40 protein-coding genes and 2 pseudogenes (1 of these 42 running past the window's edge) are annotated in these 57,671 nt (G+C 64.3%); 24 read left to right on the top strand and 18 right to left on the bottom strand.

The genetic code is table 11. The features are described 5' to 3' along the window. From ACVW16_RS29610 to ACVW16_RS29625, 4 genes are all read left to right on the top strand, one after another. Positions 1 to 1,158, top strand: the 3' portion of a protein-coding gene (locus ACVW16_RS29610; RefSeq protein ID WP_456738126.1) for an FAD-dependent oxidoreductase. It extends 360 nt beyond the left edge of the window; 1,158 of the gene's 1,518 nt are visible here — the last part of the coding sequence; its start codon lies beyond the left edge, outside the window; its stop codon occupies positions 1,156 to 1,158. A gap of 105 nt (positions 1,159 to 1,263) precedes the next feature. Beyond that, on the top strand, positions 1,264 to 1,839 hold the full coding sequence (locus tag ACVW16_RS29615) for an HdeD family acid-resistance protein (protein WP_456702545.1): 576 nt from the start codon (positions 1,264 to 1,266) through the stop codon (positions 1,837 to 1,839). 321 nt (positions 1,840 to 2,160) lie between these two features. After that, entirely contained in the window at positions 2,161 to 2,649 is a 489-nt protein-coding gene (locus ACVW16_RS29620) for a septal ring lytic transglycosylase RlpA family protein (protein WP_456802534.1), read from the top strand. Positions 2,650 to 3,607: 958 nt separating this feature from the next. Next, positions 3,608 to 5,041, top strand: a complete 1,434-nt coding sequence (locus ACVW16_RS29625) for a hypothetical protein (RefSeq protein ID WP_456738128.1) — start codon at positions 3,608 to 3,610, stop codon at positions 5,039 to 5,041. A gap of 59 nt (positions 5,042 to 5,100) precedes the next feature. On the opposite strand, the gene ACVW16_RS29630 is transcribed toward ACVW16_RS29625, so the two are convergent. Next, positions 5,101 to 6,831, bottom strand: a complete 1,731-nt coding sequence (locus tag ACVW16_RS29630; protein ID WP_456738129.1) for a methyl-accepting chemotaxis protein — start codon at positions 6,829 to 6,831, stop codon at positions 5,101 to 5,103. 219 nt (positions 6,832 to 7,050) lie between these two features. Here ACVW16_RS29630 and ACVW16_RS29635 point away from each other — a divergent pair, with 219 nt between their 5' ends. The 4 genes from ACVW16_RS29635 (at position 7,051) to ACVW16_RS29650 (ending at position 13,563) form a co-directional block, all read left to right on the top strand. Then, positions 7,051 to 8,433 (top strand): ethanolamine ammonia-lyase subunit EutB, encoded by a 1,383-nt coding sequence (locus ACVW16_RS29635; RefSeq protein ID WP_456738130.1) that lies wholly within the window; start codon positions 7,051 to 7,053, stop codon positions 8,431 to 8,433. 170 nt (positions 8,434 to 8,603) lie between these two features. Then, a complete protein-coding gene (locus ACVW16_RS29640) occupies positions 8,604 to 10,190 on the top strand; it encodes a B12-binding domain-containing radical SAM protein (protein ID WP_456702549.1) in 1,587 nt (528 codons plus the stop codon). Further along, entirely contained in the window at positions 10,187 to 10,972 is a 786-nt protein-coding gene (eutC, locus tag ACVW16_RS29645) for an ethanolamine ammonia-lyase subunit EutC (RefSeq protein ID WP_456738131.1), read from the top strand. Before ACVW16_RS29640 ends, eutC begins: the two co-directional genes overlap by 4 nt. Before the next feature lie 224 nt (positions 10,973 to 11,196). Then, positions 11,197 to 13,563 (top strand): efflux RND transporter permease subunit, encoded by a 2,367-nt coding sequence (locus tag ACVW16_RS29650; protein WP_456738132.1) that lies wholly within the window; start codon positions 11,197 to 11,199, stop codon positions 13,561 to 13,563. A gap of 81 nt (positions 13,564 to 13,644) precedes the next feature. On the opposite strand, the gene ACVW16_RS29655 is transcribed toward ACVW16_RS29650, so the two are convergent. Then, entirely contained in the window at positions 13,645 to 14,142 is a 498-nt protein-coding gene (locus tag ACVW16_RS29655) for a hypothetical protein (protein ID WP_456705219.1), read from the bottom strand. A 444-nt stretch (positions 14,143 to 14,586) separates the two neighbouring features. Here ACVW16_RS29655 and ACVW16_RS29660 point away from each other — a divergent pair, with 444 nt between their 5' ends. From ACVW16_RS29660 to ACVW16_RS29685, 6 genes are all read left to right on the top strand, one after another. Then, the gene (locus ACVW16_RS29660) at positions 14,587 to 14,823 is read left to right on the top strand and encodes a cysteine rich repeat-containing protein (RefSeq protein WP_456702552.1); all 237 of its coding nucleotides are present in this window, start codon (positions 14,587 to 14,589) and stop codon (positions 14,821 to 14,823) included. Positions 14,824 to 15,013: 190 nt separating this feature from the next. Further along, complete coding sequence (gene hpnC / locus ACVW16_RS29665) at positions 15,014 to 15,898, top strand: squalene synthase HpnC (protein WP_456738133.1); 885 nt, start codon at positions 15,014 to 15,016, stop codon at positions 15,896 to 15,898. Further along, positions 15,888 to 16,727 carry a presqualene diphosphate synthase HpnD gene (gene hpnD, locus ACVW16_RS29670; RefSeq protein ID WP_456738134.1) on the top strand — a complete coding sequence of 280 codons (840 nt, stop codon included), beginning with the start codon at positions 15,888 to 15,890 and terminating at the stop codon, positions 16,725 to 16,727. Before hpnC ends, hpnD begins: the two co-directional genes overlap by 11 nt. Continuing rightward, positions 16,727 to 17,983: a hydroxysqualene dehydroxylase HpnE gene (gene hpnE, locus ACVW16_RS29675; protein WP_456702555.1), complete on the top strand. Its 1,257-nt coding sequence runs from the start codon at positions 16,727 to 16,729 to the stop codon at positions 17,981 to 17,983. Before hpnD ends, hpnE begins: the two co-directional genes overlap by 1 nt. A gap of 50 nt (positions 17,984 to 18,033) precedes the next feature. Then, positions 18,034 to 19,986 (top strand): squalene--hopene cyclase, encoded by a 1,953-nt coding sequence (gene shc / locus ACVW16_RS29680; protein WP_456738491.1) that lies wholly within the window; start codon positions 18,034 to 18,036, stop codon positions 19,984 to 19,986. Next, a complete protein-coding gene (locus ACVW16_RS29685; protein WP_456802535.1) occupies positions 19,983 to 20,732 on the top strand; it encodes a phosphorylase in 750 nt (249 codons plus the stop codon). Before shc ends, ACVW16_RS29685 begins: the two co-directional genes overlap by 4 nt. Positions 20,733 to 21,132: 400 nt before the next feature. Here ACVW16_RS29685 and hpnH read toward each other — a convergent pair whose 3' ends face one another. Continuing rightward, positions 21,133 to 22,293, bottom strand: coding sequence for an adenosyl-hopene transferase HpnH (gene hpnH, locus ACVW16_RS29690; RefSeq protein WP_456702558.1), 1,161 nt, complete (start codon positions 22,291 to 22,293; stop codon positions 21,133 to 21,135). Between the two features lie 35 nt (positions 22,294 to 22,328). Next, positions 22,329 to 23,255, bottom strand: a complete 927-nt coding sequence (gene ispH / locus ACVW16_RS29695) for a 4-hydroxy-3-methylbut-2-enyl diphosphate reductase (protein ID WP_456702559.1) — start codon at positions 23,253 to 23,255, stop codon at positions 22,329 to 22,331. 453 nt (positions 23,256 to 23,708) lie between these two features. Here ispH and hpnN point away from each other — a divergent pair, with 453 nt between their 5' ends. Then, complete coding sequence (gene hpnN, locus ACVW16_RS29700) at positions 23,709 to 26,297, top strand: hopanoid transporter HpnN (protein WP_456734523.1); 2,589 nt, start codon at positions 23,709 to 23,711, stop codon at positions 26,295 to 26,297. On the opposite strand, the gene ACVW16_RS29705 is transcribed toward hpnN, so the two are convergent. Continuing rightward, positions 26,265 to 26,891 (bottom strand): DUF2147 domain-containing protein, encoded by a 627-nt coding sequence (locus ACVW16_RS29705; RefSeq protein WP_456734524.1) that lies wholly within the window; start codon positions 26,889 to 26,891, stop codon positions 26,265 to 26,267. The two genes, hpnN and ACVW16_RS29705, sit on opposite strands and share 33 nt — an antisense overlap. A gap of 142 nt (positions 26,892 to 27,033) precedes the next feature. Between ACVW16_RS29705 and hpnO the strand changes: the two genes are divergently transcribed. After that, positions 27,034 to 28,425 (top strand): aminobacteriohopanetriol synthase HpnO, encoded by a 1,392-nt coding sequence (gene hpnO, locus ACVW16_RS29710; protein WP_456702562.1) that lies wholly within the window; start codon positions 27,034 to 27,036, stop codon positions 28,423 to 28,425. A 36-nt stretch (positions 28,426 to 28,461) separates the two neighbouring features. Here the strand turns inward: hpnO and ACVW16_RS29715 are convergent, their stop codons facing one another. The 5 genes from ACVW16_RS29715 to ACVW16_RS29735 form a co-directional block, all read right to left on the bottom strand. Further along, complete coding sequence (locus tag ACVW16_RS29715) at positions 28,462 to 29,226, bottom strand: anti-sigma factor family protein (RefSeq protein ID WP_456702563.1); 765 nt, start codon at positions 29,224 to 29,226, stop codon at positions 28,462 to 28,464. Further along, entirely contained in the window at positions 29,223 to 29,771 is a 549-nt protein-coding gene (locus tag ACVW16_RS29720) for a sigma-70 family RNA polymerase sigma factor (RefSeq protein WP_456734525.1), read from the bottom strand. Before ACVW16_RS29720 ends, ACVW16_RS29715 begins: the two co-directional genes overlap by 4 nt. Positions 29,772 to 29,897: 126 nt before the next feature. Continuing rightward, complete coding sequence (locus tag ACVW16_RS29725) at positions 29,898 to 30,236, bottom strand: cupredoxin domain-containing protein (RefSeq protein WP_456702565.1); 339 nt, start codon at positions 30,234 to 30,236, stop codon at positions 29,898 to 29,900. 14 nt (positions 30,237 to 30,250) lie between these two features. Continuing rightward, positions 30,251 to 31,195 carry a metallophosphoesterase family protein gene (locus tag ACVW16_RS29730; RefSeq protein ID WP_456734526.1) on the bottom strand — a complete coding sequence of 315 codons (945 nt, stop codon included), beginning with the start codon at positions 31,193 to 31,195 and terminating at the stop codon, positions 30,251 to 30,253. 136 nt (positions 31,196 to 31,331) lie between these two features. Continuing rightward, on the bottom strand, positions 31,332 to 32,951 hold the full coding sequence (locus ACVW16_RS29735) for a GMC family oxidoreductase (protein ID WP_456734527.1): 1,620 nt from the start codon (positions 32,949 to 32,951) through the stop codon (positions 31,332 to 31,334). Positions 32,952 to 33,125: 174 nt separating this feature from the next. Between ACVW16_RS29735 and ACVW16_RS29740 the strand changes: the two genes are divergently transcribed. After that, a complete protein-coding gene (locus ACVW16_RS29740; RefSeq protein WP_456734528.1) occupies positions 33,126 to 34,298 on the top strand; it encodes a M20 aminoacylase family protein in 1,173 nt (390 codons plus the stop codon). A 76-nt stretch (positions 34,299 to 34,374) separates the two neighbouring features. On the opposite strand, the gene ACVW16_RS29745 is transcribed toward ACVW16_RS29740, so the two are convergent. From ACVW16_RS29745 to ACVW16_RS29755, 3 genes are all read right to left on the bottom strand, one after another. Beyond that, positions 34,375 to 35,997 (bottom strand): inorganic phosphate transporter, encoded by a 1,623-nt coding sequence (locus ACVW16_RS29745; RefSeq protein ID WP_456734529.1) that lies wholly within the window; start codon positions 35,995 to 35,997, stop codon positions 34,375 to 34,377. A 123-nt stretch (positions 35,998 to 36,120) separates the two neighbouring features. Then, positions 36,121 to 37,563 carry a UdgX family uracil-DNA binding protein gene (locus ACVW16_RS29750; protein ID WP_456734530.1) on the bottom strand — a complete coding sequence of 481 codons (1,443 nt, stop codon included), beginning with the start codon at positions 37,561 to 37,563 and terminating at the stop codon, positions 36,121 to 36,123. After that, a complete protein-coding gene (locus tag ACVW16_RS29755) occupies positions 37,563 to 38,798 on the bottom strand; it encodes a putative DNA modification/repair radical SAM protein (protein ID WP_456702571.1) in 1,236 nt (411 codons plus the stop codon). Before ACVW16_RS29755 ends, ACVW16_RS29750 begins: the two co-directional genes overlap by 1 nt. A 162-nt stretch (positions 38,799 to 38,960) precedes the next feature. Here ACVW16_RS29755 and ACVW16_RS29760 point away from each other — a divergent pair, with 162 nt between their 5' ends. From ACVW16_RS29760 to ACVW16_RS29770, 3 genes are read left to right on the top strand one after another with little or no spacing between them, the layout of a single operon-like run. Then, complete coding sequence (locus tag ACVW16_RS29760) at positions 38,961 to 39,764, top strand: ImuA family protein (protein WP_456702572.1); 804 nt, start codon at positions 38,961 to 38,963, stop codon at positions 39,762 to 39,764. Then, positions 39,661 to 41,256 carry a Y-family DNA polymerase gene (locus ACVW16_RS29765; protein WP_456734531.1) on the top strand — a complete coding sequence of 532 codons (1,596 nt, stop codon included), beginning with the start codon at positions 39,661 to 39,663 and terminating at the stop codon, positions 41,254 to 41,256. The genes ACVW16_RS29760 and ACVW16_RS29765 overlap by 104 nt, the downstream gene beginning before the upstream one ends. Beyond that, on the top strand, positions 41,253 to 44,633 hold the full coding sequence (locus ACVW16_RS29770; protein WP_456734532.1) for an error-prone DNA polymerase: 3,381 nt from the start codon (positions 41,253 to 41,255) through the stop codon (positions 44,631 to 44,633). Before ACVW16_RS29765 ends, ACVW16_RS29770 begins: the two co-directional genes overlap by 4 nt. Positions 44,634 to 44,760: 127 nt before the next feature. On the opposite strand, the gene ACVW16_RS29775 is transcribed toward ACVW16_RS29770, so the two are convergent. Next, positions 44,761 to 45,531 carry an SDR family NAD(P)-dependent oxidoreductase gene (locus ACVW16_RS29775; protein WP_456702575.1) on the bottom strand — a complete coding sequence of 257 codons (771 nt, stop codon included), beginning with the start codon at positions 45,529 to 45,531 and terminating at the stop codon, positions 44,761 to 44,763. A gap of 240 nt (positions 45,532 to 45,771) precedes the next feature. Continuing rightward, positions 45,772 to 46,059: a hypothetical protein gene (locus tag ACVW16_RS29780; protein WP_456702576.1), complete on the bottom strand. Its 288-nt coding sequence runs from the start codon at positions 46,057 to 46,059 to the stop codon at positions 45,772 to 45,774. Between the two features lie 114 nt (positions 46,060 to 46,173). On the opposite strand from ACVW16_RS29780, the gene ACVW16_RS29785 reads away from it, so the two are divergent. The 3 genes from ACVW16_RS29785 to ACVW16_RS29795 all read left to right on the top strand — a co-directional run bounded on the left by ACVW16_RS29785 (position 46,174) and on the right by ACVW16_RS29795 (position 52,112). Continuing rightward, positions 46,174 to 47,574: a CoA transferase gene (locus ACVW16_RS29785; protein WP_456738493.1), complete on the top strand. Its 1,401-nt coding sequence runs from the start codon at positions 46,174 to 46,176 to the stop codon at positions 47,572 to 47,574. A 145-nt stretch (positions 47,575 to 47,719) separates the two neighbouring features. Beyond that, positions 47,720 to 48,964, top strand: a complete 1,245-nt coding sequence (locus ACVW16_RS29790) for an efflux RND transporter periplasmic adaptor subunit (protein ID WP_456702578.1) — start codon at positions 47,720 to 47,722, stop codon at positions 48,962 to 48,964. A gap of 31 nt (positions 48,965 to 48,995) precedes the next feature. Continuing rightward, positions 48,996 to 52,112, top strand: coding sequence for an efflux RND transporter permease subunit (locus ACVW16_RS29795; protein ID WP_456702579.1), 3,117 nt, complete (start codon positions 48,996 to 48,998; stop codon positions 52,110 to 52,112). 8 nt (positions 52,113 to 52,120) lie between these two features. On the opposite strand, the pseudogene ACVW16_RS29800 reads toward ACVW16_RS29795, so the two are convergent. Both ACVW16_RS29800 and ACVW16_RS29805 read right to left on the bottom strand, forming a co-directional pair. Next, a pseudogene (locus tag ACVW16_RS29800) lies at positions 52,121 to 53,072 on the bottom strand (amidohydrolase family protein). Positions 53,073 to 53,276: 204 nt separating this feature from the next. Continuing rightward, complete coding sequence (locus tag ACVW16_RS29805; protein ID WP_456702580.1) at positions 53,277 to 54,704, bottom strand: TolC family outer membrane protein; 1,428 nt, start codon at positions 54,702 to 54,704, stop codon at positions 53,277 to 53,279. Between the two features lie 216 nt (positions 54,705 to 54,920). Between ACVW16_RS29805 and ACVW16_RS29810 the strand changes: the two genes are divergently transcribed. Continuing rightward, positions 54,921 to 56,780: an acetyl-CoA hydrolase/transferase C-terminal domain-containing protein gene (locus ACVW16_RS29810; RefSeq protein ID WP_456734534.1), complete on the top strand. Its 1,860-nt coding sequence runs from the start codon at positions 54,921 to 54,923 to the stop codon at positions 56,778 to 56,780. 37 nt (positions 56,781 to 56,817) lie between these two features. On the opposite strand, the pseudogene ACVW16_RS29815 reads toward ACVW16_RS29810, so the two are convergent. After that, positions 56,818 to 57,598, bottom strand: a pseudogene (locus ACVW16_RS29815) (enoyl-CoA hydratase). Positions 57,599 to 57,671: the final 73 nt, after the last annotated feature.

The raw sequence follows: 57,671 nt of genomic DNA on the forward strand, positions 1-57,671 counted from the left end.
ACGCCGACACCGGACAAATTCATCATCGTCGGCGGCGGCGCCGCCGGTTTCGCTGCAGCCGAAACGCTTCGTCGCGAGGGATTTGCCGGCGGCATCACCATGCTCAGCAATGATGGTGCGATGCCGGTCGACAGACCCAACCTTTCCAAGGACTATCTCGCCGGCAACGCGCCGGAGGATTGGCTGCCGTTGCGTGGCGAGGAATATTATCAAGACGCAGGCATCGATCTCAGGCTGAACACGGAAGTCTCGGCGATCGATCCGAAAACGCGCAGCGTGAGGCTCGGCAACGGCGACAAGCTGCCGTTCGATCGGCTGCTGCTCGCAACCGGCGCAGAACCGGTGAAGCTCCGGATCCCCGGCGCAGACCAGCCGCATGTACATACCTTGCGTTCCGTCGCCGACAGCCGCGCCATCATCAAGGCCGCGAGCAGCGCCACGCGCGTGCTGGTGATCGGCGCGAGTTTTATTGGCCTCGAGGTCGCTGCGTCGCTGCGGGCGCGCAAGATCGAGGTGCATGTGGTGGCGCCGGAAGAGCGGCCGATGCAGAAAGTGCTCGGTCCTGACATGGGCGACTTCGTGCGCGGGCTGCACGAGGAGAACGGCGTGATTTTCCACCTAAAGGACACCGTGGAAAAACTCGACCGCACCATCGCCACGCTGAAGAGCGGCGGCGTGATCGATGCCGATCTTGTCGTGGTCGGCATCGGCGTCAAGCCGCGCCTCGCGCTGGCCGAGCAGGCAGGCCTTGCGGCTGACCGCGGCGTCAGCGTCAGCGAATTTCTCGAAACCAGCGTCGCCGGAATCTTTGCGGCGGGCGACATCGCACGCTGGCCCGATCCGCATTCGCGGCAGACCATCCGGGTCGAGCACTGGGTCGTCGCCGAGCGGCAGGGCCAGACCGCGGCGCGCAACATGATGGGCAAGCGCGAGCGCTTCGATGCGGTGCCGTTCTTCTGGAGCCAGCATTACGACGTGCCGATCAACTATGTCGGCCATGCCGAGAGCTTTGACGACATCGCGATCGAGGGCAGCATCAAGGACCGGGATTGCCTGCTGAAATACCGCAAGGACGGCCGTGTGCTGGCGGTCGCCTCGATCTATCGCGATCTCGACAACCTCAAGGCCGAGCTCGACATGGAGCGGTCGGGCGCTTGATCTGCGTCAAGCGTGACGGTCGGCAGGGCTGCTCTGCTGGCCGTGGTCCCGGCGCTGTGCTATTCTGAGATGCGCTCTGGGGCTTCGCATGCAGGAGTAGCCGCCATGACAAGTGCGTCCGATACGTCTCATCCTTCAGGCCTCGGCTCCGGCATTGCAGCACTGCATGCCAAATGGGGCTGGATCGTTGCGCTTGGCGTCGTCTACCTCATCGCCGGCTTCGTCGCGCTCGGCAGCGTGGTGATGGCGACGGTGGCAAGCGTCATCGTGGTCGGCGCGATGATGATTGTCGCGGGTGCCGCCGAGATCATCGGCGCCTTCCAGATGAAGAGCTGGGGCAAGTTCCTGATCTGGGTATTGCTCGGCGTGCTCTATGTCGTCGCCGGCATTCTCACTTTCGACAACCCGCTGCTCGCGGCAGTTTTGCTGACGCTGTTCCTGGGCGCATCGCTGATCGCATCCGGCGCGATCAGGCTGTTTCTCGCCTTCAGCATGAAGCGCGAGAGCCCGTGGGTGTGGGTGGCCCTGTCGGGCGCCATCACGCTGCTGCTCGGTCTGTTGATCGTGGCGCGCTGGCCGGTCAACAGCGTCTACATCCTCGGCCTGTTCCTCGGCATCGATCTGATCATGGCGGGCGCGGGCTGGATCAGTCTCGGCTTCGCGTTGAAGCGCCGCGGCTAACGCGCCAGCAACCCAAAACAAGCCGATGCAAATGTTCCGGAGTTCCGCGCCGGACGTTGCGCAATCAATCTCCCCGCTGAATGCGCGTAAGACTCCGGGGATCGAGAACCCACGACCTCCGAGGTCATGTTGCTGACGCAATCCCTGTTTTAGACGGCGACAACGAAAACAGAATGCGGGGACCGCTCAGGTTCTCGCAACGGTTCCGCCGCCAGGGGTTGGCGCGAAATCCGCAAGAGACTGGCGCAAGTCGAAAACGCTGATGCGTTCGCTTGGCCATGTTCTGCGGCATCGGGAACCGGACGAAAAATCAAAGGAGATATGATGGTGTTCCGCTCGAGCGCCGCAGTTTGCGGCGCCCTGGTCGTGCTTGTCAGTTCCGTTACCCTTAGTGAAGCAAGTGGGGTTCATTCAAGCGCCGTCGTCGATGCAGCCTGCGGAAAGGTGATCGTTGGCGCAGCATCCACCTATAATCCATTCAAGCCCGGCAAGGAGGAGGGTGGTCCGAGAACCGCCTCGGGCGAACGCTACGATCCCTCGGTGTGGACCGCCGCGATCAAGACGAGCTTGCGCCGGAAATTTGGCGGCGTCCAATTCGGCGCGCGACCGAAATTTGCGCTCGTCGAGGCCGTCGGCAAGAAGGTCATCGTCAAGATCAACGATGTGGGGCCGCTCAAGCCCGGCCGCATCATCGATCTGAACGAGCGGACGATGCGCCATTTCGATCCGAGCATGGAGCGTGGGGTCATTCCCGACGTCGCGGTCACACCGCTGTCCGGCGACGAGTGGACTCCTGGGCCGGTTGGCTGAACGTTCGCGCCTGCCGAAATAGGCCGATGGGTTCGCCCTGGTCCTGACGCGGACGAACCCGCCGCGCCGCACAAATGGTTCAATGACCATTCTGGCACAAACTGCACAGACTCGCTGCCTATCATAAGTTAACTTCGGGCATGGGCAGCGAGTTGATCATACGCGTCGTTCTCGTCGCGGCCGGTGCTTTCACCGTAGCCGCTGCATCCCTGCTCATTCTCGGCTATTGATCTGGCTCAAACAATGCACCGCGCCGGGGCGTTTCCTGTCATGGGCAGGAGATGCGAAGGAGTGCAACGATGCGGCCATGGGCTTTGCATTCACTGGCGTGGGGGCTGACGGCGATCGGCTTGATTGCCGTCATCTCCGTGCTGCTCTGATTTCGTTAGCTTTGCGATTGATCCATTGCGACGCGATTGCGCGATTGGGCTCGCCCCAATCGCGACATCTTGCTGGCGCCAGGACTCCGTCATCATCTGTTCAAAATTCGCGGCTAGTCTTCCGCTCAACGATTGGTTCGCCGGATGTACGCGGACTGCATCGCAAGCCTCGGCCCTCGTGCCGGGGCTTTTCGTTGCCGACCATGCTCGAGCGGGCTACCCGCGTTTTCTTCGCGCGGTGCGAGGCAGGGCTTCGACGATCACTTTGAAGGCAGCGAACTTCTGTGGCGATGCCGAAGCCTTTGACGGCGGCCTCCCCCCTCGGTGCTTTGAGGCCGTGTGTGAGGCGGTAAGCCCTGCGCCTTGGCGATGAAACGGCGCTTCAGATCATTGTAGTACAATAGTAACGACTATTGATTGAGAGTGGCAGGACCTGCATTCCTGCCGGTTTGGGCGAGCTGAAAGAGAGCAGGAGGCTTCCACCCGAGGAGAGAATTTTGCCGACGTCTGAGAGGGCCATCCCGCCCAGAGCTGGCCCGGAAGGCGGTGACGGCATAAATCAAACGCGTTGGATTCTCGTGGCCGCGATTCTCGTCTCGGCATTGCTTGTTCAGTGGCCGGCCATTCTCAACCCGGATTTGAGTTGCTTGCTGTCCGAGGGAGAGGAGATCCTGGATGGCCGCCATCCGGGCGTCGACCTCTTCGAACTGAATCCGCCGCTCTCGATCTATCTCTACACGCCGGCCGCTTTTCTCGGGCGATTGACGGGCATTGCACCTGAGATCATCGTGGCAGTTCTCGTGATCATCGAGATTGCCGGCGCGCTTGTCATCATCGACCGCGCCGCTGCGGCTGCAAAGCTGGAGGGTGGAGAGCGGAGCCTTTGGACGTGCTTGCTCGCTTTTCTGTTGGCAGTCCTTCCGAACGCCGTATTCGGACAGCGAGAGCACATTGCTGTCGTCGCACTGACCCCCTTTGTCGCCATCACGGCGATTCGCTGGCGCGGCCTTGCCCCCGGACCGGTTGCGATCCTGGCGGGCCTGAGTGCAGGGCTCGCGATGAGCATCAAGCCGCAGCTTGCTTTGGTGGTCGGCCTGCCGACTATCCTCGGCATCATCCACCGGCGTTCTCTCAGGCCGTTGTTCACGCCTGAAGCCTGTGCAGCCGCCGCGATCGTCGTCGGCTACGCCGGGGTGCTCGTCTTCGTCTTTCCCGGTTATCTGTTCGACTTTGCACCGATGGTCGCCGCCACCTATGTCACGATGAGGAGGGATTTGGCCGGCCTGCTTCCTTTCCCGGTCGTCGTGATCGTTGCTTCCATCGCGTTTCTGCGTCAGGTGGCTCCGCGGGATTTCAAGTTCGGCGGCGACGCAACCCCCTGGCTGGCGGCAGCCATTGGCGGAGCCGCGAGCTTCGTTCTTCAGGGCAAGGGCTGGACATACACGCTCTACGCACTTTGCGTGTTTGCGATTGCTGCGCCATTGCTGCATGTTCGCACGAGGACGTTGCCGATGTCCGTCAGGATCGGCGGCTTCGCCGGTGTTGCGCTCATCGGGTTCTGCCTGTGCCTGTCGCTGCCCGAGTTTCCGCCGCTGGAGCAGCGTATGCAGACGCTTGCAAAGCATCCCCGGCTGCTCACGTTGACTGATCACCTCGCCCTTGGGCATCCGCTCGTCCGCCAAATCCATGGCACATGGGTTGGCGGTTCGTGCGCACAGGTGCTGACGGCCGGCGCACTTTTGGCCCGGAGCAGCCCAGAGACGACGGCGGCAGAGCGATCGAAGCTGAACGACATCATGAACTTCGAGCGGCGGCAGGTGTTGGCGGACGTGCGGAACGGCCGCCCGGATGTCATTCTCGTGGACACCTTGCTGCAGAGTTCGGTCCCATTCGATTGGTTGGGCTGGGCCAAGTCCGACCCCGATCTCCAGACGGAGTTGCGCCGGTATCGTGAAGTCGAGGGCGTCGGCCGTGTCCGCATATTCGTCGACCAGCCGGGACTGGAGCGCTGAGCTGTCTCGCGCCGGTGTTTTGCCCGACGCGTCGCTTTGCCAGGCGGCGAACTGGAGGACTATCCTGCCCTGGCGATCCGGCTGTCCGAGCGCAGGTTCTGGAAGAATTTCTCCACTTCGCGCGACAGCGTATCCGCCGTTGTGGTCAGGCTGCTCGCCGCCGTCAGCACCGAAGTTGCCGCCGTGTCGGTCTCGCCGATGGCATCGCGCAGCGAGGTGATGTTGGCGACCAGCGTCTCGTTGCCTTGGGCTGCGCTCTGCGCGTTGGAGGAGATCTCGCGCGTGGCCTGGTCCTGCTGGCCGACGGCGCCTGCGATCGCCGAGGTGACCTCGTTGATCTCGCGCACCGCGCCGCCGATCTCACGCACGGCATCGACGGCGTTGCGGGTGGAGGACTGGATCATCGCGACGTTCTCGCTGATGTCGGCGGTCGCCTTCGCCGTCTGTCCGGCCAGCGCCTTCACTTCGTGCGCGACGACGGCAAAGCCGCGGCCGGCATCGCCGGCGCGGGCGGCCTCGATGGTGGCGTTGAGCGCGAGCAGATTGGTCTGCTCGGCGATGGCCTGAATGAGGGTCAGCACGCCGTCGATGCGTTGCGTGGCAGCGGCAAGGCTCTCGATTTCGGCGATCGATTTCTCGGTGCGCTGGCCGGTCTGCTCGACGGCGCTCGCGCTCTGTCGGACCTGGCGGCCGATCTCCTCGACCGAGGCCGACAGCTCCTCGGCCGCGCCTGCCACGGCCGTGACGTTGTGGTAGGCCTGCTCGGTCGCGCTTGCGGCGGTGCCGGCGCGGCTGTTCGCGTCGGCCGTCACGCGCGTGATGGTCTGCGCGGTCTCGCGCATCACACCGGCATTGTCGCTGAGGCCGCGCATGATCGCGCCGATCGCGCCGCGAAATTCGTCGACGGATTGCTCGATGTGGCGCGCGCGCTCTTCGCGAGCCGCCGAATCCTGCGAGACCTGCGCGGCGAGGTTGCGGTTGCGGCCCATCGCGTCCTGGAACACTTCGATGGCGCGGGCCAGTGCGCCGATTTCGTCGGCGCGGCCGGAGTGCGGCACCACGACATTTTCGGCGCCGTCGGCGACCTGCTTGATAGTCGCGGTGATCGCAGCGAGCGGCCGGGCGATCGAGCGGGCGATGATGATGATGCCGATCACGACCAGCGCCAGCGCCACGCCGGCGAGGCAGGTCAACACGAAGGACAGCATGCGGTTGGTCTCGGTCTGAAGCGCGATCTGCCGGGCGCGCTCGGCATAGACCTTGGACAGCGCTTCGAGATCCTTGTTCAGTGCCGAGCGCACGGCGCGGTTGGCGTCGTTGTCGCCCCATTCGCGACCCGCGGCCGCATTGATCTCGACGGCGCGGCGCACCAGCTCCCTGCGGAATTCGACGAACTGCTCGATGCGCTTTTTGAAGGTGGCGAACTGCTCGGCGTCGTCCGCCCTGACGATGCTCTCCCAGCCTTTCACCACGCTCAAAATCCGCTCGTTGAACTTGAGCAGGCCGTCGCCGTATTTCTTCACGACGGCCGGCTCGGTCGACATGTAGACGCCGCGCGATTCCATCACGACCGCGTAGACCAGCGAATTGACGCGCTCGACGTTCAGCGCGGCCGCATTCGCCGTCTCGATCGCGCTGGTCAGCTCGGTGCTGCGGCGGCTGTTGTAGTCGGACAGCATCGCGATCGCGGCCGTGAGCAGGGCGAACAGCGCGAAGATCGCGTAGAGCTTGGTTGCGAGCGAGAGACGGCCTGTCAGGGCGGCGGCGTTCTCAGATCGGTCGTTTTGCATGATGTTCGGGGCTCGAATGGCCTGGAGCGGCCGGTGTGCGCGATCGTCTAAAATTGATGCAAAACTATGCAGAATGAAGATGGACGCAGCGTTAACGCGACCATCGGCCCGTTTCGCCCTCGCTCAAAGGAAGGTAAGATATTTCAGCGTCTTGATCCGAAGGCATAGCCTCAGGATCGCCTGGATTCGGTCACTGGCCGACAGTACCCGGAGGGGCCTTTGGTCTATCGCCACGCCATCGCCGCCACGACCTACACTTTCCCCGACCTCCGCGACCTCCTCGCCAAGGCGACGCCTCCGCGCTCCGGCGACCGGCTGGCCGGCATTGCCGCCGGCAGCGCCGAGCAGATGATCGCGGCGCGGATGGCGCTCGCGGACGTCCCCTTAAGTCAATTCCTCAACGAGGCCGTCATTCCCTATGAGACCGACGAGGTCACCCGGCTGGTGATCGACAGCCATGACAGCGAGGCGTTTGCGCAGGTCTCTTCGCTGACGGTCGGAGCCTTCCGCGACTGGCTGCTCTCGGACGCCGCCAGGCCGGAGACTTTGCGCAAGCTCGCGCCGGGCATCACGCCGGAGATGGCGGCTGCAGTGTCGAAACTGATGCGCAACCAGGACCTGATCCTGGCGGCGCGCAAATGCGAGGTCACGACGGCCTTCCGCAACACCATCGGCCTGAAAGGCCGGATGAGCACGCGGCTGCAGCCGAACCATCCGTTCGACGATGCGAGGGGCATCACCGCCTCGATCCTCGACGGCCTGCTGCTTGGCGCCGGCGATGCCTGCATCGGCATCAACCCGGCGAGCGACGATCCGGCTGGAATCGCGCGACTGCTGCGGCTGCTGGACGAGATCATCGCCCGGCTGAAAATCCCGACGCAAGGATGCGTGCTGACCCATGTCACGACGACGATGTCGCTGATCGGGCAGGGCGTGCCGGTCGACCTCGTCTTCCAGTCGATCGCCGGCACCGAGGCCGCCAACCGCAGCTTCGGCATCGGCCTCGCTTTGCTGAAGGAGGCGCGCGAAGCCGGGCTGTCGCAGAAGCGCGGCACGGTCGGTGAGAACGTCATGTATTTCGAAACCGGCCAGGGCTCGGCATTGTCGGCCAATGCCCATCACGGCGTCGACCAGCAGACCTGCGAGGCGCGCGCCTATGCGGTGGCCCGCGCCTTTGCCCCGCTGCTGGTCAACAGCGTGGTCGGCTTCATCGGCCCCGAATATCTCTACGACGGCAAGGAGATCATCCGGGCGGGACTGGAGGATCATTTCTGCGGCAAGCTGCTCGGCCTGCCGTTGGGCGTCGACATCTGCTACACCAACCATGCCGAGGCGGACCAGGACGACATGGACAATCTCCTGACGCTGCTCGCTGCTGCCGGCGTCACCTTCATCATGGGCGTGCCCGGCGCCGACGACGTCATGCTGAACTACCAGTCGACCTCCTTCCACGATGCGCTCTATGTGCGCGACATCTTCGGTGCGGCACGTGCGCCGGAGTTCGACGACTGGCTGATTGAGACCGGCATTGCCGGGGCCGATTTCCGGCTTGCCGGTGACGCAGGCCTGTTGCCTGATTTTGCGTCACGGCTGATCGCCTAGCGTGAAAATCCGCGAAAACATCCTCCTGCCGGCGTGAACCGGAGAAACCATTGGCGCGTCTCACGAATTAGTTCGGTGCCACAATATTGAGGAATTCCGGCCGCAGCGTTACGCTCTGTTTCTGGAGACCTCGTCAGTACCGTTCGTAGAACGTGGTTGGGGGAAGTTCGATGCGCGCTGAAAGCAACGGAACAAGTCGGCATATTCTCTGTGTCTTTCCGCGTTACACCTCGTCATTCGGCACCTTCGAGCACGCCTATCCGCTGACCGACGGCGTCCGCGCCTTCATGCCGCCGCAGGGCCTGCTGCTGCTCGCGGCCTACCTGCCGAAGGAATGGCAAGTCAAATTCGTGGACGAAAATCTCCGCAGCGCGACCAAGGAAGAGTTCGAATGGGCGGAGGCCGTCTTCGTCAGCGGCATGCACATCCAGCGCCAGCAGATGAACGACATCTGTCGCCGCGCCCACGAGTTCGGCCTGCCCGTTGCGCTCGGCGGCCCGTCGGTCAGCGCCTGCCCGGACTATTATCCGTCGTTCGATTATCTCCATGTCGGCGAGCTCGGCGACGCCACCAACCAGCTCATCGAGATTTTGGCGCGCGACACGGCACGCCCCGAGCGCCAAGTGGTGCTGACGACCAGAGAGCGCGTGCCGATGACGGAGTTTCCGATCCCGGCCTACGAGCTCGCCGATGTGAAGCGCTACTTCCTCGGCAGCATCCAGTATTCCAGCGGCTGCCCGTATGAGTGCGAGTTCTGCGACATCCCCGGCCTCTATGGCCGCAACCCGCGCATCAAGACACCCGAACAGATCATCGCCGAGCTCAATCGCTTGCGCGAATGCGGCATGACCGACACTGTCTATTTCGTCGATGATAATTTCATCGGCAACCGCAAGGCGGCGATGGACCTGCTGCCGCATCTGATCGAATGGCAGAAGAAGACCGGCTATGTGATGCGGCTTGCCTGCGAGGCGACGCTCAATATCGCCAAGCGTCCCGAGATCCTCAAGAAGATGCGCGAGGCCTATTTCATCACCATCTTCTGCGGCATCGAGACGCCGGACCCCGACGCGCTGAAGGCCATGCACAAGGACCACAACATGATGGTCCCGATCCTGGAGGGCGTGCGCACCATCAACTCCTACGGCATGGAGGTGGTGTCGGGCATCATCATGGGGCTCGATACCGACAAGCCCAACACCTCGGAGGCGCTGCTCGCCTTTGTCGAGGAATCGCGGATCCCGCTGCTCACCATCAACCTGCTTCAGGCGCTGCCGAAGACCCCGCTATGGGACCGGCTGGCGCGGGAAGGGCGCCTGATCGATGACGAGGGCCGCGATTCCAACGTCGATTTCCTGTTGCCCTATGACGAGGTCGTCGCATCCTGGAAGCACGCCATGGGCGTGGCTTATGAGCCCGAGAAGGTCTATGCGCGCTTCCAGTATCAATGCGACCACGTCTATGTGCATCGCCTCAAGACGCCGGTGCCGGAGGAAATGAAGACCTGGGCCAACATCCGGCGTGGCCTCGTCATGCTGCGCAACATCTTCTGGAAGGTCGGCGTGCGCGGCGACTACAGGCGCGTGTTCTGGAAGTTTGCGCTGGGGCGCCTCAAGCGCGGCGACATCGAGGGGCTGATCGGCTGTACCTTGATCGCGCATCATCTGATCACCTTTGCCCGCGCGGCCTCCAGCGGCAAGCAGAACGCATCGAACTATTCGATCCGGCTGCGCGAAGCGTCCGTTCCCGCCGAATGAGCGACAAGCCCGTTCCGGCGCGCCCGACCGTCGACCTCAGATCGTTCACGCCGGCGCGCGTCGCGCTCGGGCGAAGCGGCGCAAGCCTGCCGACCGGACCGCTGCTCGATTTCACGCTGGCCCATGCCCGCGCCCGCGATGCCGTGCATGCCGTCTTCGATTCGCGGCACCTGGCGGCCGCGGTGAGGGCGCTTGGTCTCGATGTCACCGAGGCCAGCAGCCGGGTCGCCGATCGCAGGGACTATCTGCGCCGGCCGGATCTGGGACGGCAGCTCGATGCCGGCTCCGCCGCGGCGTTGGCCCATGCTGCCGCCGCGCCGTGCCAGCTTGCGATCGTGATCGGCGACGGATTGTCGGCCGCCGCGGTTCATGCCCATGCGGTCGCGCTGCTGCAAAGCCTGCTGCCGCTGCTTGGGGAAGGCGAGGCCATCGCGATTGGCCATGCCGTCGTCGCCTCAGGCGCGCGAGTCGCGCTCGGTGATCAGATCGGGGCCATTCTCGGGGCCCGCATGGTTGTGATGCTGATCGGCGAGCGGCCGGGCCTGTCCGCCCCCGACAGCCTCGGGGCCTATCTGACCTTTGCGCCGAAGCCCGGCCTGACCGATGCGGAGCGCAATTGCGTGTCAAATATCCACAAGGCCGGTTTGAGCTACGACGAGGCCGCGCTCAAGCTCGCCTGGCTCGTCCGCGAGGGATTGGCGCGCCAGGTCACGGGCGTGGCGCTCAAGGACGAAAGCGCCGACCGCCGACCGCGTGGAATTGGCACAGCTGTGCCGCAATAACGGGAATTCCGGCAAATCGCCGCATCTTGATTGATCTGGAGTCCTCCCGGCGTGCTTGCGAGAAGGGTGATTGACCTGCTAAACCGCTGCCGGCGATTTTCCGCGCATTTTCAAAGGGCAAGCCTCCCATTGGCAAGCCTCCGATTGGTATGGCGTTTTCAAGCCGTTCGCAGGGCGCGCGCACTAAGCTCATAGACCGAGCCGATTGAGGAATTGGACAAGGCATGCTCGAAAAGCACCGCGAGAATGAGGTTCATGTCGACAAGGTCGAGCAGGGGCCTGCCTCCTCCATCGCCTTCGGGCTGGAGCGTCTCGGCCTGATTGCGGTCCGGGCGCCGATCGTCTCCTGCATCATCCTGCTCGCGCTGATCGTCGGCGCGGTGTTCGGTATCCATCGCATCAAGATCGACGATTCGCTGTCGCAGCTGTTCCGCTCCAACACCCCGGAATTCAAGCAGTACGAAGAGGTGACGAAGAAGTTCCCGGCCGAGGAATTCGACGTCCTCGTCGTGGTCGAGGGCAAGACTCTGCTGGCGCGGAACAACCTCGAGAAGCTGCGCGATTTCGTCACCGACATGCAGCTGGTCGAGGGTACCCGCGGTCTGGTCTCGCTGTTCTCGGCTCGCCAGGCGCCGGCGCCGGGCAAGCTGCCGGCCGCGCTGTTCCCGGCCGAACTGCCCGAGGGCGCGGCCTATGATCAGTTCATCGAAACCGTCAAGAACAACGAGATCATCCGCGGCAAACTGTTGTCGGAGGACGGCACGCTGGCGCTGATCGTGCTCTCGCTCGATCCGGAGGTGGTCGCCTCCAGCAAGCTCGGCAAGGTCGTCGGCGACATCCGTGCGCTGATGAAGGAGGATCTCGGTGACACCGGGCTCAGCGTGCAGCTCTCCGGCGTACCGGTGATGCAGCTCGAGATCCGAAACGCGGTCGAGCGCGACGGCCTCACCTACAACATCCTCGGCATTCTCGCCGGCTGCATCATCGCGATCATCTTCTTCCGCAAGATCTCCTTCATGGTGGTGGCGGCGTTCCCGCCGATGATCGCGATCCTGATCGCACTCGGCGCGCTCGGCTGGGCCAATTTCAATCTCAACATGTTCCTGAACGTGATGACGCCGCTCATCATGGTGATCAGCTTCTCGGACTCGATGCAGCTGACCTTCGCCGCCCGTGACCGGCTGATCGCGGGCCAGGACAAATTCACCGCGTTCAAGAATGCCGTGCTGGTGGTGGGCCCGGCCTGCGTGCTGACGCATGGCACCGCCGGCATTTCCTTCATCGCGCTGCAATTCTCGGATTCCGACCTGATCCGTAAGTTCGGCGAGGCGGGCCTGGCGGCCACCATCATCGCGCTGATCACGGTGCTGTCTCTGGTGCCGGTGTTCGGCGTGTTGTTCGTGCGCAACGAAAAGGTCTTTGCGGTCAAGTTCCAGAGCGCGGATGCGGGCGTGCAGGCGCTGCGCAATTTCTGCTACTGGATCGCGGTGCGCATGGTCGGCCGGCCCGGCCTGTTCAGCCTGATCGCACTGCTGTTCGTCGCCGGCCTGGGTGTTGTCTATGCCAATCTGCAGCCGCGCTACCGGCTCGCCGATCAGGTGCCGGACAAGCGTCAGGCGGTTGCCGCCAGCAACCGGCTCGATGCCAAGCTGACCGGCGCCAATCCGGTCAACGTCCTGATCCAGTTCCCCAAGGGTGAAACGCTCTACTCGCCGGAGACGCTGCAGACCATCGCCGACGTGCACGCGACCGTGGAGAAGGCGGCGGGCGTCGGCAACGTCTGGTCGCTGGAGACGCTGCGCCGCTGGCTGGCGGAGAAGGCCGGCAGCGATGACGTCGCGACGCTCAAGGAATATGTGAACGTCATCCCCGAGCATCTGGTGCGCCGGTTCATCGATGCTCAGCAGGATGCGGTGGTCGTGGCCGGTCGCGTGCCGGACAAGGATTCCAGCCAGCTCCTGCCGATCGTCGACAAGCTCGATTCCGAGCTCGACTCGGTCCGCAAGAAGCATCCCGGCTACGAGATCGCCGTCACCGGTCTCGCCGCCATTGCCGCTCGGAACTCGGCCGGCATGATCGAGAAGCTGAACCGCGGCCTCACCGTGGAATTCGCGCTGGTCGCGCTCTTCATTGGCCTCGCCTTCCGCTCCTGGGTGGTGATGTTCGCCTGCATCCTGCCGGGTATCTTCCCGGTGGTGATGTCGGGGACGGTGCTGTGGGCGATGGGCGAGGGCCTGCAATTTGCCAGCGTCGTCGCGCTCACGGTCTCGTTCGGCCTGGGCCTCTCCGCCACCATCCACTTCCTCAATCGTCTGCGATTGGAGAGCAGACCCGGCGTCGGCTCGGCGCTGGCGGTGGAGCGCGCGACCGTGCTGGTCGGCCCGGCGCTGATCCTGACCACGGTGGTGCTGGCCTGCGGCCTCGTCGTCACCGTGTTCTCGGACCTGCCGTCGCTGCGGCTGTTCGGCTGGCTCAGCGCCTTCTCGATGGTGGCGGCGCTTGTCGCCGACCTCTTCATCCTGCGGCCGACCGCGATGTGGCTGATCAATCTGCACGCCAGGCTTCACGGCCCCGACAAGCCGGCGATCTGAGCGAGGTCAACAAATTCCCGGCAGCAAAAAGCCCCGGTTCGCGAGAGCCGGGGCTTTTTTCTTTCGAGGAAGAGAGGACGATCAGCCCCTCGTCATGGTGATGTTGACGCCGCGGATCTCGCCCTTGGACGAGATCTGCACGGTCTGCTTGGAGCCGTTGGTGCGCAGCGACAGATTGGCGGCAAAGCCGTTGGCCTCGACGAACACGTCGATCTGGCCGCCGCCGGCGGTCCCTTGCAGATTGCCGAAGATGTTGCGGTTGGACTCGCTCCAGTTGCCGGAGATCCGCTCGCCCTGGCTGGTCACGTCGCTGGTGAGGTCGAACTTGTAGCTGTCGGATGCGCAGTGCAGCGCCTGCTTGAGGTTGAGGCCGGTGCCGGCGACCTTGTAGTCCGCCTTGCAGCGGATGCGCTCGGTCGAGCCATCGGACAGCGACACCGTGCCGGTGCCGGTCCATGCCCCGTCGAAACCGGCGAAGGGACCGGACGACTGAGCGTGGCTTGCCGCAACTGAGAAGAGCAGCGCCGCGCCAATGCCGGCCGCCTTGATTGCCAGTTCAGATCGCCCAAAGAATTTCATCATCAATATCCCGTTTTGGAACGACGCCTGCTTCATCGCAGATCGTCTCGCCACATCGAACGTTTAGTGTTGTGAGGCGGGGTCAGGTTCAAGAGGCTGGGCCGAGCGGTGTTGCAACGGTCCGTGCCTGGATCCCCTCTGTTTCCATGTGTTTCCGGCCGGAATGGCCGATCTGACAGATGCAGCTCTGCAACAGGTCTGCCGTAAAACGCCGTGCCTCAGAATTTCGACGTAGTATCAAACCCTTACCTCTGCCAATGAAGATCGGGGGAAGACCTGATTTGGTACGCGCGGCGCCAATTTGGCCGCATTTACCAGCGCTTGTGGCCTTCTCCGGTGCCGCTCTCATCCCGCGGTAACTTGCCATCAGAACAATCCGTTCCCGTCGTCTGCCCTGTGCTGTGCGGGATTGGTGCGATTCTGCCGTTAGAATGAAGGAATACAATGCGTAAGCTTTTCGTCGCTCTCACCGTGCTGTCGGCAACCCTGTCCACGGCTGCGTTCGCCCAGCAGGGCGGCCGTGGCACCGAAGCCGAGCAGAAGGCCTGCACGCGCGATGTGCAGAAGTTCTGCCGTCCGGTTATTGATCAGGGCGATTTCACTGTCCTGGCCTGCCTCAAGGAGAATCGGGCCAAGATCTCGCAGGCCTGCGACCAGGTCCTGAAGAACCACAACCAGTAAGCTCGGCCACTGGCCCACAAAGGCGGCCCCCAGGGGCCGCCTTTTTCAGGCCGGATCCGCGGGGCTGCCATCGCGAGACAGGATTGGTTTTGCGGCCGTATTCCCCTATATGGGGGCCGCGGCAGCGCCGGCATGAACCCGCGCGCGCGAACAAGCCCTTCCTGTCCAAACGATTGTTGATCAGCCCTCGATGACCTCTGCGAGCGAATTGCGATCCGGCAAGGGTGACCGCGACGAGAATTTTCCCGTCGCGTCCTGGATCATTCACCCGCGTCATCGCGCCCTGATCCTGGCCTATTACAATTTCGTCCGCACCGCCGACGACATCGCCGACCACGCGAGCCTGCCGGCCGAGGAGAAACTTCGTTATCTCGACCTGCTCGAGGCGGAACTGCTCGGCAAGGGCGATACCCAGGCCGAGGCCGTCGCGCTGAGGCGCGCGCTGGCCGATCGAGGCATGGCGCCGCGCCATGCGCTCGACGTGCTCATCGCCTTCCGCATGGACGTGAGCAAGCTGCGCTACGAGACCTGGGACGAGGTCATCCACTATTGCCGCTATTCGGCCATGCCGGTCGGCCGCTTCATGCTCGACGTTCATGGCGAGGCGACCTCGACCTGGGCCGCGTCGGATGCGCTGTGCGCGGGCCTGCAGATCAACAACCACCTCCAGGATTGCGGCAAGGATTTCCGCGAGCTCAATCGCGTCTATCTGCCGCGCGATGCGCTGGCAGCACACGGCGCCACGGTCGAGCAACTCGGGCTTGCACAATCGCCGCCGGCGATGCTGGCCTGCCTTCATGGCCTCGCCGTGCGCAACGAAGCATTGCTCAACGAGGGCAGGTCGCTCGCTGCGGAGATCCGGGATGCCCGCCTCGGGGTCGATGTCGCGGTGATCCAGGCCTACGCCGATCGTATCGTGCGCCTGTTGAAGGTGCGCGATCCCCTGCGCGAGCGCGTGCATCTGAACAAGTTCGAACTGCTCATGTTCAGCCTCGCCGGCATGATCGGCGAAGTCGGCCGCCGCGCGATCGGCCGTAAGGCCCTCTCCAATCCGGGGGCTGCCCATGACGCTTGAGGCGACCGCGCCCGGCGCCGATTATGGCTCGTCCGCATCGAACAGTTCCTTCTACGCTGCGATGCGCATCCTGCCGCGCAACCAGCGCGAGGCGATGTTCCAGATCTACAGCTTCTGCCGCCAGGTCGACGACATCGCCGATTCCGACGGTCCGCGCGAGGTGCGGCTCGCCGCGCTTCAGCAATGGCGCAACGACATCGACGCGCTCTACCGGGGCAATCCGCCGCCGCGGTTGAAGGACTATGTCGCCTCGGTGAAGACATTCGGGCTGAAGCGCGAGGATTTTCTCGCCATCGTCGACGGCATGGAGATGGACGTGCCGCAGGATATCCGCGCGCCCGACATGGCGACGCTCGACCTCTACTGCGATCGCGTCGCCAGCGCCGTGGGACGTTTGTCGGTGCGGGTATTCGGCCTGCCCGAGGATGACGGCATCCAACTCGCTCACCATCTCGGCCGCGCGCTCCAGCTCACCAATATCCTGCGCGACATCGACGAGGATGCGACGCTCGGCCGCCTCTATCTGCCGCGCGAGGCGTTGCTGCATGCCGGCATCACCTCAAACGATCCGAACCGCGTGATCGCCGAGCGCGCGCTGCCGAAAGTCTGCCTGCCGCTGACGCAGCGCGCGAAGGCGCATTTCGAGAAGTCGGACGAGATCATGAACCGCAACAGGCGCCGCGCGGTGCGCGCGCCCAGGATCATGTCGAAATACTACCATTCCATTCTGGACCTCCTGATCGCGCGCGGCTTCAACGCACCGCGCGAGCCGGTGCGTGTGTCGAAGGTCACGCGCTTCGCGATCCTGCTCCGTTACGCTTTCATTTGATGCAAAACACAGCTCACATCATTGGCGCCGGCATTTCCGGCCTCTCCGCCGCTGTGCGGCTCGGCAATGCCGGCTACAGGGTCGCCGTGCACGAGGCGACGCACCAGGCCGGCGGCCGCTGCCGCTCCTATTTCGACGGCGCCACCAATCTCATGATCGACAACGGCAACCATCTGCTGCTGTCGGGCAACAGCCACGCCCGGGCCTATGCGCGCGCGATCGGCACCGAGGCGGGCCTGGTCGGGCCTGACAGTGCGCAGTTTCCCTTCGTCGACGTCAAGACCGGACAGCGCTGGCAGATCGATCTCGGCAATGGCCGCTGGCCTGCCTGGGTGCTCGACGAGAGCCGCCGCGTCCCTGACACGGGTCTGACCGATTATCTCAAGCTGGCGCCGCTGATCTGGGCGTCGGAGCAGACGCCGGTCGGCAAGTCCATTCCTTGCGAAGGCACGCTCTATCATCGCCTGGTGCAGCCGCTGCTGCTCGCCGCGCTCAACGTCGATCCGCCCGAGGGCTCGGCCGGGCTTGCCGGCGCGATCGTGCGCGAGACGCTGCTCGCGGGCGGGCAGGCCTGCCGTCCGCTGATCGCGCGCGATGGCCTGAGCACCGTTTTGATCGAACCGGCCGTGAAATTCCTGACTGAGCGCGGGCACACCGTTCAGCTCGGTCATGAGCTGCGCTCCTTCGTCACCACCGACGGCAACGTCAGCGCGCTCAATTTCGGCGGCGAGGACGTGGTCCAGCTTGCCGCGGGCGATGTGATCGTGATGGCGGTGCCGCCCCGCGCGGCGACGAGCCTGCTGCCGGGCCTGACTGCGCCGACCGAATTCCGCGCCATCGTCAATGCGCATTTCCGCTTTGAGCCGCCGCCGGGTTCGGCACCGATCCTGGGCGTGATCGGCGGCGTGGTGGAATGGCTGTTCGCGTTCCCCAACCGGCTGTCGGTCACCATCAGCAATGGCGACCGTCTCGTCGATATGCCGCGCGAGGAACTCGCGCAGGCGATCTGGAATGACGTCTGCGCGGCGGGCGGCGTCTCCGGCGAGCTGCCCCCATGGCAGATCGTGCGGGAGCGCCGTGCCACATTTGCGGCAACGCCGGCGCAGAATGCCCTGCGTCCAGGGCCGGTCACCGCGCTGAAAAACCTGTTCCTTGCCGGCGATTGGACTGCTACGGGATTGCCTGCAACCATCGAGGGATCGGTCCGATCGGGTGATCGCGCTGCCGATCTGGTTCTGGCCGCAAAGCGGCCCTGACGGGCAATGTCCCGGTCATTTTCAATCGACGCCAGGAGCAATCGAGCGACATGGATTCCGTGAACGCGACCAGCCGCGAAGCTTTGGAATCGAGCATTGCGTCAGCCACGCAAGGCGTCCTCGCTTTCCAGCAACCCGACGGCCATTGGGTATTCGAGCTCGAGGCCGACTGCACCATTCCGGCCGAATATATCCTGCTGCGCCATTATCTCGCCGAGCCGGTCGACACCGCGCTCGAGGCCAAGATCGGCAATTATCTGCGCCGCGTTCAGGGTGCTCATGGCGGCTGGCCGCTGGTGCATGACGGCGAGTTCGACATGAGCGCCAGCGTGAAGGCTTATTTCGCGCTGAAGATGATCGGCGATTCCGTGGATGCCCCGCACATGGTGCGTGCGCGGCAGGCGATCCATGCGCGCGGCGGTGCCGTCAACAGCAACGTGTTCACCCGCTTCCTGCTCGCAACCTTCGGCGTCGTGACCTGGCGCGCGGTGCCGGTGCTGCCGATCGAGATCGTGCTGCTGCCGTTCTGGTCGCCGTTCCATCTCAACAAGATCTCTTATTGGGCGCGCACCACCATGGTGCCGCTGATGGTGATCGCCGCGCTGAAGCCGCGCGCGAAGAATCCCAAGGGCGTCGGCATCGACGAGTTGTTCCTGCAGGATCCGCGCTCGATCGGGATGACCGCCAAGGCGCCGCACCAGAGCATGGCCTGGTTCGTGCTGTTCCGCGCGCTCGACGGCATCCTGCGCGTGATCGAGCCGATGTTTCCGAAGCGCCTGCGTAAGCGCGCGATCGATGCCGCGCTTGCCTTTACCGAGGAGCGGCTCAACGGCGAGGACGGGATGGGTGCGATCTATCCGCCCATGGCCAACATCGTCATGATGTACGATGCGCTCGGCAAGGACGAGAACTTCCCGCCCCGCGCGATCACGCGCCGGGGCATCGACAAGCTGCTCGTCGTCAAGGGCGATGAGGCCTATTGCCAGCCCTGCGTCTCCCCGGTGTGGGACACGACGCTGACCGCGCATGCGCTGTTGGAGGCCGGCGGCGACAAGGCGTTGCCTGCCGCCAAGCAGGGCCTGGACTGGCTGATCCCGAAGCAGGAGCTCGAGGTGAAGGGCGACTGGGCGGTGAAGCGGCCCGACGTGCGTCCCGGCGGCTGGGCGTTCCAGTACAACAATGCGCATTATCCCGATCTCGACGACACCGCCGTGGTGGTGATGTCGATGGACCGCATGCGCCGCGAGCACGGCGTCGCCGGCTATGATGCCGCGATCGAGCGCGGCCGCGAGTGGATCGAGGGCATGCAGAGCGACGACGGCGGCTGGGCGGCCTTCGACGTCAACAACCTCGAATACTACCTCAACAACATCCCGTTCTCGGACCACGGCGCGTTGCTCGATCCGCCGACTGAGGACGTCACCGGGCGCTGCGTCTCGATGCTGGCCCAACTCGGCAAGACCGAGAAGACCAGCAAGCAGGTCGCCGATGGCGTTGCCTATCTGCGCAAGACCCAGCACCCCGAGGGGTCCTGGTACGGCCGCTGGGGCATGAACTTCATTTATGGAACCTGGTCGGTGCTCTGTGCGCTGAACATGGCCGGAGTTCCCCACAGCGACCCGATGATGCGCAAGGCGGCCGGCTGGCTGGCCTCGATCCAGAACAAGGACGGCGGCTGGGGCGAGGACGCCGTCAGCTATCGGCTGGACTACCAGGGATGGGAGCCGGCCCCGTCGACCGCCTCGCAAACGGCATGGGCCTTGCTTGCCCTGATGGCTGCAGGCGAGGTTGATCACCCGGCCGTCGCCCGCGGGGTGGAGTACCTGATTGCAACACAGAACGAAAAAGGACTGTGGGATGAACAGCGTTACACCGCCACAGGCTTTCCCCGCGTGTTCTATCTGCGGTATCATGGTTACCCGAAGTTCTTCCCGCTGTGGGCGCTGGCGCGATATCGGAACTTGCGGAACACCAACAGCAGGGTGGTAGGGGTCGGGATGTGACGACGGGGACGGGGGACTATGTGACCGCGGGTCAAGCCATTGATCCGCGCCCGATATTGATTGTGACCGGACTGGTGCAGGAGGCCCGCATTGCGGCAGGGCCCGGCATGGCCGTCATTTGCTCGTCGAGCAGCCCGGCCCAGTTGCGGGCGTTGCTGACGGTGGTGGATCCTGATTCGATTCGCGGCGTGATCTCGTTCGGCGTGGCCGGCGGGCTCGACCCGAGCTTGCGCTCCGGCGACGTCGTGGTGGCGACCGAGGTGCTCTCGGGTGATGACCGCTGGGGCGCCGGCCTGTGGCTCAGCGACGACCTCATCGAGAAGCTGACATCCGGACGCCGCCGCGTGGTGCGCGGCAGCCTCGCCGGTGCCGAGGAAGTGGTCACCGGTTCATCGTGCAAGGCGGCGCTGCATTCCGAGACCGGCGCCTTCGCCGTCGACATGGAAAGCCACATCGCGGCTGCCTACGCCGCCGAGGCCGGCCTGCCGTTTGCCGCGGTCCGCGTCATCAGCGACCCCGCCCACCGTGCGCTGCCGGCCATCGCCCGCGCAGCCATCAAGCCGAACGGCCAGATCGACCTCGCCGCCGTCCTGCGCGGCATCGTGCGCAATCCCGCGACGCTGCATGCCCTGGTCTCCACCGGCATCGACTTCAGCCGCGCGCTGCGTTCCTTGCGCGGCTGCCGCGATTTTCTGATCGGGACGGAGCTCGTGGGCAGCGAGGCGCTCGCCGCTGAAGCGGCCTGAAGGGCGTCTTCGAGCTGAACAACACAAAAGGCCCGGTCGCGGTGCGATCGGGCCTTTTGTTTTGAGCTGCGCGATCGTCGTCATAGGCGGGCGGCATACGCACCATGTGGTCTGCGCAGTGCCGCCGGGCAGCTTGAATGTGAACCGATCCGCACTGTGCCCCCCGCTTTGATTGTTCCTCCGCCATGCGAGAACAGAACGATTGGAAAACGTTCGCGGCGGCGAGCAACCACGCTTCTACTGTGCATGGGGTTGTTTTTCACATCTCGCATAAGTGCGAGGAGGCGAGGGGCATCGCTTCGCGTATCGTTCCGTCCTGGCGGACCCTCGCGCCGAACAAAAGAAAAGGCCCGATCGCCATCGGCGACCGGGCCTTGTTCGTTTTCGCCGGCTGACGCCCTTACGCGGCCGTCGAAGCCTTCCGCGCGGCCTTCGCCGCGGCGGCTTCGGCCTCGTCCTTGCGGATCTCGGAGAGCTTCTTCTGGACCTGCTCCGAGAAGATGTACTGCGCCGGGCGCTGCTTCGACATGTCGATCTCCGGCGCCATCGGGCCAGTGGTCTTGATGCCGCGCAGCGACACCCACATCGCCTTGATCGGGTTGTTGAGGGCTGCGGTCGCTGCCGTCGGCTCGTAGCCGCAATGGGCCATACAGTCGGCGCACTTCTCGTACTTGCCGGTGCCGTAGGTCTCCCAGTCGGTGGTGTCCATCAGCTCCTTGAAGGTTTTGGCGTAGCCTTCACCGAGCAGGTAGCAGGGCTTCTGCCAGCCGAAGATGTTGCGCGCGGGCATGCCCCACGGCGTGCACTCGTATTCCTGGTTGCCGGCGAGGAAGTCGAGGAACAGGCCGGAGTGCATGAAATTCCACTTCTTGCCCTTGCCCAGCGCGAAGACGTCGCGGAACAGCTTCTTGGTCTTGGCGCGGTTGAGGAAGTGCTCCTGGTCCGGCGCGCGCTCATAGGCATAGCCGGGCGACATCGAGACACCGACGCCGAGCTCGACGGTGAGGTCGAGGAATTTCGCGATCTCCTCGGCCGGATGGCCGTCGAAGATGGTGGCGTTGACGTTGACGGTGAAGCCGCGGGCCTTCGCCGCCTTGATCGCGGAGACGGCGCGGTCGAACACGCCCTGCTGCGACACGGCCTTGTCGTGATGGTCCTTGAGGCCGTCGAGATGGACGGAGAAGAACAGGTATGGCGAGGGCTCGAACAGGTCGAGCTTCTTCTCGAGCAGCAGCGCGTTGGTGCAGAGCGAGACGAACTTCTTGCGCGCGACGAGGCCGCGCACGATCTCGCCGATCTCCTTGTGGATCAGCGGCTCGCCGCCGGGAATCGCCACCATCGGGGCGCCGCACTCGTCGGCCGCGTCCCAGCACTCCTGGGCGGTCATGCGGCGGTTGAGGATCGCATCCGGATAATCGATCTTGCCGCAGCCGACGCAGGCGAGGTTGCAGCGGAACAAGGGTTCCAGCATCAGCACGAGCGGATAGCGTTTGCGGCCAAGCAGTTTCTGCTTGAGCAAATAGCCGCCGATACGCATTTCCTTGAAGAAGGGGATTGCCATTACACGTTTCTTTCTGGGCTTCAAATTCGGGTAGGTCAGCTTGCAGCCAGTTCGGCCGGAAGCCGGAATTCGATGTTTTCCTCGCGGCCGGGGAGCACCGAAACCGTCACCGGTCCGATCCGCCGCAGCGCTTCGATCACGTCATCAACCAGCACCTCGGGCGCCGAGGCGCCGGCCGTGAGGCCGACCGACCTGGCACCATTCAACCACTCGGGATTGAGCTCGCTTCCATCGGCGATCAGATAACTCGCGACACCGGCCTCAGTGCCGATCTCGCGGAGCCGGTTCGAGTTCGAGCTGTTGGCGGCGCCCACCACCAAGATCACGTCAACCAGCTTGCTCAAGTCCCTTACCGCAGATTGGCGGTTCTGTGTCGCATAGCAGATATCCCGGATGTCCGGGCCTTGAATATCTGTAAATCTTGCCTGGAGGGCGCCGATAATATCCCTGGTGTCGTCGACCGACAGGGTGGTCTGGGTGATGTAGGCCACTGGCGTATCCGCCGGCAGCGCCAGGGCCCGGGCCTCTTCGACGCTCTGGACCAGCAGAACGGGCCCGGGAACCTGGCCCATCGTGCCCTCGACCTCGGGGTGGCCGGCATGGCCGATCAGGATCAGGGTACGGCCCTTGGTGATGTAGCGCTTCCCCTGATTGTGAACTTTCGTGACCAGCGGGCAGGTGGCATTGAGCACCGGAAGGTCGCGCGCGGCGGCCTCTTCCTCGACACTGCGGGCGACGCCGTGAGCACTGAATACCGTCACGGCCTTCGGCGGAACCTCGGACAGCTCCTCGACGAAGATCGCGCCCTTGTTCTTCAGGCTCTCGACGACGTATTTGTTGTGCACGATCTCGTGGCGCACATAGACCGGCGGGCCGTATTTCTCCAGCGCGCGCTCCACGATCTCGATGGCGCGCACCACGCCCGCGCAAAAGCCTCGCGGCTGCGCCAGATAAACTTCCATTGGACGTCCATCACGCAAATTGCACCAATCCGCTCAATTGTCCCGGGGCACTCTGATAGGGGCGCGTGCTGCAATATCCGCACCAATGTTTCGCGACCTCGGCAGGTTGCCCACCCGTGGGTTCCGATGCATGCAGGCGCAGCACTTTGTGTCAAAAAATCGGCAACAAGGGAAGTGCGGGTGACCCGCAGGTTCGGGCGGGACCGGGCGCGGGTATTATAATGCGGTCGTCCGGGTGAGCAAGTCGGCGATGACTGTGCTCACCCCTTCGTCACTTTACCGCCTCAACTCGGCGGCTATACCGCTGTCCCCCATGCTTTTTGCCATGGTCCTTCGCCGTCTACCTCGAACCTTGTTCGTGCGAGAACGACCCAAACGGCAATAGGTTTCGCCTGGGAACTCCGCTAAAGAGCGGGCGTTTCCGGCAAGCTGTTAACCGCAGAAAGAAAAGAAGTGCTGCAAAGCGTAGTCGTTGCCATCGTCAGGGCCTGTACCCGGTTTGCCTCTCTCGTCGTCGTTCTCGGGCTCCTGCTGGCGGTGGGGGCGGGCTATTACACGTCCCGGCACTTCGCCATCAATACCGACATTAATTCCCTGATCTCGCAGAAACTCGACTGGCGTCAGCGCGACCAGCAGTTCGACCGTGCCTTCGACCGCGATGCGACGATCCTGGCGGTCGTTGAAGGCGCGACGCCGGAGCTGACGACGGCGGCGGCGAACGCGCTGTATGCCAGGCTGAAGGACGACAAGGCCAATTTCGTCGCCATTCAGCAACTCGGCACCGGCGAGTTCTTCGAGAAGAACGGCCTGCTGTTTCTTCCGACCGAAGAAGTCGGCAAGATCACCGGCCAGTTCGAATCCGCGGCGCCCCTGATCGAGATCATGGCCGGCGATCCGTCGATCCGCGGCCTGACCGGTGCGCTGGAGACCGGGCTCGCCGGCGTCAAGCGTGGTCAGGTCAAGCTCGATAGCACCGAGCGGCCGTTCAACCTGATCTCGCAGACGGTCGAGACCGTGCTCAACAAGGGCAACGCGACCTTCTCCTGGCGTGAACTCGTCAGCGACCAGCCGCTGCAGGATTCGGACAAGCGGGCCTTCATCGAATTCAAGCCGATCCTTGACTACAACGCGCTTGAGCCCGGCAAGGACGCCACCGACGCGATCCGCAAGGCGGCGGCGGATCTCGATTTCGCGACCAAGTACCACGCGCGTGTGCGGCTGACCGGTCCAGTTCCGATTGCCAACGAGGAATACGCGACCGTCCAGGAGGGCGCCGTCGTCAACGGCATCGGCACCGTTGTGGTCGTGCTGTTCATCCTGTGGCTGGCGCTGCATTCAGCGAAGATCATCTTCGCCGTATTCGTCAATCTCTTCGTCGGCCTTGCGGTCACCACTGCCGTCGGCCTGATGATGGTCGGCTCACTCAATCTGCTGTCGATCGCGTTCGCGGTGCTGTTCGTCGGCCTCGGCGTCGATTTCGGCATCCAATACAGCGTCCGCTACCGCTCGGAGCGTTACAAGGTCAATGATCTCGGCAAGGCGCTGGTGCTTGCCGCCAGACGCTCCGCAATCCCGCTGTCGCTCGCCGCGATGGCCACCGCGGCCGGCTTCCTCTGCTTCATCCCGACCGACTACAAGGGCATCGCCGAGCTCGGGCAAATCGCCGGCGTCGGCATGCTGGTGGCGTTCATCTCCTCGATCACCGTCCTGCCGGCGATGCTGAAGCTGCTGAACCCGCCCGGCGAAAAGGAGCCGGTCGGCTACGCATTCCTCGCGCCGCTCGATCACTTCCTGGAGAAGCACCGCGTGCTGGTCGTTGGTGGCACGCTGCTGCTCGCGGTCGCCGGCCTGCCACTGCTCTACTTCATGAAGTTCGACTTCAACCCGATGAACCTGCGCAACCCGAACGCCGAGTCGATCGCGACCTTCCTCGACCTGCGCAAGGATCCCAACACCGGCGCCAATGCGGTCAACGTGATGACCACGTCTGAAGAGCAGGCCAAGCAGGTCGAAGCGAAGCTCGAGAAGGTGCCGGAGGTGCTGCGGGTGATGTCGCTCGACAGTTTCGTGCCGGAGGACCAGCAGCCGAAGCTGAAGCTGATTGCGCAGGGCGCCAAGATCCTGAACCCCGCGCTCAATCCGGATCAGATCGACGCGGCGCCGTCGGATCAGGAGAACGTCGATTCACTGAAATCCTCGGTCGACAATCTGCGCCGCACGGCAGGTGACGCAAAGGGCCCTGGCGCGGTCGCCTCGCGCCGCCTAGCGGACGCGCTCGAAAAGCTCGCCAATGCCGACGAATCGACCCGCAACAAGGCGCAGGACGTGTTCGTGACGCCGATGAAGATCGTGTTCGACCAGCTCAGGAAGGCGATGCAGGCCGAGCCTGTCACCCTGAAGTCACTGCCGCCCGATCTCGTCAGCGCCTGGAAGAGCAAGGATGGCATCATCCGCGTCGAAGCTCAGCCGAAGGGCGATCCCAACGACAACGACACGCTGCGCAAGTTCGCGGCGGCCGTGCTCGAGGCGGAGCCGACAGCGATCGGCGGACCGGTCTCCATCCTGAAATCCGGTGACACCGTAGTGCGAGCGTTCATCCATGCCGGCATCTACGCGCTGCTGGTGATCAGCCTCCTGCTGTGGATCACCCTGCGCCGCCTGGTCGACGTTGCGATGACGCTGGTGCCGTTGCTGGTTGCAGGCGCGGTCACGCTCGAGATCTGCGTGCTGATCGGCCTGCCGCTCAACTTCGCCAACATCGTCGCGTTTCCGCTGCTGCTCGGCGTCGGTGTCGCGTTCAAGATCTATTATGTCGTGGCGTGGCGGTCCGGCAGGACAAACCTGCTTCAGACCAGCCTGACGCGCGCGATCTTTTTCAGCGCACTGACGACGGCGACCGCATTCGGCAGCCTGTGGCTGTCGAGCCATCCGGGCACGTCCAGCATGGGCAAGCTGCTCGCACTCTCGCTGGTGACGACGCTTGCCGCAGTGCTGCTGTTTCAGCCGGCCCTAATGGGCAAACCCCGCAATCTCAGGGAGTAGGCAGATGTCGCCGACGGGATCGGGGGCGCCTTTCTGACCAGGCTTGGCCGCGGCGGCACTCTTTGGAGCCGCTGTCATCGGTCCAGGTGCTGCGGCGCTCGACGCGGCCTTCGGCGCCGCCCCCGTGGTTTTTGGCCCGCCCTTTGCCATGGCGTTGGCGGGGCTCGAGGGAATCGGGGGACCGACGCGGGTCCAGGTCTCGCCGCCGCACAGGAAGCCCAGCACGCAGCCCTTGATCTCGAGCTGGTCAGCGCCGACAGGCGTGATGGTCGCACTATACATCTGGCCATCCTTGGCGTTGTAGACCTGACCTTCCCACTGCTCGGCGCCGCCCACTTTCTTCATGTTGATCAGGGTCGCCATGCCTAGCGTAGGCCTGTTCTTTTTTGAGACATCCGGGTTGTTCTCGTCGCGGCCGCCGGGTTTCTTTTCCCAGGAAACGGCGCCCCACATGCTGCCATTGCATTGGGCGACTCGGATATTGGCGACGCCGTCCGCGACCCGCCAGTCGCCGGTAGGATCGGCCGCGAGCGCTGGTGTCAGGCCGGTGTAACCGCCTGCCAGTATTAGTCCGGTGTAAATAGCCAAACGCATGAGTGTTCCTCGGCAGTGCAACATGGTCTAAAGCTGTGCTTGCGAAGATGGTCCGAAAAAGGGCAAAAGGCCGCACAGAGCGTTTTCCGTTCGCTGACCGTTTTCAGTTGACGAAGCGGCCCTCAACCGAAGTATGTAGCGGATGAACAGTCCAAATCCAGACATGTCCCAGTTGTTCGCGGACCGTCAGGCCCAGCGCAACACCCTGCATAATAGGTACCTGAACGAGCAGTTCGTCCGGGTTCTCAAGACCATCGGCTACGATGTCGGGTTCCAGAAAGGGCAGGGGCAGTACCTCTACGATCGCGAGGGCGCGCGCTATCTCGACCTGCTGTCCGGTTTTGGCGTGTTCGCGATCGGGCGCAATCATCCGGTGATGCGGGACGCGTTGAAAAGCGTGCTCGACGCTGATCTGCCCAATCTCGTCCAGTTCGATGTTTCGGTGCTCGCCGGCGTCCTCGCCGAGCGGCTCCTGAAGTATGTTCCCTATCTCGACAAGGCGTTCTTCGCCAATTCCGGCGCGGAATGCGTCGAGGCCGCGATCAAGTTCGCCCGCGGCGCCACCGGCCGCCCGGGCATCGTCTATTGCGCCCACGGCTACCATGGCCTGACCTACGGCGCGCTGTCGCTGACAGGGGATTCGAACTTCCGCACCGGCTTCGAGCCGCTGCTGCCGGGTTGCACCCCGGTTCCGTTCAACGATCTCGCCGCGCTCGAGAAGGCGCTGGCCTCGCGCGAGGTCGCGGCCTTCGTCGTCGAACCGATCCAGGGCAAGGGCGTCAACATGCCCTCCGACGAGTTCCTGCCGGGCGCGGCCGCGCTTTGCAAGAAATACGGCACGCTGTTCGTCGCCGACGAGATCCAGACGGGCATGGGCCGCACCGGACGCTTCCTCGCGGTCGAGCATTGGAACGTCGAACCCGACATGGTGCTGCTGTCGAAGTCGCTCTCGGGCGGGCACGTGCCTGTTGGCGCCGTGCTGACGCGCAAGAGCATCTTCGACAAGATCTTCAACCAGATGGACCGCGCGGTGGTGCACGGTTCGACCTTCTCCAAGAACGATCTCGCGATGGCCGCGGGCATTGCCACGCTCGATGTGATGGAATCGGAGAAGCTGATCGAGTCCGCCGCCAAGCGCGGCGCCGAACTTCGCCTGGCACTCACGCGTATGGTGCCCGGCTATGAGCTGCTGAAGGAAGTCCGCGGCAAGGGCCTGATGATCGGCATCGAGTTCGGGCCGCCGAAATCGCTGCGGCTGCGGGCCTCCTGGAACGTGCTGGAAGCCGCCAACAAGGGCCTGTTCTGCCAGCTCATCACCGTGCCGCTGTTCAAGGATCACAAGATCCTGACGCAGGTCGCCGGCCACGGCAGCCACACCATCAAGCTGCTGCCGCCGCTCACCATCACGGAAGAAGACTGCAGCTGGATCGAGCGCGCCTTCGACGACGTCATCGCCGGCAGCCACAAGGTTCCCGGTGCGATCTGGTCGCTCGGCAAGACGCTGGTGGACAACGCGGTGCGGCGGTCGGCTTGATCTCTTGCCGCGGCATCGGCAACGGCGGCGAGACGACTACCCCTCCACATTCGCCTTGATCGCCGCCTCGAACTTGTCCACGAACTCGGTGAGCTCGTCGCCGCCGATATCGCTCACGGCCCAGAAGTTCAGGCCGCGCTCGCCCCAGCGGCGGCAGTTGAAGCCCTGCATGGTCTGCGTCTTCGGCGGCCGATGCTCGATGCTCGCAGTCTGCGCCACGAACAGGTTGATGATGTGCTGCCGGCGCCGGTAGACGACGGCACCGATGGCGCGGGCATCGACATAGTCGAGCCGGCCGCCGACCAGCGTAAAGCCTTGCGCAGTGAGGTCGATGACGGGCGGGGCGACGTCGAGCTTGCCGTTGAACCAGGGTTTGACGGTGTGTTGGTCGGTCGAGACGACGTCGATGAGGTGGCCGGCCTGGAGCGAACGCAGATGCGCGGAGACGACCTCCGAAAGGATGCGCTGCTGGTCGTCCTGGCGCAGCACCACGGCAAAGACGCCGGAGGCGGCGAGCGCAGAGACCGCCGAGCCCATTGCGAAACCACGCAGCACGGAACGCCGGCTCGGCTGCGGCCGCGCTTGCGGCATCGACGCCTCGATACGGGCACGCAGACTAGCCGGCGCACTGTAGCGCAGCTTGGTGTCGGCCAGCACGCGCTTCATCTCGCGTTGTGCTGCGAATTCGGCCGCGCAGCCCGGACAGCCGGCGAGATGAGCTTCGACCTCGCGCGCGTGGCCGGCATCGAGCTCGTTGTCGAGCAGAGCGTGAAGCAGCATCTTTGCTTCGTCGCAGGTCATTTCGAGTGCTCCTCTTCCGCCGTCCAGGCCGCGCGCAGCATGGCGCGGGCACGAGCGAGGCGGGACATCACGGTGCCGACGGGGACGCCGACGGCTTCTGCAATTTCGCGATAGGACAGGTTGTTGATCTCCCGCAGCACGAAGGTCTCCTTGAACGGCTCGGCGAGTGCGTCGATCATCTTGCGGATGGCGCCGGCCTCGCGGTTACGCAAGACTTCCGTCTCCGGGCTCGCCTCGTTCTCCTGCCACATCGGCGTCTGGTCGGTTGCACCGGGCGTGTCCTCGATCGCGGCGGGCGAATGCACGCGCCGGGCATATTCGGCGTTGCAGACATTGCGCAGGATCGCGAACAGCCACGGCTTCATGGCCGGGCCTCGATAGCTGTCAAAGTGCTTCAGCGCGCGCAGATAGCATTCCTGCACCGCGTCCTCCGCGTCGGAGGCGTCGCGCAGCAGATAGCGTGCGAGCGTGTAGACGTCGTCGAGATAGGGCAGGGCCGCCTCGCGGAAGCGCTGTGCCTTCTGGAAATCGTCGCTGACGGGCATCGCCTCTCGCTTTGCCTCTTGCTGCGTTTCGTCGGGGTTTCGCCTTTGGGCCTGACCGCAGGCACGCGCGCCCGGTCGGCGTGGGACCACCGGCCGGGCAAGACAGAGATGCCTTGGTTGGAGACGTTACTCAACCTTGATCATCCCGGTCATATGCGGGTGCAACGAACAAAAATACTTGTAGTCGCCCGCATCGGTGAAGGTGAACGTGAACTTGTCGTCGGTGTCCAGGGCCTTGGACCTGAACTTGCCGGCCGATACCACGGTGTGCGGGATGTCGTCCCGGTTGGTCCACGTTACGGTCGTGCCGACCTTGATCTTGAGCTCCGCCGGCTGGAAGACGAAATTGTCGATATGCACCTCCATGTTGGTGTCTTCGGCACGGGCGGTTGTGAGCGGCAGCAGGATGGCCGCGGCCAAAGTGAGAAGGTCGCCCCCGAAGTCGCGGCGAGTGAGTGTCTTCATTGGTCTGCTTCCGATCAACCCTGGAGCGGCGTGTCGATGATCGCGAGCCGCTGCTCGTTCTGCTTGAAGTTGATGCTCGCGACCCCGAGCATCGAACGGAGCTTGGCGTCCTCGACCTTCATCGGTCCGGGGGAGGGGGCGCTGCCGGGTGCCGGCTGCGGAAAGGCGGTCGACCGCGCGGTGTGGAAGGTGACGTTGCCCTCGACCTTCTGCATCACCTGGTGGATGTGACCGTTGAGCACGGTGACCGAACCAAAGCCCTTGACGTATTCGAGCGCGCGGCCGCCGTCCTCTGTGCCCCAACCCCATTCCGGATAGACGGTCCAGAGCGGAATATGCGCGAACAAGACGATAGGCGTCGATTTCGACTTGCCACGGAGATCGTCCTCGAGCCAGGCGAGCTGCTCGGCGCCGAGATTGCCGAGACCGCCGGCCTTGAGGTCGACGACGTTGACGAGGCCGACGAAGTGCACGCCGCCGGCGTCGAAGGAATACCAGCCCGCCCCCTTGGTGCCGCGGCCGTAACGGTCGCGATAGAACTTCACTTCCTCGTCGAGGAAATCATGCTCGCCCGGCACGTAGTGCACGTCCAACTTGGACTGCGAGATTATGCGATCGGCGTTGTCGAACTCGGACGCCTTGGACAGATGGGTGATATCGCCGGTGTGGATCATGAACGACGGCTTGGTGGGCATCGCATTGATCTTGTTGACGGCTTCCTCCAGCGTGCCCAGCGCGTTCGGGTTGGCCGGCTTGTCGAAGCCGACATGGCTGTCGCTGATCTGGAGGAAGGTCATGCCGGGCGCGGCCGCCGTCGCGGCCTCCGCGGAATCGATGATGCCGAGCGAGCGCGGGACGCCGCCCGTGATTGTCCAGAGCACCCCGGTGCCGGCCCAAGTCATGCACTCGAGCACCTTGCGACGGCTGACGCCGTCTTCCCCGTGATCGTGTCCGCTCATCGCACGTCTCCTTTGGCCCGGAATTGGGCTTCGGGGGAGTTGATCGGGGAAGGAGTCGGTTTATTCGCGGGGAGCGATGACGTTTTCGTGAGGTGGGATCGACGGAAAAGCGGTGACTGATCATGATGACGGGAGGCTACCTCGCATCCTCCAGGATCATCGCCGCGCCCTTCTCGGCGATCATCGCGGTCGGTGTGTTGGTATTGCCCGAAGTGATCGTCGGCATGATCGAGGCGTCGACGACGCGCAGACCGCCGAGCCCATAGAAGCGCAGGCGCTCGTCGACCACGGCCATGGGATCGCTCACAGCACCCATCTTGGCCGTGCCGACCGGATGGAAGATCGTGGTGCCGATATCGCCGGCGGCTTTTGCGAGCGAGGCATCGTCGTCGCCGACGGTGGGGCCGGGCAGATATTCGCTCGGCCGATATTTTGCGAGCGCCTTCTGCTGCATCAGGCGGCGCGTGGTGCGGATGGCGTCGGCGCCGACCTGGCGGTCATCGTCGGTCGACAGATAGTTTGGCGCGATGATCGGTTTCTCGTCCGGGATCGACGAGCGCAGCCGCACGGTGCCGCGCGACGTCGGCTGGAGATTGCAGGCGCTGACCGTGATCGCAGGGAAGCGGTGCAGGGGATCGCCGAACTTGTCGAGCGACAGCGGCTGCACGTGAAACTGGATGTTGGCGCGCGCGCGTGTCGCATCCGAGCGCGTGAAGATGCCGAGCTGTGACGGCGCCATGGTCAGCGGCCCACGGCGACGGAAGGCATAGTCGAGGCCCATCAGACCGCGGCGGAACAGGTTGTAATAGGTCTCGTTCAGCGTCCGCACGCCTTCGACCTTGTAGATCGCGCGCTGCTGGAGGTGGTCCTGCAGATTGCGCCCGACGCCGGGCTTGTGCATGACAATGTCGATGCCGAGCGGCGACAGCCAGTCGGCCGGGCCGATGCCGGAGCGATGCAGCACCTGCACCGAGCCGATCGAGCCGGCCGACAAGATCACCTCGCGTTTGGCGCGCGCCTCGACGATCTCGCCGTTCTGGATGAAGCGGACGCCGACGGCGCGGCCCTGCTCGATGATCAGACGGTCGACCAGCACGTGCTTCTCGAGCCGCAAATTGGAGCGCTTCAACGCCGGCTTGAGGAAGCCTCGCGCCGACGACCAGCGCCGGCCGCGCTTCTGGTTCACGTGGAAATAGCTGGTGCCTTCGTTGTCGCCGGTGTTGAAGTCGGGGATGCGCTTGATGCCCATTTCTTCCGCGGCATCGCCGACCGCATCGAGAACCTCCCACGACAGCCGCGGCGCCTCGATGCGCCAGCCGCCGCCGGCGCCGTGATGCTCGCTTGCGCCGAGGAAGTGATCCTCGAGCCGCCTGAACAGCGGCAACACGTCGTCATAGCCCCAGCCGGTCATGCCGAGCTGGCGCCAGTGATCGTAGTCGGCGGCCTGGCCGCGCATCGAGATCATGGCATTGATCGCCGAGCAGCCGCCGATCACCTTGCCTCTGGGGTAGGCCAGCGAACGGCCGTTGAGGCCCGGCTCGGCCTCGGTCTTGAACATCCAGTCCGAGCGCGGATTGCCGATGGCGAAAAGATAGCCGACCGGAATGTGGAACCAGATCCAGTTGTCGTCACCACCGGCTTCGAGAATAAGGACGCGGTTTTTGGGCTCCGCGGAAAGCCGGTTGGCAAGAACGCAGCCGGCCGTGCCGGCGCCCACGACAATATAATCAAACTCACCTTCGAGCCGCCTTGGCATTCTGCTTCCACCCGGATGATCTCTAAACGTTCCACCCTAATAGGCAGACGGAGACGACCGGGACAAGCCCGGCCATGTCGCACGGGCAGGGCTAGACCCGATCTCGACCAGTTGGGTGGACTGGCGCTTGCATGGTAGACAGGGCTGTATTTTCAACAAAGCTTGAGACCCTCCATGCCCATCGTGAATCGCGTCGCCGACCTTCAACCCGATATTCAGGCTTGGAGACGGGACATCCACCAGCATCCCGAGTTGCTGTATGACGTCCATCGCACCGCAGCATTCGTCGCGGATCGCCTGCGCGAATTCGGTTGCGACGAGGTCGTGACCGGTATCGGCCAGACCGGCGTGGTCGGAGTGATCAAAGGCAACAAGCCGGCCGGCGAGGGGCTCAAGGTGATCGGTCTGCGCGCCGACATGGATGCGCTGCCCGTCGAGGAACAGACCAATCTGCCATACGCCTCGAAGACTCCGGGCAAGATGCACGCCTGCGGCCATGACGGCCACACCGCGATGCTGCTGGGGGCTGCGCGCTACCTGGCCGAGACCCGCAACTTCGCCGGCGATGCGATCGTGATCTTCCAGCCGGCCGAGGAAGGCGGCGCCGGGGGCGCGGCCATGGTCAAGGACGGCATGATGGAGCGCTTCGGCATCGAGCAGGTCTACGGCATGCACAACGGTCCCGGCATTCCGATCGGCTCGTTTGCGATCCGGCCCGGTCCGATCATGGCGGCAACCGACGAGGTCGACATCAATATCGAGGGTCTCGGCGGCCACGCCGCGCGACCGCATAAATGCATTGATTCCGTTCTCGTCGGTGCGCAGGTGATCACGGCGTTGCAGTCGATCGTTGCGCGCAGTGTCGATCCCTTGGAATCAGCGGTGATCTCGATCTGCGAGTTTCACGCCGGCAATGCCCGTAACGTCATTCCGCAAACCGCGACCCTGAAGGGCACCATCCGGACCCTGTCGCCGGAGGTGCGCAAGCTCGTCGAGAAGCGGGTGCGCGAAGTGGTTGCGGGGGTGGCGCAGATCACCGGCGCCAAGATCGATCTACACTACAAGCGCAACTATCCAGTCGTGAACAACCACGCCGCGGAGACCGAGGTGGCAACGCGCATTGCCAAGCAGGTCGCCGGCGATGCCAACGTGCATCAGATGCCGCCCCTGATGGGCGGCGAGGACTTTGCCTACATGCTGGAAGCGCGTCCCGGCGCGTTCATCTTCTGCGGCAATGGCGACAGCGCCGGCCTGCATCACCCCGCCTACAATTTCAACGACGAGGCGATCGTGTTCGGCACGTCCTACTGGGTCAAGCTGGTCGAGGAACAGCTCGCGGCGTCGTGAGGCGCTCAAGCGAATTTGCAAATGAAAAGGGCCCGTGCATCGCGCGGGCCCTTTTTGTTGTGGTCCGTGTCGTGGCTCAGAACACGTGCGAGAACAGGAAATAGAGCACGCCCGAGATCAGCATCGCGGCGGGCAGGGTCAGGACCCAGGCCATCGCGATGTTGCGGATCGTCGCCCATTGCAGGCCCGATCCATTGGCGGCCATGGTGCCGGCGATGCCTGATGACAGCACATGCGTGGTCGAGACCGGCAGGCCATAGACATCGGCGGCCGCGATGGTGGCGGCCGCGGTGATCTCCGCGCAGGCTCCCTGCGCGTAGGTCAGGTGGGTCTTGCCGATCTTCTCGCCGACCGTGACCACGATGCGCTTCCAGCCGACCATGGTGCCAAGGCCAAGCGCGATGGCGACCACGATCTTCACCCAACCGGGAATGAACTTCGTGGCGCTGTCGAGTGAGCCCTTATAGGCGTTGAGCACGGTGACGTCGGCAGCACTGAGTTCGGCTTCCTTGTCCTTCATCAGGAAGCGCAGCGCTTCCGAAACGAGGTACATGTCGTTGCGGGTGTTGCCGACGAGCTCGGCGGGCACCTTGGCGAGCGAGCCATAGGTCGCCACCTGCCTGGAGATGTCGCGGACGAGCACGGCGAGCGACGGGAATGTACCGGCGTTCACCTCGTGCTGCGCGACATAGTTGGTCACGGCGCGGCGCGGATTGCCGATCACGCTGTAGCCGGCGGCCTTGGCTTCGATGATCTTGCTGGCAGCCTCCGAGTTCTGGCTGAATGCCACGATCTGGCTCTCCGGCAGCGCGCGGTTGAGCGCGTAGGCTGTCGGCACGGTGCCGATCAGGATCAGCATGATCAGGCCCATTCCCTTCTGACCGTCGTTGGAGCCGTGGAAGAAGCTCACCAGCGTGCAGGTGAGGATCAGGATGCCACGGATCCACCACGGCGGCGGCTGGTCGCCCTTCGGCTCGCCGAACAGGGTGGGCGTGACGCGCAGCAGAACGGTACGCAGGATCAGGAGCAGGCCGGCGGCAAGCGCGAAGCCGAACAGCGGCGACAGCAGCAGCGCCTTGCCGATGTTGGTGGCCTGGCTCCAGTCGACGCCGGTGGTGCCGTTGCGGCCATGCAGGACGGCGTTCATGATGCCGACGCCCATGATCGAGCCGATCAGCGTGTGCGAGCTCGAGGCCGGCAGGCCGAAATACCAGGTGCCGACGTTCCAGATGATGGCGGCGATCAACAACGCGAACACCATCGCGAAGCCGGCGCTGGAGCCGACCTGGAGGATCAGCTCGACCGGGAGCAGCGAGACGATGCCGAACGCGACCGCGCCGGAGGACAGCAGCACGCCGAACAGGTTGAACATGCCGGACCACACCACGGCGACGTGGGCGGGTAGCGAGCGGGTGTAGATCACGGTCGCGACCGCGTTGGCGGTGTCGTGGAAGCCGTTCACGAACTCGAAGCCGAGTGCGATCAGGAGCGCGACGAAGAGCAGGAGGAAGGGAGCGAAGGTCTTGACCTGCGCGCCTGATGCATCGACGTCGACCCAGATGCTGTAGGCGACGAAGAGAAGTGCGGCGGCGATCACGCCCATGTAGATCACGCCGGTGAGCGGGTGGAATCCGCGGTTGAGGTCTGGCCCCTTACTCAAGGCCGGCTCGATGGAGCCGGGCAAAGCAACGTCACTCATTGGAAATTCTCCTGTCCCAAGGCCCCGATTTTGCGCGTGGCATGTGACAGGCGGTTGAAATGGCGGCAGGCAGTTGAAATGATGGAGCTTATCCGCGCTCTGTCGCTGAGCGCCGGCAGCGTCTCAGGCGGCGTGGGCCGACTTCTTCTGCACGCCGGCCGCGATCGTCAGGTCTTCGACAAAACGCTGATATTCCTGCACCTTCGCCTGCGGATCAGGGAGCCGCAGCAGGTAGGACGGATGCACCGTCACCAGAGCCTTGCGTCCGTCGGGGAGGTCTATGAGCCGGCCGCGGGTCTTGCCGATGGGTGTGATCTTGCCGAACACGCTCTGCGCGGCGGTGGCGCCCATCGCGACCACGAGATCGGGCTGGATGACTGAGACTTCCCGCTCATACCATTGTCGGCATGCCCGGATCTCGGACGTGTTCGGCTTCTGGTGCAGGCGGATTTTTCCGCGCGGCACGAATTTGAAGTGTTTGACCGCGTTGGTGACATAGACCTTCCTGCGGTCGACGCCGGCCTCCTCCAGCGCGCGATCGAGCATCTGTCCGGCCGGCCCGACGAAGGGATGGCCGGAAAGGTCTTCCTTGTCGCCGGGCTGCTCGCCGACCAGCATGATGGTGGCGCTCTTGGGGCCTTCGCCGAACACGGTCTGTGTCGCGTCCTTGTAGAGCGGGCAGGCGCGGCAATGGCCGGCCTCCTCGCGAAGTGCATCGAGAACATTGGCGGCGTGTTTGCGGCTCATCGGGGCCTCCGGCCGCTTCTGGGGCTTGTGCGGATCCGTTGCGGCGTTGGCGATCATGGCGCCGGTCATGCGTTCGGCGTCCTCGATCAGGGGTTTAATGATCGAAGCCTCGGGCAGGTTCCTCCAGTATTTCTTCGGCATCTCCGCCTGCATCGCCTTCACCTTCAACCGCGCCGGATTGAAGATGCTGGCGTAGTAACGCCGCCAGGTTTCCTCCAGCCGGTCTTCGCCCCGTGCTTCGTTCTTGCTCGCGCCCGGCGTGAACGAAAGCGCTAGGCCATCCCAATGCGCGCAGAGATCGGGCGTCAAAATCGACCACGGCATGTCGGCAAAGCGGCGCGCGAAAAACGGCGCGGCGAGCTCGACGATATGATGCTCCGGCTCGAACCAGGCGACGTAATGGGCGGCACGCTCGCGTCCGATTTCGCGAAAACGAACGAAGGCGTGCATCTTGTGCTCGTCGCGATGAACAGCTCTCGCCATGGCCGTGACCAACGCGACGTCGGTATCCATCGCGACTTCGATGAGGTCGTGATTGTCCTTCAATCGCCAGAGCAGGCGATAGAGGATCGCAAAACGCTCGCCGTCGCGGTGCAGGATTGCCGCTTTCGCCAGCTCGATGAATTTTGCTGATACGCTGAAAGTGCCGTCATTCACCTCGAGAATCGGAGAGGGCGCGGGCGGCGCGAACAGCTCAGCTTCGCCACCCCGCACGGCCCAGGTGACATCGGCGGGCGGCACGTGATGAAGCACGAGCGTGCGAGCAGCTTTGCGCCAGCCGCCGAAATCGGTCTCGGTGTCGAGGACAATGAACTGCATCAGAAGCCAAACCCCAATTGCGTTGCTTTCGGCTTGAACCGTTCGATCAACCGCGCCTCGTCCAGGCGTTGCGAGGAGGGCCGGTGATCGCTGAGGACGATGAACGGCAGCGCCTTGTGCTTGGGCACGTGCAGCCGCGCGAGATCGGACAGGCGGATCGTGGTGGTGCGCCGCGTCGCGATGATGCGCTCGACCGCCCTGGTGCCGAAACCCGGCACGCGCAGCAGCTGCTCGCGGCTGGCGCTGTTGACGTCGAGCGGAAAGCGGTCGCGATGCCGTAGCGCCCAGGCGAGCTTTGGATCGATGTCGAGCGGCAGCATCGCGGTCTCGTCGACGATCTCACCGACGTCGAAACCGTAGAATCGCATCAGCCAGTCGGCCTGGTAGAGCCGGTGCTCACGCAGCAGCGGCGGCTGGACCAGAGGCAATGCGCGGCTCGCATCGGGGATCGGGCTGAAGGCGGAGTAATAGACGCGCCTGAGCCTGTAGGATCCATAGAGATTGGCGCTGGTGTGGAGGATGGTGTGATCGTTCGCGCCGTCGGCGCCGACGATCATCTGCGTGCTTTGGCCGGCCGGTGCGAAGCGCTGCGGTCTTGTCCTTGTCTTCGCGCGGCGATTTTCCTCGGCTTCGTCGAGCTTCAGCCGCAATCGGCCCATGGTGCGGCGGATCGCACGCACGTCCTTCTCCGGCGCGAATTGCTGCAGGCTTGTCGCCTCGGGCATTTCGATATTGATGGAGAGACGGTCGGCATATTTGCCGGCTTCCGCGATCAGCGCATCGTCGGCTTCCGGAATGGTCTTGAGATGGATGTAGCCGCGGAAGTGATGGTCCTCGCGCAGTTTTCGCGCGACACTGACCACTTGCTCCATGGTGTAGTCGGGGCTGCGGATGATGCCGGAGGAGAGAAACAGGCCCTCGATGTAATTGCGCCGGTAGAAATCGAGCGTCAGCTTGACCACTTCATCGATGGTGAAGCGGGCGCGCGGCACGTTGGAGGAAGCGCGGTTGACGCAATAGAGGCAATCGTAATTGCAGGCATTGGTCAGCAGCACCTTGAGCAGGGAGATGCAGCGTCCATCCGGCGCGTAGGAATGGCAGATGCCCATGCCGGGCGCGGTCGAGCCCATGCCCTTGCCGTCGCTGGAATCCCGCTTCTCGGTGCCGCTGGAGGCGCAGGAGGCGTCGTACTTGGCGGCGTCCGCGAGAATTTCCAGCTTGCGTTGTACGTCCATTCCGGAATCCCTTTGATTTGGCTCATGAATTCGATCGAACGCAATTCGATTTGACTCTTCGGCTGCCGTTAGCTTTATATTAGAACATACCATGAACAAATAAGCCAGCCGTTGGTTTCTCTTTTGAGAGCCACCGGCAATCACCTCTGAGGAGCGGCGAGCATGAACGCACGCATGAGCGCGCTTGCGACCTTGCGCAGCCAGATCGAGCGGATCGAGACGGCGGAGGTCGTGCATCATCACGATCGTGTCGCGCTCGGTCACAGCGAGGTCGATCGCGCGCTGAAAGGCGGCCTCGCGCGCGCGGCGGTCCATGAGGTGTTTTGCGAAGGGCGTCAGGGTGCGGCCGCGACCGGTTTTGTCACCGCGCTGGCGGGTCGCGTCACGGTGCAGCGGCCGCTGCTGTGGGTGCGGCAGGATTTTTCGGAACTCGAAACCGGCGCGCTGTCGATGAGCGGGCTCGCCGAGCTCGGTCTCGATCCACGCCGCGTGGTTATGGTGCGCGCGGCCGATGTGGAGAGCGCGCTGCGGACCTCGGCCGATGCGCTCGCCTGCGATGCGCTCGGCGCCGTCGTGCTCGAGCTCTGGGGCGAGACGAGGCAGTTCGATCTCGTCGCGAGCCGCAAGCTGACGCTCGCCGCGCAATCATCCGGCGTTACCGGTTTGTTGCTGCGGATGGCAGCACAACCGTTGCCCTCGACAGCGGAGACGCGATGGATGCTGCGCGCGGCGCATTCGCCGCCGGGATCGGCTTCAATGCCTGCGGCGCCTTGGGACGTCTGGGGGGCGCCGCGCTTCGATGTCGAGCTGTTGCGCAATCGTCATGGCCCGTGTGGCCGGTGGATCATGGAATGGAAGTGTGATGAGTGCCAGTTCAGTGAACCGTCGGCGTATTCTCAGCCTGTGGCTGCCGCGCCTGCCCATCGACCGGATCCAGCGGTTTTTCAGCAGCGCCGGGCTGGGTAAAAATAATAATGGTCCGAGCATCGTTGTCATCAAGGACAACAATGCGCTGGTGATCCACGCACTGGATGAAACCGCCGAGCGCTTCGGGTTGCATATTGGTCAGCCGCTGGCGAATGCCCGGGCGATGTGCCCGGATTTGAAAGTGTTCGACGCCGATGTCGTGGCCGATGCGAAAACGCTCAGCGACATCGCCGATTGGTGCGATCGCTTCACGCCGCTGGTGGCGCTCGATCCGCCGCACGGGTTGTTCCTCGACATCACCGGCTGCGCGCATCTGTTCGGCGGCGAGGCTGCGCTGTTGCAGACGCTGGTCCGGGCGCTCGGCCGACAAGGCTTTGCCGTCAGCGCGGCGATCGCCGGCACCTCGGTCTGCGCGCGCACACTGACGCGGCAGGGCTCCGGGATCATCGTTGCCGACGGTGGGGAAGCGGCGGCAATCGAGCGGTTTCCGGTGTCCGCGCTCGGTGCGGAGGAGACGATCACCACCGGCCTACGCCGCGCCGGGCTGAAGACCATCGGCGATGTCGCCTCGCGCAACGCCTCCGAGATCACGGCGCGGTTCGGCGCGCGGTTCTCCACGCTGCTCGCGCATGCGCTGGGGCAGGGCGATGCGCCCATTAGTCCGCGCAAGCCGGTGCCTGACTACATCGTCGAAAAGCGTTTTGCCGAGCCGATCGCGACCGACACCATGATCACGATGACGCTGTCGCGGCTGGCCGATACGTTGATCGCGTCCATGGAGAAACAGGGCAAGGGCGCGCGGCGGCTGGAGGCCGCGTTCTTCCGCACCGACGGTGTGGTGCGTGCGATCATGGTCGAGACCGGACGTCCCGTGACGCGAAGCAAAGTCGTCGATCGTCTGTTCCGCGAACGGCTCGATGCGCTCGCCGATCCGCTCGATCCCGGTTTCGGCTTCGACATGGTGCGGCTGTCGGCGAGCCGCACCGAGATCGTGGTGCAGGAGCAGCGCGATCTCGATGCCCATGTCCACGACAATGACGAACTCGCCGCGCTGATCGACCGCATCGCCGCACGCATCGGCGGAAAGCGCGTCGTCGTGCACCTGCCGCAGGATACCCATATTCATGAGCGGGCGGTGCTGGCTGCCCCCGCCCAGCATCATCTCGCGGCTGCCATGCAGGCCAAATGGCCAGATCGTGCCGAGGGCGAGCCGCCGCTGCGGCCCCTGCGGCTGTTCGACAAGCCGGAGCCGGTCACCGTACCGTTCGCGACCGTACCCGATGGCCCGCCGCATCAATTCACTTGGCGCCGGGCAAAACATGCGGTGGTACGGGTAGAGGGACCCGAACGCATCGCGATGGAATGGTGGCGCCAGGACGGCAAGCAGCTGACGCGGGATTATTTCCGTATCGAGGATGCCGAGGGCCTGCGCTTCTGGATTTTCCGCGATGGTCTTTACGAAGGGGAGGTGTTCGACGCCGACGGCAAGCCTGCTCCCCCCAACTGGTATGTGCACGGTCTCTTCGCATGAACGCGCCTGCTTATGCCGAGATCGGCATCACCACCAACTTCTCCTTCCTGCGCGGCGGCTCGGATCCGCGCGCCTATGTGCATCAGGCCGCCAAGCTCGGCCTTCCCGCGATCGGCATCGCCGATCACAATACGCTCGCCGGCGTGGTGCGCGCCTGGAAGGAGCTCGACAATGACAAGGTGCTGCATAAGCCCAAATTGTTGGTCGGTGCGCGCATCGTCTTCATCGACGGCACGCCCGACATTTTCGTCTATCCGCGCGACCGCGCCGCCTATGGCCGGCTCTGCCAGCTTCTCACCAGAGGCAAACGCGGCGACGACATCACGCGGATCGAGAAGGGCGAGTGCCGTCTCTCCTTCGCCGATCTGCTGGAGTTTTCGGAAGGTCAGCTCCTGATCCTGACGCTGCCGCATCGCTTCGAGCCGGCACAAGCGTTGGATATTCTTGCAAGGTTGAAAGCAAGCCGCGCCGAGGGTGTATGGCTGGCGGCGAGCCTGATTTATCGCGGCGACGACCGGCGCCGTCTGGCGCGGCTGGACGATCTCGCCGAAAAGGCAAAAGTGCCGCTGCTTGCGACCAACGAGGTGCTCTATCACGATCCCGGCCGTCGTCCGCTTCAGGATGTGCTCACCTGTATCAGGGAAAAGACCACGATCGAGGCGGCCGGACGAAGGCTGCAAGCCAATGCCGAGCGTTTTCTGAAGACGCCCCGCGAGATGGCGCGGCTGTTCCGCGATGCCCCCGACGCGATCGCGGAGACCATGCGCTTTGCGGACAGGATCGACTTCACGCTCGACCAGCTCAAATACCAATATCCTGATGAGCCGGTGCCGCCGGGCAAGACCGCGCAGGGACATCTGGAGGACCTGACCTGGGCCGGCGTCGACAAATATTTCGGCGGTATCGAGAACATTGACGCGAAGCTGCGCGCGACGCTGAAGAAAGAGCTCGCGCTGATATCAGAGCTGAAATACGCGCATTACTTCCTCACCGTGCACGACATCGTCCACTACGCGCGCAGCCAGAACATTCTGTGCCAGGGACGGGGTTCTGCGGCGAATTCGGCCGTGTGCTACGTGCTCGGCATCACCTCGGTCGATCCGACCAAGGTCGATCTGCTGTTCGAGCGCTTCATCTCCAAGGAACGGCTGGAGCCGCCCGACATCGACGTCGATTTCGAGCATTCGCGGCGCGAGGAGGTGATGCAATATGTCTATCGCCGCTACGGCCGCCACCGCGCCGCCATCATCGCGACCGTCATCCATTATCGTCCGCGCAGCGCCATCCGGGATGTCGGCAAGGCGCTGGGCCTGACCGAGGACGTCACCGCGGCGCTCGCCGACACCGTGTGGGGCAGCTGGGGCAAGGGCCTCAATGACATGCAGGTCCGGCAGGCCGGGCTCGATCCGCAAAATCCCATGATCAACCTCGCAGTCGAGCTGGCGACCGAGCTGATCGAATTCCCGCGCCATCTCTCCCAGCATGTCGGCGGCTATGTGCTGACGCAGGACCGGCTCGACACCTATGTGCCGATCGGCAACGCTGCGATGAACGACCGCACCTTCATCGAATGGGACAAGGATGACGTCGACGCGCTGAATATGATGAAGGTCGACGTGCTTGCGCTGGGCATGCTGACCTGCATCAGGAAGTGTTTCGATTTGATCGATCAGCACAAGGGTAAACGATGGGTTCTGGCGAGCGTCCCGCAGGACGATCCGAAGGTTTACGACATGCTGTGTGCCGGCGAGTCGCTCGGCGTATTCCAGGTCGAGAGCCGCGCGCAAATGAACATGCTGCCGCGGCTGAAGCCGCGAACCTTCTATGATCTCGTTATCGAGGTCGCGATCGTGCGCCCGGGACCGATCCAGGGCGATATGGTGCATCCCTATCTGCGGCGGCGGAACGGCCTGGAGAAGGTGACCTATCCTTCGCCATCGCCCGAGCATGGTCCCGCGGACGAGCTCTACAAGGTGCTGCACAAGACCAAGGGCGTGCCCCTGTTCCAGGAGCAGGCGATGCGCATCGCGATTGAGGCGGCGAAATTCACGCCCGAAGAAGCCAACGGGCTGCGCCGCTCGATGGCGACCTTTCGCAATGTCGGCACCATCGGCCAGTACGAAGAGAAGCTGATCGGCAACATGGTCGCGCGCGGCTATGAGGCCAATTTCGCCAGAAGCTGCTTCGACCAGATCAAGGGTTTTGGCTCATATGGCTTCCCGGAGAGCCATGCCGCGAGCTTTGCCCAGCTCGTCTATATTTCGTCATGGCTGAAATATCATCACCCTGATGCCTTCTGCTGCGGTCTCCTGAATTCGCAGCCGATGGGCTTCTACGCCCCGGCGCAGATCGTCGGTGACGCCCGCAAGAACGGCGTCGAGGTGCGCGACATCGACGTGTCCTACAGCTTTGCACAGAACACGCTGGAAAACACTGACGACAGATATTGTGCCGTTCGCCTGGGTTTTCGCCAGATCGACGGCTTTCACTGGCTAGATCCGGATGAGGAGTTTCTCAAAAGAGAGCAGGCGAAGCAGCAGGGCAAAGTCTATGTCACTCAGGAGGACTGGGCCGATCGCATCATCGCCGCCCGCAATCGTTGCCCCTTCACCTCGCTCGAAGACTTCGCCCGCGATACCGGCCTGCCCAAGCGCGCGCTGATCCTGCTGGCGGATGCCGATGCGTTCCGCTCGCTCGGGCTCGACCGCCGCGAGGCGCTGTGGCAGGTGCGGCGGCTGCCCGACGACGTGGCGCTGCCGCTGTTCGAGGCTGCGACTGCGCGCGAGCAGCCGGACGAGCAGGCCAAGCCGCTCCCGGTGATGCCACGTCCCGAACAGGTCGTTGCCGACTACCAGACCATCCGGCTGTCGCTCAAAGGCCATCCGATGGAATTTTTGCGCGAGGCGTTTACGCGCGAGCGCATCGTTGCCTGCAAGGAGATCAGTCACGAGAACGAGCGGCGCCGCGTCCGCTGCGCCGGCGTGGTGCTGGTGCGTCAGCGGCCGGGCAGCGCCAGCGGCGTCGTGTTCATGACGCTGGAGGACGAAACCGGCATCGCCAACGTCGTGGTGTGGCCCAAGGTCATGGAGCAGTACCGGAAGGAAGTGATGGGTGCGCGCCTCATCGAGGTTCAGGGCTATATCCAGAGCAGCCCAGAGAAGGTAACCCATCTGATCGCGCAACGCATGATCGACCGCTCGCACGATCTGGTCGGCCTTGCCGACGATGCCCTGAGCCGCAAGCATCCGCTGCCCGCAGGCGCCACCGTGGTCGAACCACTCAACGAGGACCCGCGCGCGCTCACGGACATGCCGGCGCAAAAAATCCGCCATCCCCGCAACGTCCGCATCCTGCCCCCGTCGCGGGATTTTCATTGAGGTGTGGCACGGGATGCCGCCACTCCGTCGTCATGCCCGGGCTTGTCCCGGGCATCCACGTCCTTCAGCGTGTGTGGTGGCGCCTGGATGGCCGGGACAAGCCCGGGCATGACGGCGGAGCGAGGCTTCAGAAATTCACCCGGTTCGAGATCGCCCCGTCCACGACAAGATTGGCGCCCGTGGTGAACGCCGACACCGGGCTTGCCAGAAACACCGCCGCGCTCGCGATCTCCTGTGGCGTCGCCATGCGCCCCGTCGGATTTCGCTTCATCGCGTCATTGTAACGCTCGGGCATGTTCTGCTCGATCATGTTCCAGACGCCGCCCTTGAAGTAGACGGTGCCGGGCGAGACGACATTCACGCGGATCTTCTTCCTGGCATATTGCCGCGCCAGTCCCTTGGCCATGTGGATCAGCGCCGCCTTGATCGGGCCGTAGGAGCTGGCGAGATCGGCCTGCGCCGCCGAGATCGAGGAGATGATGACGAAGGCGGCATCGCCGCTCTTCTCGCCGCTGGCCTCGAGGAACGGCCGCGCCGCGTCGAATGCATGTACGGCGCCGAGCACGTCGAGCCGGAAATTCTGCTCCCACGATGCGGCATCGTGGCCTTGCGCCATGGCACCGGCATTGGCGAACAGCAGGTCGATGCCGCCGAGCTCCCTGGCCGCGCCCTCGACCCATGCCTTCAGCGCCGCGCCGTCGGTGACGTCAACGGGGCCGCCGGTGGCGTTGATGCCGCTCGCCTTTAATTCGGCAACGGTGGCCGCGACCTGCTCTGCATTGCGCGCACACACCGCGATATTGCTGCCTTCCGCGGCCAGCGTTGCCGCAATCGCTCGCCCGATGCCACGCGTGCCGCCGAGCACGATGGCGCTCTTTCCGTTGAGACCGAGATCCATTGGTTGGTTTTCCTTTTGATGATCGCTGCGGGAGTGTAGCTGCGTAACGACCGTCATCGCAAATGCAGCTGCAAGACCGTCACCCTGAGGCGCCGGAGCGTAGCGCAGGCCTCGAAGGGCGACAGCCCGGCTGCCACCTCGGCCGTTCATCCTTCGAGGCTCGACTTGCGATGCGTGGCATCGCAAGCCTCGCACCTCTGGATGACGGGACTCGCAGAAGACTCGGAGCAATTTCCAACCTTACTCCGGCGCAGCCCCCACCGGAGGGCCGCCGGGCGGGCGATGCAGGAAGGTCAGCGAGGCATAGGCGCCGACCCAGGAGCCGATCGCCGCAAAGGCGACATAGACGGCGTTCTCGGTGTAGCTGATCACGGCATAAGAGGAGAGCAGATACCAGATCGCGCTCCAGCTTGCGGCCGGTACGCGCTTGCGCGCGACCACGGCTGACGTAAACATCACATAGACAGCGTCGGTCGCCGCTGTTGCGACGAACACGGCGCCGGCGGTGAGGGGGGCGATGGCAGCCATTGCAATCCTTTCCGTGCTCATGGGATGGTCGCAACAAAGCTACAGCATGATCCGGAAATGTGCGCAGCGGTTTTCCGAAAAGATCATGCTCGCATGACAGGGACAGAGGCACCAATGCAAAGCCCCACCGACATCCTCCGCGACATCTGGACCTCCGCTGGCGGCCACACGGCCGCGCTCGACGGCGTGCATCTCACGGGCGAGGAGCCGCAGATCCCGTCCTCGTTCCGTGTCGCCGTCGCGGGCCAAGCGACAATCGGCGCCTCAGGCCTTGCTGCCGCAGAGATCTGGCGGCTGCGCAGTGGAGAGGCGCAGGACGTGACGGTCGATATGCGCCACGCGGTCGTCGAATGCCGCTCGGAACGTTATCTTCGGCTCGACGACAAGCGGCCGCCACCCGCCTGGGACGCCATCGCCGGCGTCTACAGGACCGGCGACGGCCGCTTCGTTCGCTGCCATACCAATTTCCCGCATCACCGCGACGCCGTCTGCAACGTGCTCGGCTGCGTGCCCGAGCGCGACAAGGTGCAGGCCGCGCTGATGCAATGGAACGGTGAGGATTTTGAAAGCGCGGCCTATGCCGCCGGCGGCGTCGTCGCGCTGATGCGCTCCTGCGACGAATGGTCGGCGCTGCCGCAGGCACGTGCACTTGCCGAGCTGCCGCTGGTCTCGATCGAGAAGATCGGCGATGCGCCGATCAAACCCTGGCCTGAAGGCGATCGTCCGCTCGCGGGCCTGCGCGTGCTCGATCTCTCCCGCGTCATCGCAGGTCCCGTCGCCGGCCGCACGCTCGCTGCCCACGGCGCCGACGTGCTGCTGGTCTCCGGGCCGGACCTGCCGGCGATTCCCTGGCTGACCATCGACACCGGTCGCGGCAAGCTCACCACCTTCATCGAGCTGAAGAGCGAGGCGGGCAGGGCGCAAATGCGTGAATTGCTGAAGGGCGCCGACATTTTCTCGCAAGGCTATCGGCCGCGCGCACTCGCTCACCTCGGCTTCTCGCCGGACGAGGCTGCGGAAATCAATCCCGGCATCGTCTACGTCACCCTGTCCGCCTATGGCCATGCCGGTCCCTGGGCCGAGCGGCGCGGGTTCGATTCGCTGGTGCAGACCACGACGGGCTTCAACCATGCGGAAGGAAAAGCAGCCGGTATCCATGGTCCCAAGGAATTGCCGGCACAGATGCTCGACCACGCCACCGGCTATCTGATGGCGTTCGGCGCGATGATGGCCAAGGCGCGCCAGGCCCGCGAAGGCGGCAGCTGGCACGTGCGTGTCTCGCTGGCGCAGACCGGACGTTGGCTGTGGAATCTCGGCCGGCTCGAGGGCGGTCTCAGCACCCCGGATCTTACGGGTGAGGCCGTACATACTGCGTTCATGGAAACCATGTCATCTGGCTTCGGCACGTTGAGGGCGGTGCGCCATTCGGCCGTGCTGTCGAGGACGCCGGCGCAATGGAGCCGTCCGGCGATGCCGCTCGGCAGCCACCCGCCGCAATGGCCGGCGCGAAGCTGACGTGAAGCTGACATGTCGCAAAATTTTAACGCAAACCGAAGGACGGCCAGCGTTTTTTAGGTTGTCTGAAATCTCAATTCGGCACTATTAGCGCGACCGATGAGGCAGTCGTCTGCCGAGTTCGTCGCAGACACGACCGGGCCCCATGGTAGCTGAAAAGACCAAGCGATTGCAGTTGCTTACAAAACGACGGGTGATCGCATCCGTAGTTTTACTGGCGCTTGCCGGGGCTGGTGCGTACGGCTTCCTCTCTGCCGGCGCCAAGGACAAGAAGAACTCCGAAGTCTCCAGCCAGTCGCGCAAAAACGCCCAGAATTTCAAGCCGACGCCGTCCGAATGGGCGACGCTGACGATCGAGCCGGTCAACGCCAAGACCTTCCGCGCGGAATACGTCACAGAGGGCAAGGTCGCAGTCGATGAGGACCGCTCGACACCGGTGTTCTCGCCCTATGCGGGCCGGGTGACAAAGCTGCTGGCCAAGCCGGGCGAGACCGTGACCCAGGGACAACCGCTGTTCACGATCGAGGCCGCCGACACCGTGCAGGCCCAGAACGATTTCATCGCGGCGATGACATCGCAGAACAAGGCAAAGTCGGCACTCGAGCTTGCCGACATCCAGTACAAGCGCGCCAAGGATCTCTATGAAGGCCGCGCCATCCCGCTCAAGGATTATCAGCAGGCGGAAGCGACCCAGGTTCAGGCGCAGAACGACATGCGCTCCGCGGTGACCGCGCTGGAGGCCGCCAACAACAAGCTGCGTATCCTCGGTTTCACCGACGCGACGATCAAGGCGTTCCAGGACAAGGGCACCATCAACCCTGAAATCACGATCTATGCGCCGCTCTCGGGCACGGTCGTGCAGCGCAAGATCGGCCCGGGGCAATATGTCAGCGCCGGCGCCAGCGATCCCGTCTTCGTGATCGGCGATCTTTCCACGGTCTGGCTCACCGCCTTCGTGCGCGAGAGCGACGCTGCGCAAGTCAGCGTCGGGCAAGACATCTCCATCAACGTGATGGCGCTGCCGGGCCGCCCGCTGACGGCCAAGATCAACTACGTCGCCGCCGCGATCGATCCGAACACCCGCCGCCTGCTGGTTCGCGCCACCATCGACAACAAGGACGGCCTGCTCAAGCCGGAAATGTTCGCCAACGTCACGATCTATTCGGCCGGCGATCGCGCGGCGCCTGCAGTGCCGAAGCAGGCGCTGATCTATGAAGGCGACCAGGTCCGCATCTGGGTCGCGCGTGAGGACAAGTCGGTCGAGCTCCGCCAGATCAAGATCGGCCTCATCAACGGCAACCTCGTCGAGGTGACCAGCAACCTGAAGCCCGGCGAACAGATCGTCGTCAAAGGCAGCCTGTTCATCGACCGCGCGGCGTCCGGTAGCTGATCGACGCCCCGAGAAAACTGCGAAAACCTGAATGGACCGTCTCGTCGCCCTAGCCGTCAACCGGCGCTTCCTGATGGTCGGCATGTTCGTCGCCGTGTTCATCGGCGGCCTGATCGCGTTCAACCAGCTCAACATCGAGGCCTATCCCGACCCGACCCCTCCGATGGTCGACATCGTCACCCAGAGCCCGGGCCTCTCGGCGGAAGAGATCGAGCGCTACATCACGATCCCGATCGAGACCCAGGTCGCGGGCCTGAAGAACCTGACGACCATCCGAACCATCTCGCTCTACGGCCTCTCCGACGTCAAACTGCAGTTTTCCTTCGCCTACACCTATGAAGAGGCGCTGCAGCAGGTCTTGAACCGCCTGGCGCAGCTCGCCCCGCTGCCGGGCAACGTGCAGCCGCAGATCTCGCCGCTGAGCCCGATCGGCGAAATCTTCCGCTATCGCCTGGTCGGCCCGCCGAACTACAGCGTGCTCGACCTCAAGACCATCCAGGACTGGATCCTGCAGCGCCGCTTCCGCTCCGTGCCCGGCGTGATCGACGTCACCGGGTGGGGCGGCAAGAGCAAGACCTATGAGATCCAGGTCGACAACAACAAGCTGGTCGCCAACGGCCTGACGCTGCCGCAGCTGCTGCAGGCAGTCAGCAACTCCAACGTCAATGTCGGCGGCAACACCGTCGATATCGGCCAGCAATCGGCCGTGGTGCGCGGCGTCGGCCTGATCCGCTCGATCGACGACCTCGCCAACACCATGGTTGCCCAGACCAACGGCAATCCCGTGCTGGTGAAGGACGTCGCCACCGTCACCGTCGGCCAGAAACCGCGACTTGGCATCGCCGGCCTCGACGATTCCGACGACATCGTGCAAGGCATCGTGCTGATGCGCCGCGGCGAGCAGAGCACGCCGACCATCAATCGCGTCGAGCAGCTCGTGAATCAGATCAACGGCTCGACCATCCTGCCGCCGGGCGTGCGCATCGAGCGCATCTATGACCGCAAGGACCTGATCGACCTCACCACCCACACCGTTCTGCACAACATGGTCGTGGGCATCCTGCTGATCGTGCTGCTGCAGTGGATATTCCTCGGCGATCTCCGCAGCGCGCTGATCGTCGGCGCCACGATTCCGTTCGCGTTGTTCTTCGCGGTGATCATTCTGGTGCTGCGCGGGGAATCGGCGAACCTGCTCTCGGTCGGCGCCATCGATTTCGGCCTGATCGTGGATGCCACCGTCATCATGGTGGAGGCGATCTTCCGCCGCCTGACGCAAACCACCCCGCCTTCGGAATCCGAGCACATGTCGCAAGAGACGCTGTTCGGCATGAAAAGTCACGCCATCCTCAGCGCCGCGGCCGACGTCTCGCGCTCGATCTTCTTCGCCGCCGCGATCATCATCGCGGCCTTCCTGCCGCTGTTCACGCTCTCGGGCGTCGAGGGCAACATCTTCGGACCGATGGCGCGCACCTATGCCTATGCGCTCGCCGGCGGCCTGCTTGCGACCTTCACCGTGACGCCGGCGCTATCGGCGATCATCCTGCCGGCGCATGTCGAAGAGACCGAGACCAGGGTGATGCAGGTCCTGCACCGGCTCTACATGCCGTTGCTGAACTGGGCCGTCGCCAACCGCACCATCGTGCTCGGCGGTGCGGTCGGCCTCGTGGTGATGACGATCCTCTTCGGGCGGCTGCTCGGCCTCGAATTCCTGCCCAAGCTCGAAGAGGGCAACCTCTGGATCCGCGCCACGCTGCCGCCGACCATTTCGCTCGAGGAGGGCAACACCTACGTCAACGAGATGCGCAAGCTGATCCGCGCCCGGCCCGAGGTCGAGTCCGTGGTGTCGCAGCACGGCCGCCCCGACGACGGCACCGACGCCGCCGGCTTCTTCAACGCTGAATTCTTCGCGCCGCTGAAGCCCGCGAGCGAGTGGCCCGGCACGCATGACAAGGAAGAGCTGACCGCGGAGCTGTTGAAGCAGCTCGACGATCGCTTCCCCGGCGTCGAGTTCAACTTCTCGCAATATCTCCAGGACAACGTCTCGGAGGCCGTCTCCGGCGTGAAGGGCGAAAACTCGATCAAGCTGTTCGGCAGCGACCTTCAGGCGCTGACCGACACCGCCAACAAGATCAAATCGGTGCTGGCGACGGTGCAGGGCATCACCGACCTCGCGGTGTTCACCTCGCTCGGTCAGCCGACCGTGCAGATCGACATCGACCGCGCCAAGGCCGCGCGCTATGGCCTGGCGCCCGGCGACATCAACGCCACCATCAAGGTCGCGATCGGCGGCGACACCGCCGGCGATCTCTACGAGCCGGGTAGCGATCGCCACTTCCCGATCATCGTTCGCCTTGCGCCGGAATATCGCCGCAGTGCGGAGGCGATCCAGAATATCAGGATCGGGGCGCCCGGGCCGAACGGCTCGATCACCCAGATTCCCCTCAGCGAGGTCGCTACGATCAACCTGGTCTCCGGCGCCGCCTACATCTATCGCGAGCAGCAGGAACGCTATTTGCCGATCAAGTTCTCGGTGCGTGAGCGCGATCTCGGCAGCGCGATCCGCGAAGCGCAGCAGAAGATCGCCGATCAGGTGCAGCTGCCGCCCGGCTCGCACATGGAATGGGTCGGCGAGTTCGGAAATCTCCAGGATGCGATCCGGCGCTTGTCGATCGTGGTGCCGATCTCGCTGGCGCTGATCGCCGTCCTGCTCTGGTTCAATTTCGGCTCGATGACCGACACGCTGCTCGCCATGAGCGTGATCCCAATGGCGATCTTCGGCGGCGTGCTCGGCCTGCTGATCACCGGCACCGCTTTCAGCGTCTCGGCGGCGATCGGGTTCATTGCGCTGTTCGGTATCGCCGTGATGGACGGCATCATCATCCTGTCGCAGTTCAACCAGCTGATTGATGAAGGCATGGACCGCCTGGGCGCGGTGATCCGTACCGGCGAATTGCAGCTCAGGCCGGTGCTGATGACCTGCGTCGTTGCCGGCGTCGGCCTGCTGCCGGCCGCGCTGTCGGGAGGTATCGGCTCGCAGGTGCAAAAGCCGCTCGCGGTCGTGGTCGTCACCGGCATGATGCTGGCGCCGCTCGTGATCCTGGTGACCTTGCCGGTGCTGATCTCGTTCTTCTCCCGCCGCGCGCGCTGACGCCGCCCTCAAAATTCGTAGAGCCGCGCCGGATTGTCGACCAGGATCTTCTTGCGCACATCGGCATCCGGTGCCCACACCGGAAGCTGGTTGAGCAGGCGGCCGTCGTCGATCTGGTGGAACGGCGCGATGTCCGTGGCCTTGCGGCCTTCGACCTGCGCCGAATCCGGATGCGGCCAGTCGGTGCCCCAGACGATGCGGTCCGGATTCGCAGCGATCAATGCGCGCGCATACGGCGCCATGTCCTGATAGTCGGGCGCGAGATGTGAGGAGCGATAGGCGCCGGAGATCTTCACATAGGCCTTGCCGGATTTGACGAGCGCGATGAGGTCGGCAAAGCCGGGCTGCGCGAGTCCGTGCGCAGCCTCGAGCCCAACCAAAGTGGTCGAACACAGCGTGCACCGGTGAGGCCAGCACGAGATCCTTGATCGCCGAGATCATCGCCGGCGTGGTGTACAGCTGCACATGCCAGCCGCGGGCCGTCATGCGCTCGACCGCAGCGGTGAAGCGGGCGCGGCCGACATCGGGATTGTTGATGCCGTCGGTCGCCAGATTGATGCGGATGCCGCGAAAGCCGTCCGCATGCATCGCGTCGAGCTGGGCTTCCGTGGTGTTGTCGTCGATCACGGCCACGCCGCGCGCGGTGGCGCCGCGGGCCTTGATGCCGAACAGGCTGGCGGAATTGTCGGTTCCGTAGACGCTCGGCGTGACGATCACCACGCGCTCGATATGCAGCGCCTTGTGCAGCGCCGCCATCTCTTCCGGACTCGCAGGTCCCGGCGTATAGACGCGCCCCGCGAAGAACGGAAACTGTTCGACATCGCCATGGATGTGCGTATGGCAATCGCAGGCATGCGCAGGCATGTCGAAATCGACCGGCGTCGCGGGTTGCGCGGCTCGCGCGTAGATCTTGTCGGTCATGGCTGCTCCGGCGTTGCGACAGGCGCCGAAAGATAGCATATCAGCCTGGCCGTCCCGCCACGTCACTGCATAGCTGCTCGACCAACTCCGCAACCGGCCGCGAACCGTCGACGCGGACGACCGGACGGGGCAGACCCGTAAGCCAGGCCTCATGTTTTGCGAGACTGCGGCCCTCGCGATCACCGGCTTCGTAGTGGCAGGCCCATTCGACGAAGTCTCCTCGCTCGACCCGAGGATTCGAAATTACTGCCCCGACGGCGTGCGCAGGCCGTGCCAGGCGTCGCGGACCTGATGGTAGTGCACCTCGGGCAAATAGTCCGGCGTGTTCAGGCTCAGCGTCTTGACGTCGAGATGGCCGACGGCGCTGAGCAGCGTGTAGGAGGCGATGACGCGGTCGCGCAGTGCGCCGATCAGGCGAGCCTTGGCCTGGATCAGGTCAGCCTGCGAGTTCAGCACGTCCACCGTGGTACGCTGTCCACCGGCGGCCTCGCGCTGCACGCCCTGGAGCGCAACCGTTGCGGCCTTCACCTCGGACTCCGAGGCGGACACCGCGATCTTGGCGCCCTCATTGGCGACCCATGCGCTGACAGCCGCGGTGCGCGCCTGGTTGCGCACCTGGTCGAGCACCAGGCGGCTCTGCGCCGTCACCTCCTTGGCCTGTCGCGTCTGTGAAGCGGCCTGGCCACCGTCATAGATGGGCGCGGTGACGTTGGCGACGATCGAGGCCTGGTCGGTGCCGAAGGTGCCGAGCGTCTGGTCGCTGTCGCGGCTGCGGCTGACGCTGCCCTGGAGGCTGGCGCTGGGCAGCAGCGCGCCTTCGGCCACGCGGATGTTGGTCGAGGCGACGTCGACGTCGAAGCTAGCCGCCATCACCGCCGGATGTTCGTGGATCGCCATCGCGATCGAATCCTCGCGGCTCTTCGGCAGATAGCGATCGACAACCTCGGCGGGCCGAAGTGCGGAGGGCGCATTGCCGATCACCTGCGAATAAGTCGCCTGGCTCACCGCGAGCGCGACCTCGGCGGCGTTCAGATCGGAAAGGCCTCGATTGAGGCGGGCCTCGGCCTGCGCGGTATCGGTCGGGGTGACGTCGCCGGCGTTGAGGCGGCGCTGGGTGATGGACAGCGTCTCGCGCAGGAAGGCGACGTTGGAGCGTTGCGCTTCAACCAGCGACTGGTTCGCCAACACGTTGGTGTAGGCGGTCACCGCGTCGAGCAGCACGCCCTGACCGACATTGCGCAGGGCTTCGCGGCCGGACTGCACCTGGAGTTCGGCAACCCGCACGCTGTTGGCGGTCCGGAAGCCGTTGAACAGCGTCTGCGACACCGTGACCCCGATGGTCCAGGGCTTCAGAGTTGCTGTCTGGATGGTGTTGTCAGGAAGCAGGTTGCGCACCGCCTGCAGGCCGGCGCTGAGGCTAGCCACGATCTGCGGCCGATAACCGGCCAGCGCCTGGGGCACGTTCTCGTCGGTGGCGCGCTGCCTTGCGCGCTCGGCATTGAGCTGTGGATTGGTCTGGTAGGCCTTGACCAGCGCTTCCGGCAGGGCCTCCGCACGGGCCGTCGCGGGCAGGCAGCAGAGCGCCAATGTCGTCCATGCCGCCAGGACAGGACCCACGCCCGATCGATGCCGCGTCATCACGCGACCAGCTCTGGCGGCACGCCCAATCATGTAATCCTGCAAAACCCCGGCTGTCCGCCCCCGCCGACGGCGGCTCTCTTAACTGTTTACCCAGCGGCGGTCCCGCAGGCAAACTGCCGCGGGGAAAACCTCCATGTATTCCGTGCTTGTTGCAGGTGCGTCACACACCCAACCCAGCCCAAATGCGCTATAGGGTCCCACAGTCCAATTCTGTCAGGTGCCTGTCATGCGGTCCGGACGCCACGGATGACGCCGACGTTCTTCTCCGATCCCGATGCGCTCGCCGAGGAGATCATTCGCGACGTCGGAACCGATCTGGTGGTCGGACTGCCGCTTGGCCTCGGCAAGGCCAATCATGTGGTCAACGCGCTCTATGCGCGAGCCTGCGCCGACTCTGACATCAAGCTGACATTGCTGTCGGCGCTGACACTGGAGAAACCAAGGCCGAAGGCCCTGATCGAACAGCGGTTCATCATGCCCGTGATCGACCGCCTGTTCGGCTCGTATCCCGATCTGGCCTATGCCGATGCGCTGCGCGAAAATCGGCTGCCGCCCAATATCAACGTCGTCGAATTCTTCTTTCTCGCCGGGCGCTGGCTGCACGTGCCGATCGCGCAGCAGAACTACATCTCGGCCAATTATACCCATGCGGCGGGCTATCTGCTGGCGCGCGGGATGAACGTGGTGACACAGTTGGTGGCCAAGCGCATCATCGACGGCGTGCCGCGCTACAGCCTGTCCTGCAACACCGACACGACGCTGGATGTGCTGCGCGAGCGCCGTGCCGGACGCGCGGCGTTCAAGCTGATCGCGCAGGTGAATTCCGAACTGCCGTTCATGCCGGGCGAGGGCGATCTCGCGGCCGACGAGTTCAGCGCCGTGCTGGACAGCGCAGCGACCGACTTTCCGCTGTTCGCGCCGCCCTCGGCGCCGATCTCGGATACCAAATATGCCGTTGGCCTCAACGCGGCGGCCCTCGTGCGTGACGGCGGCACGTTGCAGATCGGCATCGGGCAGGTCGGCGATGCGGTGGCGCAGGGCCTGATCCTGCGCCATCGCAACAGCACGGCGTTTCGCGAGATTGTCGCTCGGTTGTCTCCAACGCGACCAGCCGTCGCGCAGGAAGCCGGTGCTTTCGAGGCCGGCCTTTACGGCGTCAGCGAGATGGTCACGGAGGCGTTCATCGGCCTGATCGACGCCGGCATTCTCAAGCGCGCCATCGACGGCGTGGTGTTGCACGGCGCCTTCTTTCTCGGCCCCAAATCGTTCTATCGCGCGCTGCGCGAGATGCCGCCGGACCGGATCGCGGGGATCCGGATGATGCCTGTGTCGTTCACGAACGAGATCTACGGCGCGGAGGATGAGAAGCGGCGCGCCCGCGTCGATGCACGCTTCATCAATGTCACCATGATGGCGACGCTCCTGGGCGCGGCTGTGTCGGACGGACTTGACGACGGGCAGGTCGTGAGCGGTGTCGGCGGCCAGTACAATTTCGTGGCGCAGGCCTTTGCGCTTCGTGGGGCGCGATCGGTCCTGACCTTCGAAGCGACCCGGCAGACCGGCGGCGCGCCGCAATCCAATATCCTCTGGCATTACGGACACGAGACGATTCCGCGGCATCTGCGCGACGTCTTCGTCACCGAGTACGGCGTTGCCGATCTCAGGGGAAAATCGGACGCCGACGTGATCGCGGCCATGCTGGGGATTGCTGACTCGCGCTTCCAGGACGAGTTGGTGCGGATGGCTAAGGACGCCGGCAAATTGCCGCGGGGCTACGAGATCCCTGCGGTCCGGCGCGAAAATCATCCTGAGCGGATCGCGGCAGCGCTCAAGCCCGCACGCGAGGCCGGGCTGCTGCCGTCGTTTCCGTTCGGCTCTGATTTCACCGAGGTGGAGCAGCGCCTCATTCCGGCGCTGGAGATATTGCAAAACGCGCAACATTCATCGCGTGCGCTGGCGAGCCTGCTGTGGCTGGGGGTGATGCGAAAGCCTGATACGGCCGATCAGGCCTGTCTCGCACGCCTCGGCCTCGATCGCCCCAAAACCTGGCCGGAGCGCTTCTATCGCGCGCTGGTCAGCGCGGCCCTCGAGCAGAGCCGCGCCTGATCTCGGTGTCGTCCCGGCCTTCGGCGCGACGACGGAGCTATCGGTTCTTGTTCACCGGCTTGCGCTTCTCGATGAACGCGGCCATGCCCTCGGAGCGGTCTTCCAGCGCGAAGGTCGCGTGGAATAGATTGCGCTCCACGCTCATGCCTTCGGCCAGCGTGGTCTCGAAGGCGCGGTTGACTGCTTCCTTGGCCATCGCCACCGCGGCGCCGTGACATCGCCGCGATCTTCTCCGCGGCCGCCATGGTTTCGTCCATCAGCCTGTCGGCGGGTACGATGCGGCTGACGAGGCCCGAGCGCTCGGCTTCCGCCGCATCCATCATGCGACCGGTGAGGCAGAGATCCATCGCCTTGGATTTGCCGATCGCGCGGGTCAGGCGCTGGGTGCCGCCGATGCCGGGGATGGTACCGAGCGTGATCTCGGGCTGGCCGAACTTGGCGGTATCGGCGGCGATGATGAAATCACACATCATGGCGAGTTCGCAGCCGCCGCCGAGCGCGTAGCCCGCGACCGCCGCGATGGTCGGCTTCCGGCAGCGCGCGATGCGGTCGCCGCCGATCGCGGCGAAATCCTCGGAGAACATGTCGATGAAGCTCTTCGGCTGCATCTCCTTGATGTCGGCACCGGCGGCAAAGGCCTTTTCGCTGCCGGTCACGACGATGCAGCCGATCGCGTCATCGGCTTCGAGATCGTCGACGGCCGCGGCAATCTCGCGAAAGACGCCGAAGGAGAGCGCGTTGAGCATCTTCGGCCGGTTCAGCTTGATGAGGCCGACCGCGCCCTGGCTTTCGACGATGATGTGTTCGAACGTGCTCATGCTCCACCCACGCGTTTGATTGGGCGGGCAATGTGCCCGCTGGCGCGGATGCCTTCAAGGGGCTGGAACGCGC

Source organism: Bradyrhizobium sp. USDA 4474, from assembly GCF_054057515.1.

Bases quoted from the DNA above. Each gene is read 5' to 3' on its own strand.
- ACVW16_RS29795 (WP_456702579.1), top strand. From the start codon at position 48,996: ATGGACCGTCTCGTCGCCCTAGCCGTCAACCGGCGCTTCCTGATGGTC.
- ACVW16_RS29655 (WP_456705219.1), bottom strand. From the start codon at position 14,142: ATGAAATTCTTTGGGCGATCTGAACTGGCAATCAAGGCGGCCGGCATT.
- ACVW16_RS29780 (WP_456702576.1), bottom strand. From the start codon at position 46,059: ATGGCTGCCATCGCCCCCCTCACCGCCGGCGCCGTGTTCGTCGCAACA.
- ACVW16_RS29735 (WP_456734527.1), bottom strand. From the start codon at position 32,951: ATGCCAAGGCGGCTCGAAGGTGAGTTTGATTATATTGTCGTGGGCGCC.
- ACVW16_RS29705 (WP_456734524.1), bottom strand. From the start codon at position 26,891: ATGCGTTTGGCTATTTACACCGGACTAATACTGGCAGGCGGTTACACC.
- hpnH (WP_456702558.1), bottom strand. From the start codon at position 22,293: ATGGCAATCCCCTTCTTCAAGGAAATGCGTATCGGCGGCTATTTGCTC.
- ACVW16_RS29805 (WP_456702580.1), bottom strand. From the start codon at position 54,704: ATGATTGGGCGTGCCGCCAGAGCTGGTCGCGTGATGACGCGGCATCGA.
- ACVW16_RS29650 (WP_456738132.1), top strand. From the start codon at position 11,197: ATGCTCGAAAAGCACCGCGAGAATGAGGTTCATGTCGACAAGGTCGAG.
- ACVW16_RS29640 (WP_456702549.1), top strand. From the start codon at position 8,604: ATGCGCGCTGAAAGCAACGGAACAAGTCGGCATATTCTCTGTGTCTTT.
- hpnE (WP_456702555.1), top strand. From the start codon at position 16,727: ATGCAAAACACAGCTCACATCATTGGCGCCGGCATTTCCGGCCTCTCC.
- hpnD (WP_456738134.1), top strand. From the start codon at position 15,888: ATGACGCTTGAGGCGACCGCGCCCGGCGCCGATTATGGCTCGTCCGCA.
- ACVW16_RS29745 (WP_456734529.1), bottom strand. From the start codon at position 35,997: ATGAGTGACGTTGCTTTGCCCGGCTCCATCGAGCCGGCCTTGAGTAAG.
- ACVW16_RS29720 (WP_456734525.1), bottom strand. From the start codon at position 29,771: ATGCCCGTCAGCGACGATTTCCAGAAGGCACAGCGCTTCCGCGAGGCG.
- ACVW16_RS29620 (WP_456802534.1), top strand. From the start codon at position 2,161: ATGATGGTGTTCCGCTCGAGCGCCGCAGTTTGCGGCGCCCTGGTCGTG.
- ACVW16_RS29740 (WP_456734528.1), top strand. From the start codon at position 33,126: ATGCCCATCGTGAATCGCGTCGCCGACCTTCAACCCGATATTCAGGCT.
- ACVW16_RS29730 (WP_456734526.1), bottom strand. From the start codon at position 31,195: ATGAGCGGACACGATCACGGGGAAGACGGCGTCAGCCGTCGCAAGGTG.
- ACVW16_RS29715 (WP_456702563.1), bottom strand. From the start codon at position 29,226: ATGACCTGCGACGAAGCAAAGATGCTGCTTCACGCTCTGCTCGACAAC.
- ACVW16_RS29770 (WP_456734532.1), top strand. From the start codon at position 41,253: ATGAACGCGCCTGCTTATGCCGAGATCGGCATCACCACCAACTTCTCC.
- ACVW16_RS29615 (WP_456702545.1), top strand. From the start codon at position 1,264: ATGACAAGTGCGTCCGATACGTCTCATCCTTCAGGCCTCGGCTCCGGC.
- ACVW16_RS29775 (WP_456702575.1), bottom strand. From the start codon at position 45,531: ATGGATCTCGGTCTCAACGGAAAGAGCGCCATCGTGCTCGGCGGCACG.
- ACVW16_RS29785 (WP_456738493.1), top strand. From the start codon at position 46,174: ATGCAAAGCCCCACCGACATCCTCCGCGACATCTGGACCTCCGCTGGC.
- eutC (WP_456738131.1), top strand. From the start codon at position 10,187: ATGAGCGACAAGCCCGTTCCGGCGCGCCCGACCGTCGACCTCAGATCG.
- ACVW16_RS29765 (WP_456734531.1), top strand. From the start codon at position 39,661: ATGAGTGCCAGTTCAGTGAACCGTCGGCGTATTCTCAGCCTGTGGCTG.
- ispH (WP_456702559.1), bottom strand. From the start codon at position 23,255: ATGGAAGTTTATCTGGCGCAGCCGCGAGGCTTTTGCGCGGGCGTGGTG.
- ACVW16_RS29760 (WP_456702572.1), top strand. From the start codon at position 38,961: ATGAACGCACGCATGAGCGCGCTTGCGACCTTGCGCAGCCAGATCGAG.
- hpnC (WP_456738133.1), top strand. From the start codon at position 15,014: ATGACCTCTGCGAGCGAATTGCGATCCGGCAAGGGTGACCGCGACGAG.
- ACVW16_RS29630 (WP_456738129.1), bottom strand. From the start codon at position 6,831: ATGCAAAACGACCGATCTGAGAACGCCGCCGCCCTGACAGGCCGTCTC.
- shc (WP_456738491.1), top strand. From the start codon at position 18,034: ATGGATTCCGTGAACGCGACCAGCCGCGAAGCTTTGGAATCGAGCATT.
- ACVW16_RS29810 (WP_456734534.1), top strand. From the start codon at position 54,921: ATGACGCCGACGTTCTTCTCCGATCCCGATGCGCTCGCCGAGGAGATC.
- hpnO (WP_456702562.1), top strand. From the start codon at position 27,034: ATGAACAGTCCAAATCCAGACATGTCCCAGTTGTTCGCGGACCGTCAG.
- ACVW16_RS29750 (WP_456734530.1), bottom strand. From the start codon at position 37,563: ATGCAGTTCATTGTCCTCGACACCGAGACCGATTTCGGCGGCTGGCGC.
- ACVW16_RS29725 (WP_456702565.1), bottom strand. From the start codon at position 30,236: ATGAAGACACTCACTCGCCGCGACTTCGGGGGCGACCTTCTCACTTTG.
- ACVW16_RS29790 (WP_456702578.1), top strand. From the start codon at position 47,720: ATGGTAGCTGAAAAGACCAAGCGATTGCAGTTGCTTACAAAACGACGG.
- ACVW16_RS29660 (WP_456702552.1), top strand. From the start codon at position 14,587: ATGCGTAAGCTTTTCGTCGCTCTCACCGTGCTGTCGGCAACCCTGTCC.
- ACVW16_RS29755 (WP_456702571.1), bottom strand. From the start codon at position 38,798: ATGGACGTACAACGCAAGCTGGAAATTCTCGCGGACGCCGCCAAGTAC.